Origin of the sequence: Claveliimonas sp., from assembly GCF_037273965.1 — a bacterium.
In the GTDB taxonomy this organism is placed as follows: Bacteria; Bacillota; Clostridia; order Lachnospirales; family Lachnospiraceae; genus Claveliimonas; species Claveliimonas bilis.
Genome location: NZ_JAYAZJ010000047.1, coordinates 1 through 53,798 on the forward strand (window position 1 = coordinate 1; position 53,798 = coordinate 53,798).

The window sequence follows — 53,798 nt, forward strand, 5'->3', positions numbered from 1 at the left end:
GCAGCGGATATGCTGTCTTATATTTTGAAAAGAATTTTATCACTGATCCCGGTATTGTTTGTCGTTTCCTGTGTGATTTTTCTTGTAGTATATATGATACCGGGAGGTCCGGCAACGGCTCTTCTTGGGATGGAGGCAACGCCGGATCAGATTAATGAATTGAATGCAGAGCTGGGGTTTGACAGGCCCTTTCTTGTGCAGTATATCGATTGGTTTACAAATGTTTTAAGAGGAGACTGGGGAACATCTTATTTTCTCCACCAGTCAGTGACAGAGGCAATCGGCGAATATTTTCTGCCGACCCTTAGCCTGGCTGTACTGGCGCAGATCATTGCCCTGATTTTATCTGTTCCTCTTGGTATCTTGGCGGCATACAAAAGAGGAACGGCCCTTGATGTGACCTGCGTATCGGCATCCCTTCTTGGGGCAGCCCTTCCGGGGTTCCTGCTTAGTATGTTTCTAATGCTGTTTTTCGGTGTTTATCTGCAATGGTTTCCGGTCGCCGGGTATGCGGCGCTTTCTGAAGGGCTTGGAGAACATTTAAGGTATATTTTTCTTCCGGCTCTTTCGCTTGGAATCGTTCAGGCGGCATATCTGACAAGAATGACCCGCTCTTCGATTTTGGAAGTGCTGTATAGAAATTATATTCAGACTGCAAGAGCAAAGGGACTAAAAGAGAGCCGTGTGGTTTTGCGCTATGCACTGAAGAACGGGGCTCCGGTGATCCTTACAGCGGTAGGGCAGTCCTTTGGCAGTCTGATTACAGGGACCATAGTAACGGAGACTCTTTTTAACATTCCCGGCCTTGGAATGCTGACGCTGACCTCTATTAACAGAAGGGATGTTTTTGTTATCCAGGGGGTTGTTCTTTTTGTAACTTTGCTGTATGTGCTGGTGAATCTGATTGTGGATATTCTTTACGGTTTTGTGGATCCGCGGCTCCAGCCCGGCCGGAAGTAGGAGGGGAAAGAATGATATTGACAAGAAAAAGTATATCCAAAGCCAGTGAGGCTATTTTGAGAGAACAGCGCCAGCTTAGGAAGGAGAGACTTTTGGCCAGTCCGGCTCTCATTATCGGAGCCTGCGGCTTTGTCATAATTCTTCTTCTGGCAATTTTGGTTCCCTTTTTTCATCCGGTAGATCCGGACGCTATGGATGTGGTTAATAGGCTGAAGCCTCCAGGGGGAGAGTATCTGCTTGGGACAGATGAATTTGGAAGGGATCTTTTTATACGAGTGATGTATGGTGCCAGAGTGTCGTTGTGGGTAGGGGGCTGTGTGGCAGTTTTTTCCTGTGTGCTGGGCATTATTATTGGAATTTATGCCAGCTATTTTAAAGTGCTGGATCAGATACTCATGAGGATCTGTGATGGGCTGATAGCGATCCCGGGCATTCTTTTGGCAATTGCTCTGATCGCGGCATTGGGTACCTCAAGCTGGAATGTCATTGTAGCGCTCACGGTTGTTTACAGTCCCAGTGTGGCGAGAACTGTGCGGGCAAGCGCTCTTGTCATAAAAGAGCAGACCTATGTGGAAGCAGCAAAAGTGCAGGGCTATTCCAGTTTCCGCATTTTATGGAAGATGATTTTGCCGGGAGTGATTTCACCTCTTACTGTGCAGGCGTCATTCATTTTTGCACAGGCAATTATTTCAGAAGCTTCTTTGAGTTTCCTTGGGGCAGGAATCCCCGCCCCGGCAGCCAGTTGGGGAAATATGCTGGAGGCAAGTAAAATGGTATTTTCCAGAGCGCCCTGGACGATGATCTGCCCGGGAGCGGCAGTCATACTATGTGTGCTTAGTCTCAATCTTCTCGGAGACGGCCTGCGAGATTTCCTCGATCCGAGAGTGAAAGGAGGAAAGAAGAAGTGATGGAACAAAAGAAAACAGACAAGAAAAAAAGAATACTTGAAATACGTAATCTGCGCGTTCTGTTTCCGGTACACAAAAGATGGCTTCCGGCTGTAGATGGAGTATCCCTTTGTATCAATCCCGGCGAGATTACCGGAGTGGTTGGAGAGTCAGGGTCTGGAAAGAGTGTTATGTCGCAGTCAGTTCTTCGTCTGCGGGATCACGACACAGCAGTGCGCTATGAAGGAGAAATCCTTTTCCATGAGGAAGATCTGTTAAAAAAGCCTCTAAGAGAAATGCAGGATATCAGAGGAAACAGTATTTCTGTTATTTTCCAGGATCCGCTCAATTCCTTAAGTCCTGTGCACACAGTAGGAAGTCAGCTTGAGGAAGTGCTTCTTCTTCATAAAAAGATAAGCAGGGAGGAAGCCAGGAAGAAAGCCGTTCAGATGCTGGGGCTGACAGGGATACCTGATCCTGCGACCAATATGAAAAAATATCCGTTTGAGCTATCCGGAGGAATGCAGCAGCGTGTTATGATTGCTATGGCGCTGGCCTGTGAGCCGGAACTTCTGATTGCAGATGAACCGACGACAGCGCTGGATGTGACAATTCAGGAACAAATTCTTCATCTGATCAAAGAACTGAATGACAGGCTGGGAATGTCTGTCCTGTTTATTACTCATGATATGGGAGCGGTATCCAGGCTCTGTCATAGTGTGAAAGTGATGTATTTGGGACAGGTTGTGGAAGACGTAAGGACAGAAGAATTGTTTCGGAATCCTCTTCATCCTTATACACAGGGGTTGCTTGCCTGTATCCCTCATCTTCATGTGAAGCGGGGGATAAAGCTGCCAACTATACAGGGGACGGTTCCGTCTCTTTCCAACATTCCGGAGGGATGTCATTTCTGCACCAGATGTGCATATGCGGATGAAAAGTGCCGAAAATTAGCGCCTCCGCCTGTAGAAGCAGCACCCGGACATATAGTCCGATGCTGGAAATATACCGAAAAAGAGAGGAGGGCATGAAAATGAATCCACATTTTCTGGAAATAAAAGATTTGAAAAAGACCTATCCTCTGCGGGGAAAAAAGACAAAGCTGTTTGCAGCAAAAGAACGCATGTGTGCGGTAGATCATTTGTCTTTGTACATGGAAGAAGGGGAGACCTATGGACTGGTAGGTGAGTCTGGATGCGGAAAATCTACGATTGGCCGTACGATCGTGGGACTTGAAAAAGCAGACAGTGGATCCATCCTGTGTGAAGGGAAGGAATTATGTGGTCTAAGTGAGCGGGAGTTCCGCCCTTACAGAAAAGACCTTCAGATGGTATTTCAAAATTCTCTTTCAGCTATGAATCCCAGGAGCCGCGTAGGAGATATATTAGATGAGATTCTTGCAGTTCATGGAGAAAAAGACAATGGGAAAAGGCGGGAGAAGGTGCTGTCGATCCTGCAAAAAGTAGGACTTTCGGAGGAACATTACTTTCGGTTTCCCCATGAATTATCCGGAGGCCAGGTCCAGCGGCTTGGAATAGCCGGAGCTCTTATAACACAGCCCAGGTTGATTGTTTGTGATGAACCGGTTTCGGCTTTGGATGTATCTATCCAGGCCCAGATTTTAAACATGCTCGTGGAACTGAAAAAAGAGCTTCATTTGAGTCTGCTGTTCATTTCGCATGATATTGGTGTCATTCGGTTTATTTCAGACCGGATCGGAGTTATGTATTTGGGGAGACTGGTGGAGGAAACAACAGCAGAACAGCTGTTTGAACATCCGCTTCATCCCTATACAAAGACACTTCTTGCGGCGGTGCCGGACCCCTATATTACAGGGAGAAAGTTTCAGGCTCTTGATGGGGAGCAGCCGGTGCGGACCGAAGGGTTTCAGGGATGTGCATTCCGTAGCAGATGTCCCTATGCCACAAAGAAGTGTGCAGAAGAGGCACCGCAGTTTTGTGAAGTGGAGTCAGGGCATAAGGCAGCCTGCCATTATATAAAAGAATAAATGACAGCGCCGGCTTACAGAGAAGCGCTTTTTGCGCCCTCTGCAGACCGGTGCATTTTTATGCCAGCAGTTCTCCCAGCATCTTTTCGTCAAAGACGACTTCAGATACATGATCCACTTCGATCTGATACAATGCATTTGCAGCCAGATGTTCTGCGGTCTGTTCCAGATCACGGATGCCGGAGGTCGTTACATATTTATTGACAAGGGCGTCAAGAGCCTCTTCAGTTATGGTGCACTCGTGTTCCGCTAGGCCCATACGTTTCAGAACCTTTGGAAGGGCGTACCTGGAGAAGATGATCTTCTTTTCCTCCGGAGTATAGTCCGGTATGTCAATGACAGCGAAACGGGACATGAGAGGAGCGCTGATCTGACTTTTATCATTTGCAGTAGCGATGGGATACACTCCTACTGTCGGGATCATACATTCAATGTAGTTGTCGGTAAATCCAAGGTTATCAAGAAGGGTAAGGAGCACATCGGCAGGATTTCCGTTCCCTTTCCCGGACGCCGCCTTATCCAGCTCATTGATAATAAAAACAAGATTGGACTCCCTCGCAGCAGAGAAAGCCTCCATGATGATTCCCGGTTTTGCGTTGGCGTAGATACGGGAACTTCCGGTCAGCTGTTCCGGGTCATTGATGGAACTCATGTCCAGTGTTGTCCACGGTAATTTTAAAATACGTGCAACTGCGTAGGCGATCTGGGATTTCCCTGTACCTGCCGGTCCTACCAGCAAAAGGCCGTAGGCCGGAAGCGTATGGGTGCGGTTGATCTGTATGATCGTTTCAATAATTCTTTGTTTTACGCGCTCCATTCCGTAGAGTTCTTCATCCAGGATCCGGCGGGCCTCCACCGGGTCAATGGACTCAAAATAATTGGTTTTCCATTTGATATTTAAAACAATAGAAAGGGCTCTTTGAGCATGGCGGCGTTCCTCCAGAGTAACCTCATGGGAACGGGCGACGGCAAGATTTCTTCTGGCCCACAAAAGGATAGTGTCCGGCAGCGTTTTGCCGGCACAGGTCATAAAATCCGTAATGCTCTGCAGGCTTGTCAGTTTCATATCATCGCCGGTTTCATCCGGCTCTTCCTCTGCACTGTCTTCTTCGGGTTCCGGTGCGTCGCTGGAGAGCAGTCTTTCAATAATAAACTGAAGAAATCCATCCTCAGCGGAAAGTTTGGTTCCTTTTCCGAAAGCGATCTCGCGGATCTTATAGACAGCATATCCGTCTGCCAGATTTTTCCCGGAGAGCCTTACGTGGATGCGGTTTTCTCCCAGCCAGCGGAGGAGGGGGACAAAACGGGCGTCTATTTTTAAAATGTTGGCGCTGGCGGTTCCGTCCTCTTCGTCAAATTCAAATGCGGTGCGCTTGTCCGGATTGGTGAAAACGCCGCAGGAGTGATGTTTCCAGTCCTTCTGCCGGTTGTCCAGTATAAGAATAGGAGCTTCAGGCGTAGGCAGCGATTCGCTGGAATAAAATATGGAGTAGGTACATTCGGAAATGTCTGCACCCTGGGGTTCATTGCGAAAATCAAATACAGGCATACTTGTATCTCCTTTAGATGATAGTTTTTCTGACTGCTATCTTAACACATTTCCGCCTGTTCGTAAATTGACAGTGTTATAAAACAAAGGTAGATAACAAACAAAAAGGCAAATAAAAAAATAAATCGAAAAAGACAGAAAAATGTGATAAACTTTAAATAGATTCGCAATTTGGCAAACAGCAATTCAATAAAAAGTAGAAAGGAAGAGAAAAATGGAAAAGAACGTATTAGATTATGTAGTAGAGAAAACAAAGGAACTGATCGCAGCTCCATCCTGCAGCCAAGAGGCAAAGGAAGCAGCCCAGGCGTGGCTGGATGCGGTAGGGACAGAAAAAGAGGCGGAAGAAACAAAAAAATATATCGCAGAATTAGAAGAAGATATTGTGACAGTGGATGGTCTGATCGCTTTTGCACAGTCAGAGGCCGGAGCTAAAGTATTCGGCGGAGAGGAAGCGGCAAAAGGGGTGGCTGCTCATGGACAGGAGCTGAAAAAAGCAGGGGCAAAATACTGCGACTGTCCGGCATGTGCGGCGGTGGAAGCAATTCTGGCGAAGAAAGACAGGATTCTTTTATAGAAAACACGAATGATCTGAAAAGGGGGGAAAAGGAGTGAAGAAAAAGGCGACGGCATCAGTTTTAGCAGCGGTACTGGCAATTTCTGTGATTCCGGTGACAGCCCCGGCAAAGGAAGTATCGGCTGAGAATACGGAACAGAGGGAATACGGAGTGCCGGGAGAAGACTATGTGGATGGGCAGGTAATCGTACGCCTGCGGGAAGAGCCGGAGGCAATGAAGAGGGAAAAGAGAAGTGGAAGTGTTCTGGATCAGTATGAGACAGAATCCCTCATTGATCTGGAAAACATCACAGCTTCTCGTCAGACATCAGCGTCAGCTTCGGCAAGGAGCCGGACTGGCATATCAGCAGATGAGATCGTGCTGGTAACAGGCGACAATACAGAAGAAATGATCCGGGAGCTGGAAGAGGATCCCAGGGTAGTATATGCAGAGCCTAATTACATTATGGAGCCCTATGATGTTCCGTCAGACCCGGGCTATGAATATCAGTGGGGACTTAAAAATACATTGAATGATGCGTCCCATGCAACAGACATTCCGGCGGTGGATATGAATGTCGAAGAGGCATGGTCAAATGCCGGAAGCAGTTCTGATACGCCTGTTGTTGCTGTGATAGACAGCGGTGTAGACTACAATCATCCTGATCTGAAGGACGTAATGTGGAAGGACGGATTGAACTATCCGGAGCTGACAGCTCTTGGAGGAGGGGCGTATGGTGTAAATTATTCAGGTACAGGACCGACGGATGATCCAATGGACTTTCTGGTGGGGCATGGAACACATTGTGCTTCAATAATCGCTTCCCAATGGAATAACGGCCAGGGAACGGCGGGAGTAAGCTCTTCAGCCCGGATCATGGCGCTCGATTTCCTTACAGGAAACGCTGCTACCAGCAATGCGATTCTGTGTTACCGCTATCTGATCACAGCAAAGAAAGCCGGGGTTAATGTAGCGGTTGTAAATAATTCCTGGGGGCCCGGCACTTATGACGGATATATGCTCCAGAGTGTTTCTGATGTGGTGACGGAAGCAGGAATGGAAGGGATTTTATCCTGTTTTGCAGCCGGAAATAACTATGCAGATAATGACAGAAATACAGGGAGCATAATAAACAGTCCCTATGTTGTAACGGTAGGAGCGATGGACAGTGAGGGATACCGGGCCGGTTTTTCTAATTACGGAAGGCAGACCGTAGATGTGTTTGCGCCAGGTACACAGATTTTAGCTTCTACAACTACAGATACCTCCATGTATTCAATGGAAAACCATGAAATGCCTGTACAATATCTGCCGTGGATACAGGACAGGGAAGACAGCTATTTTTATGAAGATTTTGAGGATGCGGATGACAGAGTAGAATTAAGACTTTTGGATGAAGGAGAGAAAGAAGCCGAAAGAGCAGTTCCGTCTCGGGGATATTCCAGCAGCAGAGGGCTGGAAGTTTCTTTGGACAGCATTGAAGAAGGGGAGGAGTTTACGCTGGAAATTGAATTTTCAGCAGAAGACCTTGCGGCTGTTGATCCATTAAAGGAATTGCATCTGGCGTTTGCAGGATCTTTTGACGGAGCAATGAAAGAAGAGGTTGTACGGTTTGCGCAAAATACCGGGGAAAAATGGGATCTCCTGTACTCGACTCAAACAGTAAACGGGGGATTCTATCCGGCTTACTTGGCGGTGAGGGACAGTAACTGGAATATTTCCAGTACCTGCCTTTCCAGCAGAGAGTTTTTGACAGATGCGGATGGAGATGGGAGCATTGCGATCAGAATGAGGGGGACCATGACCGGAAAAACAGAGGGGGCGGCGTTTCACCTTGATAATGTGGGATTTGGAAAAAAGGCCAGCGACTATTATTATTCGGACGGGACTTCCATGGCAGCGCCGGCGGTATCGGGAGTAGCGGCTTTGGCAGCGATGGTATATGGTGCAGATAACGGTGACGATGCAGGAGAGATTCGCGCGCGCATAATCGGTGCAGTGAACCGGGAGGACGGAATAGATTTAGAGGACAAGTCAGTGTCCGGAGGTTTTCTGGATGCAGGGGCCGTTTTCGATGATTCCAGACTTGTTCCGGTAGTGAATGAGCTGAAGCAGCAGGATAAGACAGCGGAACTTTGCGGCTATTTCTTTGGAGAGGAGCCGGGAACAGTGACGGTAGGAGGTGTGCAGGCTGAGGTGACGTCATGGTCACCGGAGAGTATTACAATTGTCTTACCGGATGGATCAGCAGGAAATCAGCAGATTGTTGTTTATACGGCAGGTGGAAAATACGGACAGAATTTTTTGGATATTGGAGCGACATCTGTAGGATTTCAGGAGCTTGCAGCTCCGGATTTGGATTACGGAGAACTAAGTGGCGTTGATCTTACAAGCCGCAATGGGCTGTGGCTGTATATGGCAGGGGCAGGCGGCAAGATCCTCTGCCTTGCAGCAATGGAGGAAACGGGCAGCATTTATATGGAACAATACAGTATTCAAGATAATACATGGAAAAAAGTCAGCCTTCCGAAAGATGATATCATAGTGTCCCCCTATAAGGAATATTATTCCATGGCTGCAGGAAAAGATAAAATTTATATGATATATTTCAATGCTCAGGGTCAGATGGAACTTGGGACTTATGACACAAAGACAGAAACATGGGATGTTGCAGCGGTAGATATGAGTACCGGTTTTGGGCAGCTGGCAGTCTATCAGGATCAGCTTCTTGTCATAGGAGGTGAAGGAGAGAATTGTGAAAATACTGCAGTAGTTTATGCCCTTGATCCGGTGACAGGAAAAGTATCGGATTCTGAAATTCCAGATCTTCCGGAAGGGAGAAGTGGAGCTATGGTTTCCGTATCCGGTAATAATCTGATCGTATGTGGAGGATATGATTCTTTTGTAGAATATATACAGGGTCAAAATGAGACTGTATATGGGAATATAATGATTTATGACGGAAAGAGATGGAAGGTAAGCGGGGCGGATTTTTTCAGCGGTGCAAACGGGCAGTTTGATTCTCTTCAAACACTGGATTTTGCTTTGTCAGCTACTGATGACGGTATGATCGTGACAGGGCCGGTATCTGGTCTTGGGACAGAGCAGATGAGGGATACATGGAAATATGATCCTGATGCAGATGTTTGGACCAGTGACGGTAATCTTCGTTTTCATGGGACGAAGACAACGGAAAACGTCGGCACAGCGGTAGACGGTCTGTTTTATGTACTGGCAAGAACGGATTCAGGGGATCTGGTGTTCCGGTCAACTTCGGTGAACTATACAGGAGCAGCAGCAAATCCGGGAGAAGAGCCCCAGGAAGAACCCGGAGGGAACCCGGGAGACAAGCCGGGTGAGAATCCGGAAGATCCGTCTGGAACCGGAGAACAGGATCAGACAGATCCCGATAAAAATGCAGAAGAGAAAATAGAAAAGACAAAGGCTGAAAAAGCAGTAAAAACAGGAGATGAAACACAGGCTGCCATTTGGCTGTTATGTGTTCTGGCTTCCGGTACTATGATCATCCTGCAAAGAAGAAAAAAATGCAATAGAAAGTAAAGAAATATGAAGAAAGAATATATATTTCGCAGAATATTTTATATTGCCGGTCTGGTGGTACTGGCTCTCGGACTTGTCCTGAATACAGAGACAGGTCTGGGGGCCTCGCCGATTGTCTCCGTGTCCTACAGTGTCTCTGTTTCCTTTGAACAAAACTTTGGCGATATGACCTTTATTTTGTACTCTCTTTTTGTTCTGGTGGAAATGGTTCTGCATACATACAGGATAAAAAGAGAAGGAGGAAATCTGAAAAAGATTCTTTTTATGGATTTTTTGCAGATTCCGTTAAGTTTGATTTTTACACGCTTTATGAATCTTTTTACGGCTCTGATTCCGGATCTTTATACAGAAGGAAAAAGTTCTCCGGGAGAATTTACTGTCCGTATCCTGTTGTTGATCCTTGCGGTTATCCTGACCGGGATCGGAGCGGCCATGTCTCTTAATATGCGTTTGATCCCCAATTCAGGGGATGGGATCGTTCAGGCGATCGCTGACCATGTACACAAAGGGGTAGGGTTGGTAAAAAACTGTTTTGATCTCGGATGTGTCACAGTTACTGTGTGCATTAGTCTGATTTTTTCCGGACATCTGATCGGCCTTGGTATCGGCACTGTTCTGGCAATGATCGGTGTGGGAAGGACGATGGCGGTATTTAATTATTTTCTCTATGAGAAAATGAACCGGATTGCCGGAATGCAGGATACAATATAGAACTAAAATTTTGTGTGGATTTTTCTGGTCTTATGACTATTTTTCGCCACACGGCTGTGAAAATGCAGCTGTGTGGCATTTTCCTTGATACAGGATTTTATGATATATACTTTAGAATAGGAGAGGAAATGATGAATGAGACTTTTATGAAAGAAAGGCCGGTTCTGCCTTTGATTTTTTCCATGGCTCTCCCCATGGTCGTTTCTATGCTGGTAAATTCTCTTTATAATATTGTAGACAGTTTTTTTGTGGCGCAGATCAGTGAAGATGCGATGACTGCGCTGTCTCTTGTATTCCCTGTGCAGAATTTCATCAATGCGGTTGCCATCGGATTCGGGGTGGGGATCAATGCAGCCATTGCTTTTCATCTGGGAGCGCAGGATAAGGAAAAGGCGGACAGGGCGGCCACCAGAGGTATGCTTCTGGCCGGAGTGCACGGCGTGATCATGACTGTAGTGTGCATCGCGGCAATCCGTCCGTTCCTTCGGATGTTTACCGAGGCAGAGCAGGTTGTGGAGCTTGGAGTCAGATATGCAGTCATCGCCTTTTCCTTTGCGGTGATTATTGCGGAAAGCCTGGCATTTGAAAAAATTTTTCAGGCAGTGGGAAGAATGAAAGTTACGATGCTCAGCCTTTTGTGCGGCTGCATTGCTAATATTATTCTGGATCCGATTTTAATCTTTGGTCTGGGCCCCTTCCCGGAGATGGGGATGGAAGGAGCGGCATTAGCTACAGGGATCGGTCAGGTTCTGCCACTGGCGATCTACATTGCAGTATATTTTATTTCGCCGATTCCGGTTAAAATCAGGAGAAGTGCCATGAAAGCTGATCGGAAGATAGACCGGCAGCTTTATACGGTAGGGATACCGGCAATCCTGAATATAGCATTGCCTTCTTTGATGATTTCCGCATTAAATACGATTTTATCCGTCTATTCTCAGAGTTACATTGTCATTTTGGGCATTTACTATAAACTGCAGACCTTTCTTTATCTTCCGGCCAACGGGATCATTCAGGGAATGCGTCCGGTGATCGGTTATAATTACGGAGCCGGAGAGGGAGAAAGAGTGTCGAAGATTTACAAAGTTACATTGGGAATGACGGCGGTGATCATGGCAGTGGGAATGGTAATCTGCCTTATGGTGCCGGAGGGGCTGATAGGAATGTTTTCAGAAAACAGCCAGACTGTGGAAGCGGGCGGAAGGGCGCTGCGGATCATCAGCGCCGGTTTCGTCATTTCTGCTGTTTCTGTTACGTCTTCAGGAGCGCTGGAAGGTATTGGAAAAGGCGTTCCGTCCCTTGTAATTTCTGTTTTCCGCTATGTGGCAGTTATTATTCCGGCAGCATTTCTCCTTAGCCGAAGTATGGGAGCGGATGGCGTGTGGCATGCGTTCTGGATAACAGAAGTGATCACAGCGGCAGCGGCTTTTGCTGTTTTCCGTAAATCAGCAGCTGAAGTTTGTATTCCAGGAAGAAAGTGACAACAGCTTTTACGGTTTATTTTTCTTCCTGTACACTGTGGAAAATATCAGTTAAAATAAAATAAGTACAAAAAAAAGGAGTGGTTCAAAATGAGTCGATGGAACAATGACTATAATCATGGGGCGCATCCGGCTGTTCTGGAGGCGTTTATAAAAACAAATCAGGAAAGCTATGGCGGGTATGGGCTGGACGAATGGTGCGAAAGGGCGGCAGAGAAGATCAAGACTCATCTGGGAAGCACTGACGCTGACATTCATTTTATGGTGGGAGGAACGCAGGTAAACTATACCGTTATTGCGGCAGCTCTTCGTCCCTATCAGGGAGTGATCAGTGCGGACAGCGGACATATCCACGTCCACGAGACAGGGGCGGTGGAGCATACAGGACACAAGATCCATGTTGTAAAAGGAGAAAACGGAAAGCTGTCGGCAGCGTCTGTTGAAGCAGAAGCGGAAAATTACAGGACAAGCGGAGTGAAGGAACATATTACACAGCCTAAGATGGTATATATTTCCTTCCCTACAGAGTACGGCACCCTTTATTCCAAAAAAGAGCTTGAGGAAATATCTGCTGTCTGCAGAAAGTACGGTCTGTATCTCATGATAGATGGAGCGAGAATGGGTTACGGGCTTGGAGCCAAGGTAAATGACCTGAAGCTTTCTGATCTTGCGGCGCTTGCCGATGTCTTCTACATAGGGGGTACGAAATGCGGAGCTATGATGGGAGAAGCAGTAGTTATTACAAACAATGAGCTCAAAGATAATTTCCGCAGCTATATGAAGCAGAACGGAGGAATGCTGGCAAAAGGCTGGACGCTGGGCCTGCAGTTCTATACGCTCTTTGAGAACGATCTGTATTTTGAAATTACAGGCCGGGCGGACAAGTACGCCATGGAGATCCGGGAAGCTTTTGAGAAAAAAGGGATTGATTTCTATATTGACAGTCCGACGAATCAGCAGTTTGTTCTGTTAAGTGAAGAGCAGATGAGGAAACTGGAGAAAAAGCATATTTTTGAATACCAGTTTCCGGAGGGGGACAGACACTGCGTGCGGTTTTGCACAAGCTGGAGTACAAAGCCGGAAGATGTAGAGGAACTGAAAGAAGATATTCTGGCGCTGTAGACAAAAGAAGAGAGGACTGATATGAAGATTATAATTTCTCCGGCGAAGAAAATGAATACAAATCCGGACCTTGCAGAGTTTCATGATCTCCCGGCATTTATCGAGGATGCCGGGAGCATTCTTGAATGGGTGAGATCCCTCACCTATGAGGAAGCAAAGAAACTGTGGAAGTGCAATGATAAAATTGCATCATTGAACTACGATAGAATGAAACATATGGATCTGAAGAAAAACCTGACTCCTGCTGTCCTTTCCTATGAAGGAATCCAGTATCAGTATATGGCTCCGGCAGTTTTCGAAGAAAACGCCATGCAGTATATACAGGACCACCTTAGGATACTGTCCGGATTTTATGGAGTACTTTGTCCCTTTGACGGTGTGACGCCATACCGACTTGAGATGCAGGCGGCGGCAAAAGTGGAGGGCACAGGAAATCTCTATGAGTTCTGGAATAATAAGCTGTACAGAGAGGTTATGGATGAGGACAGGACGATCCTGAATCTTGCCTCGAAGGAATATTCCCGGTGTATTGAAGCATACCTTCGCCCCGGTGACAGATTTCTCACCTGTGTGTTCGGGGAATGGAACGACGGAAAAGTGAAACAGAAAGGAACCCTTGCCAAGATGGCCAGAGGAGAGATGGTACGCTATATGGCAGAACACAATATTTCAGATCTGAAGGAAATCCGCTGGTTTGACAGGCTGGGATATAAGTTCAGTGAAGAGCTGTCCACGGAAGAGCAATACATATTTCTGAAATAAAAGATATAGCTTTTGGGGACTCGGGTACAAAAAGAAAAAACAAACTTGTGTTCGCGTGTGCGGTATGGTAAAGTAAAACACAGTAAAAGAAACGGATGGCGCCGGTTATGGAGGCTGCCGACGAAAAAGTTACAGGAGTGCAGGCATGAGGAAAAAAGCAGAGCAAAAGACAGATATGAGTAAAGTAATAAACAGGCTTTTTGAAGGGGACTGTCTGGAATATATGGAGAAGATCCCTGACGGGAGTGTGGATATGATCCTGTGTGATCTTCCTTACGGGATGACACAGAATCAGTGGGACTGCTATATTCCTCTTGAGGAACTCTGGAAGCAGTACAAACGGGTCATCAAGCAGAACGGGGCGATCGTGCTTACTTCAAACGGTGTATTTACAGCAAAGCTGATCTTAAGCCAGCCTGGTATTTTCAAATATAAATGGGTATGGGAGAAGTCAAAGCCCACCAATTTTTTAAATGCAAAAAAACAGCCTCTGCGCAAGTACGAGGATGTCTGTGTCTTTTATAAAAAGCAGCCGACTTATCATCCGCAGATGACGCCCGGCGAACCTTATGACAAAGGGGTGAGAAAGGATCAGCTGTGCGGAAATTACGGAGACTTTGATCCGGTCCATGTGGCAAGCAAAGGGGAGAGGTATCCTACAGATATTATTTATATAAAAACGGCAGAAAGTGAAGGTGCAGTTTACCATCCTACCCAAAAACCGGTAGAGCTTGGCAGATATATGGTTCGGACCTACACCAATCCGGGGGATGTCGTACTGGACAATACGTTCGGCAGCGGTTCTTTCCTTGTGGCGGCTCTGATGGAGGGCCGGAATTTTATTGGAATAGAGAAAAATGAGAATGTAGCTCTCTTTAAGAGAGAAGAAATAGACTATATCGAGGTGGCAAAAAAAAGGCTGAAGGAAGCGTGGGACGGCCTGGATAAAAAAAGCAGGAAACATATAGAAGTGGAGAATCTGATCAAAGAGTTCGAAGAAAGGTAAGTGATGCCATGGGAACAGTTGTAAGGCGCAATGAAAGAAGCTGGGCAATTGAGATTATCTCCCAGATCAACGGAATGCTGAAGAGGCTCAATATCCGCATCCGCAAGGCAGGCGGAGAAAGCACGCTGTCTGTCAATAAAAAAAGTATGTTCCCTGATGTGCTTCTGTACGCTGATGAGGCACAGATGAAGATCTTACAGGGCTGGGAGCTGAAAATGCCGGATGTACTTATTACAGATGAAGCGTTTATCAAAGATGCGGCCCGAAAGGCGGAAGCGCTTGGCCTTAACAGTTTCGTACTCTGGAATTTTACCTACGGGAAACTTTATACACGGGATGAAGATGGAGAATTTACGGAAAAAAAGACCTGGGATGCCACAAGTTATATCCGGACAAGGGAGGATGTCTACACTTTCCGGCAGGAATGGCTTTTCGTGCTGGAGGAGATCATCCTGACGGTAAACGAGTACCTTGTAAGCGGGGATATTTCGGCGGTATCCATTACAGAAGTCCTTTCCGATAATCTGATTACCCGTCTGATCCGGAGAAACAAATCCATGACGGCGGAGTATATGGAGGACAGTGCCCGCCGTGACATGAAGATGGAAATTCAGCTGAAGCTGTGGTGGAACGCCTTCCGGGAAGAGTATGACAACGATGAGAAGGATATGTACCAGGCGTATGCCAAGACAGTCCTTCTGAACTGGGCAAACCGTATTCTCTTTGCCAATCTGATCCGGCGGTATCACAACTGTGCTGATCTGATCGGCAGTATCGACGAGACTTCTGTTCCGGAGGAAGGAAATGCGATCATTCGAAGCATTACGGAGCAGGGAGATTTTTATAATGTATTCCGCCAGATGGAATACAATGACCGGATTCCGGAGGATACATGGATCGATCTTGTGGACTATAATCAGTTTCTTTACACCAACCGGATCGAGCGCATTGACCAGAGCGTCCTTCAGAATGTGCTGGAGCACACGGTCCATGTGGCAAAAAGGGAGATAAGAGGACAGTATGCAACTCCTTATTCATTGGCGGATCTTCTGTGTCAGATCACGGTGCGTAACTGGATGGCGCCGTGCGCCGATCTGTGCGCGGGGACGGGAACCATTGCAAAAGCTGTCATTCAAAATAAACTGAAAAGGAATCCTGATCCGAAAGCAGCGCTGGATACTACATGGATTTCGGATAAATATGCCTATCCGCTGCAGATTGCCAATATAGCCCTCACCAGCATTGAAATGCTGGATACGCCCATTAATCTGTTTCAGAAAAATGTATTTGAACTTAAGACAGGCGATGATGTCGTGCTGAAAAGTCCGACGGACGGGTCTGACATTATAAGGCAGCTCCCTCCTTTTCATGCAATTGTGTCGAACCTGCCTTTTGTAAAATACAATAAGCGTGCGCTGGATGAAGAGGAATATATTCAGAAGATACGGCAGTCCGTGTGGAATCATACAGGGATCACCTTTACGTCAGGAAAGGAAGATCTGTATATTTATATGCCCTTCCAGTTGTATGGACTTCTGGAGCAAAACGGGCGTCTGGGAATTATTTTATCTAATTCCTGGCTGGGGACAGACGTAGGAAACCGGTTTTTTCACGCGCTGCTCCATTATTACCATATGGAAACAGTGGTGCTTAGCAACAGCGGAAAGTGGTTTGAAAATGCAGATGTAGTCGCCACTATGGTTGTGCTGCAAAAGAAAGAGATCGCGCCGCCTTCTTCTGATGAGAGGATCCGCTTTTGTCTTCTTAACAGGGAGGTCCGAAAGCTTAGCGCGGAAGAGATGGAAACTGTTGTTGCCAGCATTGTGGTAGGGCGTGAACTGGAAAAGAATCTTCTGAGTATGACAGAATACGGTCTGGAAGAGATCGAGATGATCCAGAGCAGCGGGATCACCTTAAACGCTCTGTTCCATCAGCTGACATGGCTTGGAGAACTCCGCAGGCATCTGATCCCGGTAAAAGAACTTCTGGAAGTGAAAAGAGGAGAGCGCCGGGGATGGAATGACCTGTTTTATCCGAAAGATATCGAGAAAGTGGAAGAAGAATACCGAAGACCGGTATTGAAAAGGCCGGCTTCTTTAAAGTCTTATATGGCATATGCGGATACCGGGGCCTTTTGCTGTCACAGGTCCAAAGAAGAGTTAAGGCAGATGGGGCACAGTGGAGCTCTCAAGTGGATAGAAAAATTTGAAAATATCAGAAACGGCACAGGAAAGCTGCTTCCTGATGCACTGAAGCGGCCCGGCGGGTTCTGGTATGAAATGGAAGATGACACGAAAGCAGAGTTTGTAACAGCTCTTAATCCGGATAAAAGGCTGTTTGTAGCCAGATTTCCGGAGGAGACTTTCGTAGACCAGCGTTTTACAAGGATGATCCGCCGAAGAGAAGAGGTGTCGGCAGATCTGATCCATGCCCTGCTGAATTCGGTGTACGGTATGTTTGCCATAGAGGCGATCGGATTCGGCAGAGGACTTGGTGTGCTGGATGCAAGCAGTACAAGGCTGAAACAGATGTATATGATAGATCCGGCGGATATAAGCGCGGAAGACGAGAAGGAGATCATCCGGCTTTTTGAGAGGATCCGTGACAGAGATGTACTGGATACAAAAGAAGAGCTGCAGGATCCCGGACGCAGGGAATTTGACAGGAAGGTACTGGAGTCCATCGGATGCGGACATCTCTATGACAAGATCAGAGAGTCCCTTTTGTCCATGCAGAGAACCCGTCATACAGTGTTGTAAAGAGGTATGAAAGCAAGATGAAGATAAAGTGTATTGCCCTTGATCTGGACGGTACGGTTCTGGATGGAAGGGGCGAGCTAAGTCAGGGGAATAAAGAGGCGCTGGAAGAAGCGGCGGCCCGGGGAATAGAAGTCGTCGTCGCAAGCGGCAGGTCCCTTCATTCTCTTCCGGAAGAGATCACGGCGCTTTTGCAGATCCGATATGCGATCACATCCAATGGCGCTGCCGTTTATGATCTTAAGACAGGGGAATGTCTTAAGAAATGCTATTTGACGCCGGAGTCCGTGGAAAGGATCCTTCGCTGTACGGAAGGAGAGCCGGTTGTGTTTGAGGCATTTATCGATGGGAAGCCCTATGCACAGAGAGAATACACGGAAGAGCCGATGCGCTTCGGCGCTTCCAGCCATGCAGTTTCTTATATACAGAGGACACGGACGCCTGTAGAGGATATGCGGGCGTTTTTAAAAGAGCATGAAACCAAGCTGGAAAGTATTGATATCGTTGTCCGGGAAAAGGCCCTGAAACATCAAATGTGGAAAATGCTGGAGAACAAGGTGGAAAATGTGTATATCACCTCGTCCGTCCCCCAACTTCTTGAGATTTCCCACCGGGATTCCGGAAAGGAGAAGGCGGCCGGTTTTCTCCTGGAATATCTGGGCCTTAAAAGAGAGGAGCTTGCCGCTTTTGGAGACGGGGATAACGACAGTGCTCTCCTGGAATTTGCCGGTGTTGGAATTGCCATGGCAAATGCTTCCGAAACATGCCGGGAAAAGGCGGACCGGCTTACGTTGTCTAATGATGAGGATGGAGTGGCGGTGGGAATCCGCAGAATTTTTTCTTCCGGTTTTGATTTTTATGAAAGAGCCGGGATTGTCTGCAGAAGCATCCCTTATGGAAAAGCAGCGACTTATGGCCAGATCGCTCTCCTTTGCGGGAAGCCGGGAAACGCCCGGCAGGTTGGTTATGCCCTGAACAAAGGCAGGCTGGGGGAGGATATTCCGGCTCACCGGGTAGTAAACAGCAAAGGGATCCTAAGCGGTGCGGCGGCTTTTGATACTTTTGACATGCAGAAGATGCTTCTTCAGGGAGAAGGAGTAAAAGTCGAAAGAACAGAAGGCGGCTGGAAGATCGATCTGAAAAAGTACGGCTGGAAAACAATGCTGGAGGATGCAAAGCGGTTTCGGCAGATATTTGAGGAGAAGGGAATCTGATTTGAGAAAATCAGATTTTTTTCTTGCATTTGAATGGGAAATATGTTAACTTATTAGTCACAGAAAGCAGTTCTGCTGTTCTAAATGATCATTTTTATTTTCAGTCAGGCGTTTCGCCAAATGATACCAGATGTGAGAGAAATTTTGAGACAGGATCTTAGAAAAAGGAGGAAAGATATTGTCAGGGAAAGGGAAAAGAATATTGTTTTTGGGAGCGCTGGCTATGGCGGCGCTTCTGTTTCCGGCTGTGACCGATACAGTCCCCGAAATGCAGGCGGCCGGTATGGGAGACACTTATACAGTGACTGCCAGTGATTTCCGCTATAATACCAGGGAAATGCCGGTGGGATATTTTGAACTCAGCAATGGGAAAATGGCATTCTGCGCCTGTCATGAGGCGAAACCGCCTTCCAAGGGAACAGCGATGACTGTGACCGCTGTTTATACTGCCGAAAACAAAGGAAATGAGCTTTTGAGAAAGGTTTATTACTATGGATTTAAAGGCCCCGGCGACGTGGGAGCATCCTATGGCGAGACTTCGCTTGCAGGCTCTGTGGCTAACGGACACATGGATGTGGACGATACCGGCGAGAGCGATGTGGGACATGGAAAGGCGTTCATCAGCCGGATTTCAAATTTAAGCCCGGCGCCCAAAGGTTTTAATGTGTACAAGATCAGCACGGGAAACAGCGCTTATCAGGATCTGACCTTCTGGGATTACCGTCCGGAAGGGAAACTGACTTTGATGAAAACATCAGTCAACAGGGGAATTTCCGGGACGGGAAGCGCCTACAGTCTGAAAGGCGCAGTATACGGAGTCTATACAGATGAGGCCTGTACCAAAAAGGCAGGAGAGCTGCAGACAGATGATGAAGGAAAGAGCAATACACTGACGCTGGCTGCAGGGACATATTATGTGAAAGAACTGAAAGCGTCTCCGGGCTATGGACTGGATAAGCGTATCTATAAGGTTCAGGTGACATCTCAGGGAAACGAATCCCTGCAGGTGGAAGAACAGCCCCAGTACCAGAAGATGGATCTTCTGGCGGTAAAATACGACAGTGAAAAGGAGCTGGAAAAAGAAGGAGGCCGGGAAATCGGCACGCCCCAGGGGGCAGCAAGCCTTGGCGGAGCGGAATTTACCTGCAGATTTTACGGCGGATTTTATGATACGCTGCAGGAGCTGCAGGGGAAAAGTCCGCTGAAAACCTGGGTATTTCGAAGCGGGGAGGACGGCAGAGTTTATTTCAGGAAAGAAGATCTGATAAGAGGAGACTCCTTCTGGAGCGATGCAAAGGGGAACCCCATCCTGCCTCTTGGAACAGTGACAATTGAGGAAACGGCGGCGCCGGAAGGATATAACAGAAACGAGGAGATTTTTATACGGAAGATCACATCGGAAGGAAGCGGGGAAACCGTGCAGACATACCAAAGAACGGAAGTGCCGGAAGACATCATAAGGGGCGACGTGGAACTGATCAAGGTATATCAGCCGGAAGATGAAAAGGAAGACACCCTGCAGGGAATTGAAGGAGTGGTCTTTTCTATCACATCAAAAACAACGGGAAAAGAGGTTATGCGCATCCGGACAGATGAAAAGGGCCGGGCAGATACAAAAAGCAAAGACCACCCCAGAGGAGGACTTGTCTATGATACCTATATTGTGAAAGAAGTGAAAACGCCGGAAGGATATAATGCAGTCAGGCCTTTTGAAGTGACGATACAGCAGGAGAATACGGTGGTTGGCGGCGTCTATAAACAGGATACCCTGATCAGCAGCGCTATACAGGTTCAGAAGATCGACAGAGGAACAGGAAAGGTTATACCAAGAGCCGGAGCTAAGTTTCAGCTGCTGGATGAAAAGAAACAGAAAATTACCATGACGACCTATTATCCTTCAGTGCGGGAATATGATACCTTTACTACGGATGAGGACGGAAGATTTACATTTCCGTCAAAGCTGGGTTATGGTACTTACTATCTGAGAGAAGTGAAAGCGCCGGAAGGCTATCTTCTGAACAAAGAGGATATAAAATTTACTGTTTCAGAGGATCTGGACTGGGGAAAACCTCTTATTATCTCCTGTGCAGATGACAACGCCATGGGAAGGATCAGTCTGAAAAAATACGAGAAAGATATGAAAGAATATTTGGAGGGAGCGGTATATGAAGTGAGAGCGGCGGAGGATATCGCGACGCCTGACGGGACCAGACGCTTCCAAAAAGGAGAACTGGCAGATACCATTACCACATCAAAAGAGGGTCCTGTGTTCAGTAAAAATCTCTGGCTGGGCGAGTATATTTTAAAGGAGATAAAGCAGCCGGAGGGCTATGTGCTGGATCCCAAGGAATATAAGGTCAGCCTGAAATACAAAGATCAGGAAACGGCGGTAGTTACAGAAGAAAAAACGGTGTACGATGTCCCGTCCACATTGATCATAGAAAAATATAAAAAAGGGGAGGAAGATATAAAGCTTCCGGAAGTAAGTTTCCAGATATGGCCTGAAAATAGGCCCCAGGAGAAGGCAACTTATACGACGGATCAGGAAGGCAGGATCACCGTAAAATATATGATGCCGGATACGGTATATTGCATTCAGGAGATAAAGCCGCTGCCGGGATATCTTCCGGATGAGAAGATCCATACGGTAAAAACGGACAGGAAAGGGCAGGTGGAAGGAGGAGAGATTTATACGCTCCGTCTGGAAAATGACTGTACAAAATACAGGATCAGCAAGCAGGACATTACTACCGGGCAGGAGATCAAAGGAGCGAAAATGACCCTCTATCTGCTGGAGGAGGACGGAAGCCGGACAGAAACTGAAAGCTGGACTTCCGGGGATGAACCATATTATATTGAGGAACTGATCGTGGGCCGGACATATGTATTGGAGGAAACGGTGGCGCCGGACGGGTATCTCCAGGCACAGGAGATCACATTTACGGTTCCTGAAAGCGGTGAGATACAGACAGTAATTATGAAAGATGAAAATGCTATGGGAAAAATCTCCATCAGTAAGCTGGAGGCAGGAGAAGAAGAGATTTTCCTGTCGGACACCGTTTTTGAGATCCGGGCAGCAGAGGACATTATAACACCGGAAGGAACGGTACGGCTGAAGAAAGGCGAGCTTGCGGATACCATTACAACGGAAGGAGAAGCGGCGCAGTCCAGGGAATTATTTCTGGGAAAATATACGGTAAAGGAAGTAAAGCAGACGCCGGGCTATGTGCTGGATGACAGGGAATATGAAGCCAGCCTTACATACAAAGACCAGCATACGGCCCTTGTGACGGAAAACCTGGAAATTTTCAATGAGCCGACGAAGCTCCATATCTGTAAAAAAGATGCCGGCAGCGGGAAAATGCTGGAAGGCGCCAGACTTAAGCTGGAAAAGAGAAAGGAGGATGGAAGCCGAAGCACAATTGCACAGTGGACATCCGGAAAGGTGCCACAGGAATTTGAACGGCTGGTTCCGGGACAGTATATTCTGACGGAAGAGGAGGCGCCGAACGGATATGAAATTGCCGAAGAAATTGTCTTTACTCTGGAAGAAACCGCAGAAGTACAGACTGTGGATATGCTGGATCAAAAGCGGGCAGAGACAGTCAAGACAGGAGATAATTCTCTGATCGTAAGCAGGGCTTTGCTGCTTGCGTTGGCGGCGCTGCTGGCAGGCTGGGTGCTGTGGAGAAGAGACAGAGAGGAAGAGTAAAAAGAAAGATCGACGGTGAAAAAGGGAGGACTCTGATACAAAGAGTTCTCTCTTTTTGTGCGATACACCCGGATGGTGACCGCTGTCCCTGACCGATCGGAGGGGAATATAACAAAAACAAACAAAATATGAAAATAGATACATTGCGAAGAAAAAACAGGGAGAATAAAATCAGGATAACATGACATCATGATGTCGCAAACTTGAAAGTAAGGAGCAGAGCCTTGGGAAGAGAGAAGCCATATTATCAGCAGGTGAGAGATGATATCAGAGAAAAAATTAAACAGGGCCATTACCGGCAGGGGCAATATCTTCCCTGTGAACAGAAGCTGGAAAAGGAGTACGGAGTCAGCAGGACAACAGTGAGAAGCGCCATCAGCGAGTTGGTGCAGGACGGTTATTTGTATATTGTCAGAGGGAAGGGGACCAAGGTGGCATATTCCAAATTGATGGACAATAACCCCAGTCTCCTAAGTTTTACTGAGATTTTGAAAAGTCACGGGTACGAGTCGCAGATGATAGAAAGAACAATAGAGGTCATAAAAGCGGATGACAATCTTTCCGGAAAACTGGGGCTGCAGCAGGGGGAAGAGATTATCCATATCTATCGTGTGAGAGGGACAGACAATGAACCGATTTCTGTTAACCACTCTTATTTTCCTAAAAAACTGTTCCGGGAAAAAGAGATTCCGCTGCTTCTTGAAGGGGATTCCATGTATGAAAATCTGCAAAAATATTTCCACATCGTTATTACAGAGATTCGTGAGGAAATATGGGCTATATCGGCAGGAAAAAAGTACGCGGAAATACTGGATGTAAGCAGGCAGGCTCCGCTGCTTGCTTTTGAGAGAGAATCCTTTGACCAGGAAGGGAATCTGATAGAGTACAGTGAGGTGGTGTATCGGTCTGACAGATACAAACATGCAGTCGCAATGAGAAAAAAATAAAGAAAAAAGAATGAAAGGCGAGGAGTGAAGATGTATGAAAAAGGCAAAAAGAGCGGTTGTCATAGGAGATGTTTTTGTCGATATGATTTCCGAAATTGAGGGGTTTCCAGAGCGGGGCGGAAGGACATATGGAGTTCCCTTTGGAAGAAGCGAAGGCGGAACGGCAGGAAATATAGCCGCCGGGCTGTCAGCTCTTGGAATGGATACGGCAATTATAGCCGGTATAGGGGAAGACGAGTCGGGAGAATTTCTCTTAAAGGGCCTGGAACAAATCGGAGTAGATGTAAGCTGGATCCGGCCAAAATCGGGACTGCATTCAGGGACTACTGCGATTTTTACGGACCTTCAGGGTGAAAGGGATATTTATATGCTGGTAAGAGGATCGGCATTTGAAAAACTGGAGACAGAAGATTTTGCCTGTCTGGAAGAAATACAGCCGGATATCCTGTGCCTGACAGGAGTTCTTGCGGGAATCTGTCCGGCACAGGAGGCTGTTGTGGAAGCAGCACGGAAATGGAAGGGAAAAGCAGAACTGTACTTTGATCCCAACTTATGCTATCCGGCAGACAAGGTTCCTCCAAAAGTAAAAGAAGGCGCCTGTCAGATAGCGGATCTGTGCGATGTCGTACTGACTGGTGAAACGGAAATGAAAGCACTTGGCCTGACCCCGAAAGAAGGACAGTCTTATGTGATCAAATGCGGAGGACAAGGCTCCAGGCTGATGAACGACCGGCAGGAAATCGTTTTTCAAATTCCGGCAACACGTCATAGACCGGTGGATACAACAGGAGCGGGAGATACTTATATGGCTGCTTTCGTGGCGGCGCGGGCACAGGGGAAAACTATGGAAGACGCTATGAAATATGCATCGGTAGCAGCAGGAATCTCTGTAACAAAAAAAGGAGCCAGAAATATGCCTTCGTTATCTGAGATTGAAAAGGGTATAGAGGAATATAAGTAATCAGGAAAAACATGAAGCAGACAAAGGAGGAAGAATTATGAAAGACTGGAACACCTATTTTTTCCCGCAGGAGGTAATGGAACAGGCGGAAGCGATCAGAAACTGTACAGAGGAGCTGAAAGGACAGATTGAGAATATTGCAGACATCTGTCGGAATGTACGGAAGATCCATATTGTGGGATCCGGGGACTGCTATTTTATCAGCCTGGCGGCTGCAGAGGCGTTTCGCCAGCTGACCGGGACAGAAGCTATGGGATATGAGGCCTATGACTATTTTCTGGAAAAACCCGAGGTAAATCCCGAGACGATGGTGATCTTATTCAGTTCTTCGGGGAAATCTCTCTATGTACGCAAGGCACTGGATTATGTGAAAGAATGTCAGGGAATCTCAGTAGGAGTAACAAATCATAAGGAAAGTCCGCTGGGAATGGAAAGCAGTGAGGTACTTCTTACAGCAGCGATCGGAGTGTCCAGAACATTTCCTACCAAAACAACAACAAGCTCCCTTGCGCTGATGTATTCCTTGGCCTTTGAGCTGGCAAAAGAAAAGGGAAAGATTATGGAGGAGGAAAGGGTGAACCTGCAAAGGGAGATCAGAGAAGCAGTGCCCCGGATGATAGAAAGAATATATGCAGAAGAGAAAGAGAAAATACAACAATCTGCTCAGAGTTTTCTGGAAGAACGGTGTTATACTTATGTAGGGAGCGGTCCTGCCAGAAGCACTGCCATGATCGGGGCAGCCAAAATCGTGGAGACTTCCAGAGGTCATGTGACATTCTGCAATGCAGAGGAATATATGCATCTCCATGGATTTTCGGTCAAAAGTCCGGATGCGGTTATTGTGATCGGAAACAATATTCTTGATCACAGAGAAAGACAGGTTGTGGAATATGCCTGCGACCAGAAGGCGAGAGTTCTGATCGTGGGGGCGGTTGCCAAAGAGCAGAATTCTGAAAATGCGGTATATCTTGCGCCGTGGCTGGGAGAATTATCTCCATGGGGAGGCAGTATATGCGCAATGACGGTCCTTCATTTATTTGCCTGCGAGTTGTCGCGGCTTTCCTATAAGGATCCGGATCAGCCCCATGATGTAAATCTGAAAAAGGTAATCGACCTGTTGTACACAGGGCCGGTAGCCGGATGGCAGGTAGAGGAATAAGCATTTTAAAAAAGGAGGAAGGAATGTTTCGAAAAATATTTCAAAATAAAAAACCGGTAATCGGAATGGTGCATTTAAAGGCACTGCCGGGAACTCCGGCCTGCAGTCTAAGCTGGGAGAAGATTCTGGATCTGGCGCTGCATGATGTAGAAGAGCTGTGTGCGGGAGGAGTGGACGGAATACAGGTTGAGAATCAATTTGACCGGCCGTTTCTGAAACCGGAAGATATGGGGCCGGAGACAGCAGCGTTTCTTACAGCGGCAGGATGCGCTATCAGGCAGCGTTTTCCCGAGATTCCTATGGGGATGAATGTTCATTTAAACGGTGGCATGCATGCGCTGGCGGCAGCGAAAGCCTCAGGAGCCTCCTGGGTCAGAGTCTTTAATCTGGCCAACGGTTATATTTCAAACAGCGGTTATGTGGATGCGGCAGGACCGAAGATCATGCGTTACCGGCGTCTGATCGATGCACAGGATATTATGATATTCGGAGATTTTCAGGTGAAACACGGAAGCCATGCGATTACTTCGGACCGTACACTGGAAGAAAAGGCGAAAGATATAGAAGAAAGCATGGCGGATGCCGCGGTGATCACAGGAAGCAGAACCGGAAAAGCGCCGGATAAAGAGAGCATTCTGCAGGTAAAGCGGACAATTCATATTCCGCTTTTGGCAGGAAGTGGATTAAATGTCAAAAATGTAGCTGAACTTTGGGGGATGCTGGACGGTGCAATTGTTGGAAGCAGTTTTAAAAAGGACGGTGATCTGTCAGCTCCTGTGGAACGGGAACTGGTAGAAGAATTTGTCAAAGAAATCCCGTCTTGACAAGAAAGACATAAAACATCAAAAGGGGCGAAAAACGATGAAAAAAATACCGGTTATGATTGTGGATGATGAGAAATTGGTATTGGAAGACTTAAGGACACTGGTTGATTGGGACGCCCTGGGATTTGAGATTATTGCCACGGCGTTTAATGGCAAGCAGGCATGGGTGAAATATAATCAATATCATCCAAGAGTTATATTTACAGATGTCAAAATGCCTTTTATGAATGGTCTTGAATTGATCAGGAAACTGCGAGAGACAGACAACGAGGTGTATATTTTTTTGCTGACGGCATACGAAGATTTTTCTTATGCGAAAACAGCCATTCAGTATGGGGTAAGAGACTATGTGATAAAGAGTACTCTGGATGAAAAGACATTTACAGAACTTCTGAAAAAGCTGTATCGGACGATAGAGGATCAGGGAAAATGGAAGGATATTGTAAAAGAAAAAGCGATATCCGAGTTTTTGGAAGTGCCTGATCTTCAGGAAGCGGATCTTCCTAAGGTTCTCAAAGGAAAGGCGTATGGATATCTGCTGGTAGAGCAGGATCTGCCGATCCGTCTGCCGGGGGATCCATTGGAAGACAGCCTTATGTGTTCCCGAAAAGAGATTGCCTCTGCCATCCTCAAAGAAGAAACAGCAGAGTATGAGCTGATCGTCAGCTATTCACCGGATAACCGGATTCTGGTTGTTATGGATATTCCGGCTCTGTCACAGAAAAATGTGACAGAAATACTTTATAAATATGCAAAACAGATTCAGGACAGGCTGAAGGAAACGTTTCACTGCTCCTTTACGATTTACGTAGTGGATTATAAAATGAGCCTTCCTGAATTAAAAAGATGTGAAGAAAAATATCAGTCTGTGTTCCGGAAAAAATATTTTACAGGATGCGGGCAGATCATTCATCTGACAGATACAAAGGTGCGGACAAATGAAAAAACGATGCCTGTGATCGTAGAAACCGAATATTTTCAGGATATGATCAACAGAAGGAATGCAGAAGAGGTGAGGAAATATCTACAGGAGATTTTCCGGAAAATCTGTGAGGCAGAAGACGATAGAAGCCTAAAAAGTGTTTCGAGAGATTTCTATGAAATCCTGAGAAGAAATAACAGGCAGCTTCCGGACTACATGGAACGTCAGGACATAGGAACAGAGAAAAACTGGGACAGATGGCTGGACGGCATACGTCTGGAAGAGTGGTTTGAAGTTTCCTTCCTTCTGCTTATCCACGCAAGAGAAAAGGTTCACTTCAGTGAATATTCCCGTCCGGTAGTGAAGGTAATGGAATACATTTCAAAATACTACGGGAAACATGATCTGACGATACGGGAAATTGCAGAAACAGTACATTTGAGTTCCGGTCATTTATGCAGTCTTTTTAAAAGAGAAACCGGGAAAACTCTGAACAGTTACATTACGGAAATAAGGATTGAAAAGGCAAAGAGACTATTGGAGGAAGGAGACATGAGAGTGTATGAAGTATCGGCAGCAGTAGGATATCAGTCCAGTCAATATTTCAGCCAGATTTTTTTCAAACTTGTAGGTACTTATCCGACAAACTATCAAAAGGAAAAAGGGAGGCTGTCATAGGTGGAGAAAACAATCAGAGAAAAGATTTCCAATAGAATTATTGTGATCGGAATTGCGATGGGAGTTCTCTCCTGTGTAGTTTTTTATGCTTTATTTGTCCCGGGGCTGGAACAGGATGCGATCGAACGTGCGGAAAATACGAATACAGAAGTAATTTCACAAGTAGATACTCTTGTCTCCTTTGTCCAGGATTATACGGAAAATCTTGCTCTTTCGGTAGCGCAGAATGAGGAAATTCTGCGCTATTTTTCTGACCCGGAAGAGCAGAATCGAAATATTGCTTCACTGAATTTAAACAATCTGATCAGTTATGAGGGGTCTATCCGATGTGTTATGATTTCCAGCCAGAATGTACCGGCACTGGATTCTTTAAGTGAAGTAGATGAAGCGGACAGAGAACTGATTGAGACAAGCTGGTATAAAAATCTGGAAAAAGCGGAATATGGAAGAGGTGTTTCGGGAGTATACAAAGTAACAATTAATAATGCGGAAAAATATACAGCAGCATATCTGAAAAATTTTTATCATGGGAATCAGAAATATACCTACGTTGTTTTTATGGAGCTGAATGACCTGATACGAACGTTTCGTGTGCTGACAGATCACACACTGGACTATGCGGAACTGGTGGATGGAAACGGAGATGTCATTTGCTCCCAGGGAAACGAAAGATGGCAGGAAAAAGCACATGAAAATGTAGAGGGAAATCAGCAGATTGTCAGTGAAAAAGGAAACAATGGGATTCAGTTTATTGACACATCCCTGACCAGCAAATGGCAGGTGGCGTCCTATGTGGCTGACCGGACTATTTTTATGACGTTTGCCTATTATATCATTGGAGCTATGGTTGTCTTGTGCCTGTTTGTACTCGTGACTCTGGCAGTGCTTTCTAAAGTGATCGGGAAAATTATTGAGCCTATCAGTATATTATCAGCAGGAATGAAGGAAGTGGCGAAGGGAAATCTGGACTGTAGGATAGAAGAGATCCCGGATGATGAAATCGGCCTTTTGAGTGATTCTTTTAATAAAATGGCAGAGGAATTAAAAGATAGTCTCGATGTGATCGCCAGGAAGGAAAAAGAAGAGCAGCAGACAAGATTCAGCCTGCTGATCAGTCAGATCGATCCCCACTTCATCTATAATACCATCAACAGTATTAATTATCTGGCGAGGCGGGAAAGATGCAAAGATATCATTAAAGTTAATTCCGCTTTGATTTTTATTCTTCAGGACAGACTGCGGATCAATAATATAGAGTTTACAGATACCATTGAAAATGAAAAAAAGGTCATTGAGCAGTATATTGTGATCGAGCGCTATATGTACGATGGAAATCTGGAACTTATCTGGGAAATAGAAGAGGGTCTTTCCCAGGAGCAGATTCCAAAAAACATGCTCCAGCCTCTGGTGGAAAACGCTTTGTTCCATGGCTTGATCGATGAAGAAAGCGGAGAGCTGAATGGTAAAATTGTTATTCATATATCTAAAAAAGAAGAAGAGATCATTGCCAAGGTGGAGGATAACGGCATGGGAATGGATGAAGAACAGTTAAGGAAAGTGAGGCGGGAATTATACGGAGAAGCAGAAAGAGGAAAGAGCATCGGGCTTTCCAATATCAGAAAAAGACTGGAATATCTGTATGGAAGTACAGAAAGTATCAAAATTGAAAGTGAAAAGGGAAAAGGAACGTGCATTACGCTGATTTTTAAAAGCAGATACTTCATCTGAAAATAAAAAAATGCATAATAAAACCTCTGAAATATAAAGAAAAGTATACAAAATATTCAAATATCAAACAAAAAATGAAATTTGTATTAGTGTGCAATTTTTCCTGCTTTTCTATAATAGAGGCATCAAAAAGAAGAGGTGTAAGAGACGGGTATGAAAAACGATTATTTATTTAAAGGAGAAGATATCTGCAAATCTTTTGGAAGCACCCAGGCTTTAAAGAATGTAACAATTACGATCAGCAGAGGAGAGATTCATGGTCTGATTGGTGAGAATGGATCTGGAAAGTCTACATTTTCTTCTATCTGTGCCGGTATACAGAAGGCGGACAGCGGGAAATTGTATTTAGATGGAAAAGAATACATTCCATCCGGGACAGTAGATGCCATGGATAAAGGAGTCAGTATGGTGGTCCAGGAGCAGGGGACAGTGGGAAAGATCAGTGCCTCTGCCAATATATTTTTCGGAAAAGAGGCAATGTTTGTAAAAGGCGGAGTGCTGAATGTCCGGAAAATGAATCAGGAAGCTTCCAGAGTACTGAATGATATGGGTATTACCCATATTGATCCTCAGGTAATGATTGATACGCTTACATTTGAGGACAGAAAACTGATCGAGCTTGCCAGAGCGCTTTATACTTCTCCGAAACTCTGGATCGTGGATGAGACAACGACAGCTCTGACAGTAAATGGACGGGATATCCTTTACAGTCTTATGAACAGGATAAAGGAAGAAGGAGGTTCCGTACTGTTTATTTCCCATGACATTGACGAGATCATGAAGATGTGCGACGCGCTTACGATCTTAAGAGACGGCGTTATGACAGCGACATTGGAAAAAAGTGAGTTTGAAGAAAACAAGATCAAACAGCTGATGATCGGAAGAGAGATGTCAGGACATTATTACAGGGAAGACACCGAGGAAAGTATCGGAGAAGAGGTGGTTCTGGAAGCGCAGAATATCACAGGAGGAGTCCTGAAAAATGTATCTGTGTCCCTGCATCGGGGAGAAATCTTAGGTGTAGGAGGCTTGAGCGACTGCGGAATGCATGATCTTGGAAGAGTAATGTTTGGTCTGACAAAGCCGGATATCGGAAAGGTACAGAAAGGAAAAGGAGAAAAAGTAAAAAATGCGAAATGGGCTGTCGAGCATGGCATTGCCTACATTTCCAAAAACAGAGACAGAGAGGCAATGATGACTTTATGCAGCATTAAAGATAATATCTGTCTGCCGTCATTAAAACAGCTGGCAAAAGGCGGGTTCATTCTGAAGAAAAGTGAAAGAAATCTCTCGTCTAAGTGGGCGGAAAATATGGAGGTAAAGGCAAATTCTGTAGAGCAGTTCTGCAATACCTTAAGCGGTGGAAACAAGCAGAAAGTCGTGCTGGCCAAATGGCTTGCGAAAGGCTCGGATATTATGATCATGGACTGCCCTACCAGAGGAATCGATATCGGTACAAAGGCGTCGATCTATCAGCTGATCGAACAGCTGAAGAAAGAAGGAAAATCAATCCTGCTTATTTCGGAAGAACTGCCGGAACTGATTGGTATGAGTGACAGAATCGTGATCCTGAAGGATGGAGTGCTCTCGGGAGAGTTTTACCGGTCAGAGGGACTCACAGAAGCAAAACTGATTCAGAAAATGATTTAGGGGAAGGCAGAGGATTATGAAAAGTGTAAGTGCAAAAATGCAGGGAAAAGATTTTATTCGTAACTATTTTTCGTTTATCGGGCTGATATTGGTTGTGATCGTCTTTCATGTGCTGACAGAGGGGAATCTTATCAGCTCCAGAAATATGATGAATATTTTTAATAATTTCTTCAGCATCGGTCTTGGAGCCATCGGTGTCATGTTCCTTATGTCCCTTGGAGAGCTGGATTTATCAGTGGGGGCAATTATGGGATTTGCTTCGGCCATGGGAGCGTTTTCAGCTCAGGTTCATGTGGCGCTTATCATTCCTGTGTGTCTTTTGACAGGGCTGGCGATCGGAGCGCTGAACGGAGTTATGATTTCCAGACTGAAGGTGGAGTCTTTTATCGGGACGCTGGCGATGTCGTTTATTGCCAGGGGACTGACGACATATTTTTTGAACGGGACAGTGGGAATCCCATTGACACAGCGCATGTTTGATCAAAGCTATGTGAAGATCGCCGTATTTCTTGTTGTGGCGATTGTATTCTATCTGTTGTTTGAATACAGGGCTTACGGAAAACAGTGCAGGGCGATCGGAGCATCAGCGGAAGCGGCAAGACAGTCCGGCGTCAATGTAGAGCGGGTCAGATTTCTGGCGTTTGCAATATCCGGATTACTGTGCGGACTGGCAGGATTTTTCAGTCTGGTCAGAACCTGTACCGCTTCTTCCAGTACAGGAGAGGCTTTCGAATTTGAAGTGCTGCTGGCAGTACTTTTCGGAGGAATGCCATTGTCCGGAGGCTGGTCTGTAAAATTCCGGGCAGCCATTGTGGGCAGTATTGCAATGGCGGTTATGCAGAACGGAATGTCGCTGATGGGCATTGACGGACTGACACAGCAGATTGTGGAAGGAGTGATCCTGATCATTGTTGTAGTGATTTCCTTTGACAGGAGAAATACGGTTGTCATTAAGTAAAGCAGATGAATTTTACAGGGGCGCTTCCCCTGTGAAAATAAAAAAAGAAAAGGAGAGAAAGATATGAAAAAGTTACTATCCGTGAAAAAAGTAGTATCCATGCTTCTTGTCCTTGTTATGGTTATGGGACTGGCAGTTGGATGCGGCAGCAGTTCATCAGAAAGTGAGGAGGACACAAGTTCGGGAGGCGGAGACAATCCGGAAGCATTTACAATAGGATTTCCGTGGCAGACCTCTTCTACAGACCCCACATTTGTATCCATTGAAAATAATGTAAAGGCTGCAGTTGAGGCAGCTGGCGGGGAACTGGTAGTTGTAGAAAGCGATCTGACTGCAGATGATCTGATCAATAATGTTTCTGACCTTATCAGCCGGGGAGTAGACGGAATTATTTTAATGCCGGCCTCAGATTCTATGCTGGCGACGGTAAATCAGATGTGTACAGAGGCACAGGTATATTATGCTACCATGTTCCGTACCATTAATGACGAGTCTATCAAGGAAGAAGTTTACGCCTCTGACTATTTTGCAGGAGGCTGCAATGAGGAAGATGAGACGGCAGCTTATGACATTGTAAATTCCATGGTAGAGCAGGGCGTGGAAAACCTTTGTGTTATCAACATTGCAAAAGGCGACACTTCTTCTGACCTTCGTGATCAGGGCGTGGAAAGAGCGGTAGAAGAAACAGGCATCAATCTTCTGAATACGACATACAACATTACTGCTCAGACTGACATGACAAAGACAATAGAAAGCTATATTGCCGCATATCCGGAACTGGATGGTATTCTGCTGGCAGGAACATACTGTGATGCAGCACTTCCGACAATTGAAAAAGCGCTTTCCGATCATGGCATGGACGGAGAGATCATTGTAGGACGTATTGACTTTGACTTTACAATGGGCGAATATCTGGAAGCTGGCTCCTTCCACGTATCTTATGGCGGACAGCAGCAGATCGATCCCCTGCTGTCAACAGCGATTCTTGTAAACAAAGTTATCGGTACTCCGATCGTAGAGGACGGACCTTTTGTTCAGGTATGCAATTATCTGGAGCTGACATCCAGCGAAGAGGCACAGGAATATCTGACATATTTCCTGGGCGACAATGCGGTATTTACGCCGGATGAAATCAAGGAAAGCATGATCAAATTCTATGACGACAGCATTAATGCCGATACTTATCAGGAAATCGTAGACAACTTCTCTGTAGCAGATGTGGCACAGAGACACGAAGGCATGGAGAGCGAGGAATAAGCAGAAACAACTATGAAAAAATGGATAAAGAAAATCGGAATGACGCTGGCTCTTCCGGTGATCGTATATGGAATTTTTCTGATCATATGTTTTGACCGGTTCAGTAACCTGAACTGTGTATCGACAATTTTTCTTCAGTCTATTGTATCTGTTATTACAGCTTATGCTTATGCGTTTATTTACATGAGCGGACTGTTTGACTTTACGATAGGATCCAGAATTATTATAAGTGGACTGGTAGGGGGGATAGCCTCCTCCCAGTTCGGTATGGCGGGGCTCCTGCTTGGTTCGTTAATTGCAAGCGTGGCTGTGGCAGCACTTACAGGAGCCCTGAATTGGATCTGTAAGATACCGTCGCTGATTTTGACGATGGCGCTGACGATGGTGTTTGAGATCGTGGGGAAAAATATTGCCGGAAGATTCAGTTTTGTAAGCATTGACTATCAATATGCAGTATTGGGATCTGTTCCCTGGATTGTAGTTGTATTGATCGTCTGTGGACTTTTGTTCTACTTCATTTTCAATTTTACAAAATTCAGCTATCATATGAGAGCGATTGGAAGTAATGAGGCAGTATCAAAAAATGCAGGTATTCGTGTACAGTGGATAAAATTCCTCTGTTTCGTAGTGGGAAGCATTTTTGCTGCTGTGGCAGCGGTACTGACGATCAGCCAGTCAGGATCTATGGGGGCACAGACCAACCTGGGAAGTGCAACACTTCTTTTTCAGCCATTGATGGCAATTATTATTGCAGTTGTACTCCAGCCGGCATGTAATATGGCAATTGGAATTTTTGTAAGTCAGTTTACATTGAATACAATTTTTATTGGTCTGATCGCGGCGGGATTTCCGGATACTTTCCAGAATATCTTCCTGGGAGTGTTCCTTCTCATTGTTATGATCATTACAAACAATGTAGAAACTTTGAAAGAATATCTGCATAAGCGCCGGCTTGCTGCAAAAGCAGCTTAAAACAAGAAATCCAAAGAACGAGAAAAGGAGGAAGAATCATGAATTTTCCTAAAATTTCAGAAGAGGAGAGAATAAAAATGCTGGCGCCTCCGGCGGGAAAAGTGAGGATGGTGCTGGATACAGATACATACAATGAGGTGGATGACCAGTTTGCTCTTTCCTATGCACTGATGTCTCCGGAGCGTCTTCAGGTGGAAGCAGTTTATGCCGCGCCCTTCTCTTCCGGATTTTTTGACAGGCTGCTTGCCAAAAAGACGGATCAGGTAACTGTCCCGATGACAAGTGATCTGAAAGAGGGATTGGAGCAGAGTTATCAGGAGATCATTAAAATTTTTGGCATGCTGGAAATGGATCCGGCTGGAAAAGTATTCCGCGGATCGGAACATTATATGACAGAAAAAGATGTGCCGGTAGAGTCCGACGCAGCGAGAGATCTTATCAAACGCGTGAAAGAAAGCGATGAAACTTTGTATGTCGTAGCGATCGGAGAGATTACAAATATTGCGTCAGCCATTTTGATGGAACCGGAGATCATAAAAAAGATTGTGATTGTATGGCTGGGAGGGCAGCCCCTGTACTGGCCTCATACATTGGAATTTAATCTGGGACAGGATGTACTGGCTTCTCAGGTCATTTTCGACAGCGGTGTCCCACTGGTACTGGTTCCGTGTATGACAGTGGCGTCCCATCTGACGACAACAGAGGCAGAGCTGGCGGCAAAGCTGAAGGGAAAGAGCAAGATCGGAACCTATCTGGCGGATACAGTGATCAGCCAGTTAAGTCCGGAAGCGGCAGACAACATGCTTTCTTTATTCAGACTTACCTATTTACAGGAAGTGGATGACTATGATAAATTTATGAAAGAAGAGATTCCATTTCACGGAATGGCTCCTTCCAGAATTATCTGGGACATATCAACGATCGGATATATGATCAATCCCCACTGGTGTCCATCTGCTCTTGTAGAAGCGCCTTATCTCACAGATGATGTGAGGTGGAAAGCAGGTGAAAAGAGGCATTCGATACGGGTATGCAACTTTGTTTACCGGGATGGTATTTTCGGTGATATGTTTGAGAAGTTGGGGCGTGCGCCTAAATAAAGGTATAAAAAGCGCCGGAGTGGAAACAGATTTTCTGCTCCGGCGTTTTGTGATAAGGAGGCATACAGGTGAAAGTTTTAAATTTTGGATCACTGAACATTGATTATACGTATCAGGTGGAGCACATTGTAAATCCCAAGGAAACGATTTCCTCTCTTGGGCTGGAAGTTTTCCCGGGAGGAAAGGGGCTTAATCAGTCCATTGCTCTTGCAAAGGCAGGGGCGGAAGTATATCATGCAGGCCTGATCGGCGAGGACGGCCTGTTCTTGAAAGAAGTGTGCAGCAGCAATCATGTGCACACAGATTATATAAAAGAATCAGATACGCGGACCGGAAATGCGATCATTCAGGTGAGCAGCGCCGGAGAAAACAGCATTATCTTGTTTCCCGGGGCAAACCGGCAGAATACGAAGGCATATGTGGATGAGGTGCTGGGACATTTTGAGGAAGGAGATATTCTGCTTCTGCAAAATGAGATAAATGAAGTGGATTATCTGATCGAAAAAGGAAAAGAAAAGGGCATGACCGTTGCCTTTAACCCTTCTCCTTTTGACGATTATGTAAGAAAATGCGATCTGACAAAGGTAGATCTGTTTTTTGTCAATGAAGTAGAAGGAGAGCAGATTACAGGGGAAAAGCTGCCGGAAAACATCATTGCATGTATGAGAGAACAGTTCCCGGAGGCGGAAATTGTTTTGACCCTGGGTGAAAACGGCGCCATCTGGAGTGGAAAAAACGAGAATATTGCAGTGCCTGCAGTCCCGGCGGAAGCAGTGGATACTACTGCGGCAGGAGATACATTCACCGGATATTTTCTTGCAGCTGTCATAGAGGGACGAAACAAGAGACAGGCATTGGAAAGGGCGGCTATGGCATCGGCAATGGCAGTTGCCAAAAAGGGGGCGTCCATTTCTATTCCATGGAAGGAAGAAGTAGATCAAAAAATAGGGAGTGAATAAGATGAACGTATATGAGGGAAGACCGGAGGATTTTGAGTGCCGGAAGGAAAAAGAACAGAAAGTATATGAAATTTTGGACAGCCTTGGTATCAGATATCAGCGGGTAGACCACGAACCGGTAGCTACTATTGAAGCCTGCCGGGAAGTGGATGAGGCTCTCGGGATTGAAATATGTAAGAATCTGTTCCTGTGTAACAGGCAGAAAACAAAATACTATCTGCTTGTAATGCCGGGAAGCAAGAACCTGCAGACAAAAGAACTTTCGCCTCAGATTCCATCCTCCAGACTTTCCTTTGCTTCCGGGAAGGATATGGAGAGACTGCTGAATGTATCGCCGGGATCGGCGACGATCATGAGTCTCCTCTACGACCCGGACAATCAGGTGCAGCTTCTTGTTGACGAGGAAGTGCTTGCCGGGGAAACATTCGGATGTCATCCCTGTGTCAATACATCCAGTATGAAACTTCAGACAGCGGATGTATTTGGACCGTTCCTGGAAGCAGTCCATCATGATTATATTAAAGTAAAACTTGGTTAAAAAAATAACGGGGGACGTAACAAATTGCAAGTTTACTACGTGTCCCGTTATTTTTTTAACTTATAGCGTATAAACCTTTTCCATCTTGCATAAACTAATGAAAGCCCGGAAAATCCACAATCAGAAGGAGCATGAATGCAGTGAAAAGCATGGAAAGGTATAGCATGAAAGTTCCAGGGAAACAGGAGCGGTGCATCATTTGCGGACAAGTGACAGATATAGAGAAGGACTGGCCTGTTGCAATGCGAAAGCATTATGTGGAGGGGGCCGGTCAGCTTTGCAGAAAGTGTTATCTTGAAATTTATTCCGATGGAAATTAGCAGTAAGGGACAGGAATTTTGCCGTTTCAGGCGGTGAAAATCCTGTCCCTTATTGACATGTAAAAGGATGGATGCTATGATAATGATATCAAAATGATATCAATTTAAAACGAAGGGGGAAAGAAAGATGAGTAAGGAAAAAATTCAGGAAGAAAAGATTCTTCACCCGGCAAGCGGATATGCTATGATGTTTATAGGAATTGTGGGAATGCTTCTGGGTATTGCCCTTATGGTTTTAGGACCGATATTTGGAAGTTTGTCCGGAAGCGGTTTTTTGATCGGCGTCGGTATTACACTTGGCATTATCGTTGAGACAGCAGCGATCATTCTGCTCTGTGGGCTTAAGGTACTCAATCCTAATGAAGCTTATGTGTTTACTGTTTTCGGAAAGTATTACGGCACATTGAAGAAACCTGGATTTTTCTGGGTAAATCCTTTCTGCAGCGCTATTAATCCTATTATAAAAGGGGCGCCGATTGTCACATCTAATGGAGGCCGTAATGTATCTATTTCTACAGGGGGAAGAGAAAAGAAAGTTTCTTTGAAGGCCATGACGCTTGACAATAAGCTTCAGAAGGTTAATGATCAGCTTGGAAATCCCGTAGAGATCGGTGCAGTGGTAATCTGGCGGGTAGTAAACCCTACAAAAGCAGTGATCAATGTGGAAAACTATAAGAATTATCTTTCCATTCAGTGCGACTCTATTATTCGGAATACGGCAAGACAGTATCCTTACGATACAAGCGAGGACGGAGATGAGAAGTCTCTCCGCGGCAGCAGTCAGGAAATTGCAGACATCATGGGACATGAACTGCAGCAGAAAGTAGAAGAAGCAGGCATTAAAATACAGGAAGTGCGCATCACTCATCTTGCCTATGCGCCGGAGATCGCATCCGCTATGCTTCAGAGGCAGCAGGCAGCCGCTATCATTGATGCCAGACAGAAGATCGTAGAGGGAGCTGTCGGCATGGTGGAAATGGCGCTTAATAAGCTCAATGAAAATGACATTGTGGAGCTGGATGAGGAGAGAAAGGCAGCCATGGTGAGCAATCTGCTTGTTGTCCTGTGCGGAAATAAGGATGCACAGCCGATCGTTAACAGCGGAAGCCTTTATTAAAACTGCTTTTTATTAAATTGTTGAAAAGGCAGGAACGGGAGGGGGAAAGCTTTTGGAAAAAGAAAAGAAAGCATCGGACAAAACCAAAGCGAAGAAACAGGTTCCCCTTCGGCTGTCTCCCAAATTATATGAGGAGATTGCACAGTGGGCGGAAGATGATTTCCGGTCAATGAATGGGCAGATAGAATATCTTTTGACAGAGTGTGTGAAACGCCGGAAAGGAAAGAAGGATACCATATAGAGGGAAAACAGAAGGCAGGAGGAAAGTCGGATCACCCGTTTCCTCCTGCCTTTGGTTGTGCTTTTTTGCCTTTCATATTATAATAAGTGGCAGAGCAAAAGCGGAAAGAAGGAATCTTTATGTACATAGCAGATCTGCACATCCACTCCAGATATTCCCGCGCTACCAGCAAAGACTGCACGCCGGAATATCTGGATCTGTGGGCGAGAAGAAAGGGAATCCATATTGTAGGGACAGGGGATTTTACTCACCCGGCCTGGAGAGAAGAGCTGAAGGAAAAGCTGGAACCGGCAGAGGACGGACTGTATGTATTGAAAAAGGAATATCGGATTCCTGATCCGGCAGGAGAAGGGGCAGCAGATCCGCGGTTTGTTGTTACAGGAGAGATCAGTTCTATTTATAAAAAGGACGGAAAGGTACGTAAAGTCCACAGTCTGATCCTTCTTCCGGGCCTGGAGGAAGCGGAAAATATTGCGCGCCGGCTGGAGGCAATTGGAAATATACATTCCGACGGGAGGCCCATTCTGGGAGTACCCTGCCGGGATCTTCTGGAGATCGTCCTGGAAGCGTCCCCGGAGGGTATCTATGTACCGGCTCATATCTGGACTCCTCACTTTTCCCTGTTTGGAGCATTTTCGGGATTTGATACGGCAGAAGAGTGCTTTGAAGATCTGACACCCTACATCCATGCCGTAGAGACGGGGCTTTCTTCTGATCCGCCTATGAACTGGAGAGTGTCAGCTCTGGACCGCTTTCATCTGATCTCCAATTCCGACGCCCATTCCCCTGCAAAGCTTGGGCGGGAGGCTAACCTTCTGGATATAGAGTTGTCCTATCAGGGGATCTATCAGGCGATCCAGGAAGGAAAAGGACTGAAAGGAACCATTGAGTTTTTCCCGGAAGAAGGGAAATACCACATGGACGGACATCGAAAATGCGGGCTTTGTCTGACGCCGGAAGAAACGAACAAATTTGACGGCATTTGTCCGGTGTGCGGCAAAAAGATTACTATAGGAGTATCTCACCGGGTAGAGGAACTGGCAGACCGGGCGGAAGGATACCGGCCGGAGAAGGCGGCGGACTTTGAAAGTCTTGTTCCCCTTCCGGAGGTGATCGGATCCGCATACGGATGTTCGGCTGCCAGCAAGAAAGTGGTCAGAGAATATGAAAATATGCTGCAGCGCCTTGGACCGGAATTTGAGATACTAAGAAAGATTCCTCTGGAAGAAATACAAACAGTATCAGGTCATCGGATGGCGGAAGGGATAGCAAGGCTCCGGGAGGGGAAAGCAGAGAGGATCCCGGGCTTTGACGGTGAATATGGAACGATCCGGCTTTTCCGTCCGGAGGAGGTCCAGGAAACAGAAGGGCAGCTGGATTTCTTTGCTCTTCTTGGAAGGACGGAAACCGGAAATCAGGACGGGTTACAGTGTAAAAATCAGGAAGAGCTTTTAAAAGAAAAAGAGATTTCGAGTGAAAAAGAGAACGGGCAGCAGGAGAGAAAAGAAGAGCTGAATCCGCAGCAGCTTCAGGCTGTACAGTGTGCGGGAAGGAGTGTGGCTGTTCTTGCAGGTCCGGGAACCGGCAAAACAAAGACGCTGATCGCAAAGATTTTGTATCTGATGGAACACCGGAAAATAAAAGCCGGTGATATCATGGCAGTGACATTTACCAACCAGGCTGCCAGGGAGATGACGGAACGTCTGGAATCGGCTCTTGGCGGGAAAAGGCGTCTTGCAAAAATCCGGATCGGGACATTCCATGCCCTTTGTCTGTCCTTTTTAAAGGGACAGGGAAGGGAAGTCATGCTGACAACGAAGCTGGAGCGAAAAGAGATGGCGGAACAGGCAGTGGATGAGAGCCGGATCGCCATGAAGACAGAGGAATTTCTGGAAGAATTGTCACGGCAGAAGGCAGGAATGGAGCCGCCGGAGCGTACGGAAGAGGAAAAGAGGCTCTGGGAAGAAGCGGTACAAAAGTATGAAGAAGAGAAAAGGAACAATTCTTTGTTAGATTTTGATGATCTTCTTCTGGAGACTTTGGAACTTTTAGAAAACGGCGCGAAAGGGAAAAACTTCGGAACCCCTTCCTACATTCTGGTAGATGAGTTCCAGGATATTAATCCGCTTCAGTACCGTCTGATCCAGGCGTGGAACAGGGAGGCAAAAGAATTGTTTGTCATTGGCGACGCCGATCAGTCCATCTACGGATTCCGAGGCGCGTCCGCTGCATGTTTTGAATCCCTGAAAGCAGATATACCGGATCTGGAAATCATCCGGCTGACGGAAAATTACCGTTCTTCCCCGCAGATCCTGCAGGCGGCGGAAACGGTTTTGGATGGAGCACTTGGCTCAAGGCTCCACCCCAATTGCCCGGATCAGGATCCGGTGCGGCTTTATCAGGCAGGGAGCAGGATGGGAGAAGCGATCTTTATTGCCAAAGAGATCGGGCGGATGGCAGGTGGAATCGGTATGCTGGAAGCCCAGGCTCTTTCCGGGAAGGAGTATGACAGAAAAGTCCGCTCTTTTGATGAGATTGCCGTACTTTGCCGTACCCACAGGCAGGCGGCGCTGCTGGAGAAGTGCTTCAGGCAGGAAGGGATTCCCTATGTGACAGCAGGAAGGGAGAGTTTCCTGGAAGAAGAAAAAGTGCAGGGAAGCTTCTGCTTTTTCCGCTGCCTTGAACATACCGATGATATGTCCGCAAAGAAGCAGAGTGCAAAGATTTTGTGGAAACTTTCCTGGAATCCGGTAACAGAACAGATTCTGGATGAACAGATACAGAAATACCAGCCCCTTTACCGGAAGAAAAAGCCGCTGGATTTTTTGAAGAGCTGGCTTGAAGATATGCAGCTTCAGGAAAATGAAGCAATGAAAATGCTGATTTCATCCGCCGTATTTTACCCGACGATGCCGGAGTTTCTCCGGAACTTTGAGCTGGGCGTGGAAAGCGATCTGAAGCGATGCGGGGACAGAAATTATACCGCGGGAGCAGTCAGGATCATGACGCTTCATGGATCCAAAGGACTGGAATTTCCTGTTGTGATGATCTGCGGAACAGAGAAAGGGTGCATCCCGCTGGAGAGCGAGAGCTATTCTGTTGATATCAGTGAAGAAAAACGTCTTTTGTATGTGGGAATGACACGTGCCAAAGAAGAGCTGATCCTGACGTTTTCAGGAGAGGAATCACCTTTTCTTGCAGAGGTCGGAGAGTCTGTGATTCAAAGAGAACAGGGACGGATCCGCAGCAGAGAAGAGAATTACCATCAGATGACCTTATTTGAAGAAGGATTATAGATAGATACCATAGTGGAGAGTGTGAAAATTTATGATAAGAAATATAGAACTTTCGGAGATTTCCGACGGCAGCCTTTACACATCGACAGACATGGCAAAAGCCGACTGCCGGGGCTGTGAAGGATGCTTTGCCTGCTGCCGCGGCATGGGAAGATCCATTGTCCTGGATCCCTGGGATATTGCACAGATGACGGAAGGAACAGGAAGAACTTTTGCAGAATTGATGGAAGGGGCCATTGAGCTGAATGTGGTGGACGGTATGATCCTGCCGAATCTTCGTATGGATGAAAAGACAGAGAAATGCACATTTCTTGATCAGGAAGGCCGCTGCAGCATTCACAGATTCCGTCCGGGAATCTGCAGGATGTTTCCGCTGGGAAGATATTATGAAGAAAACGGATTCCGGTATTTTCTGCAGATACATGAGTGCCAAAAGAAGGACAGGAGCAAAGTTAAGATCAAGAAGTGGCTGGACATTGCAAACTTAAAAGCATACGAAGCTTATATCTGGGACTGGCACCAGTTTCTTGCACTTTGCCGGAGAGAGTCAGCCCAGCTTGAAGAGGCGCAGATAAAGATACTGCAGACATATCTGCTTCGCACATTTTATCAGACGCCCTACGGTTCTGAAGATTTTTACAAAACATTTTATGAACGTATGGCAGCGGTAAAGGAGACACTTGGATTATGCTAGAACATTACGAAGAGAGGAAAAAATTTCTTCCCGGTCTGGGAAAAGATATGCCGGAGACTTACGGAAAGCTGGCGGAGATTTTCCAGTACCAGGTTTTTGAACTTTACGAAGAGGTGATCGGGCCAAGAAACAGCAGTTATTATATTCCCTATATGATGAACGATGCTCTGGAATGTTATCTTGTACTGAAGGATGCCAGAATAACAGGAGAATACTTGCAGCTGGATCCGGAGGAATTTCCCCTACAGGCCCAGATCGCACAACGAGACGGACAGACGGCTCTGATCGTCAAGCAGGGGAGCGAGAACGTTTTTACGATCTGGTTCCGGGAAATAGAGGAATCGTTCCAGTGCTATCAATATCACAGGATCGGACATTTCTGGGTGGAAGGGCAGGAACACTGGCGTCAGCTGGTGTATATGACAGGAACGATCTATGATAAATATGAATATATGAAGGAAAAGGCATGCAGCGATCTGGAGATGGAGCTTATGCACCTGATCGAGTTTCCGCCTTTTCGCTTTTGGTCGCCGGTGGAGGAATCCCTGGAGGAAAGATATCCTTCAAGTCCACAGGGAACAGCATGTATGAAAAAGCTTGCCAAAGAGGCTGGGGATGGGATGTACGCTTTTTTGACCGGAATTTATGAAAAATTTCCGGCAGGATTTTTGGAAAAGAGGCTGGCGTCCATGCTTTGCAGTCCTGCAAGGGAACCTTTGTATGAAATGATTTACGAAAAAATCCGAAAGGCGTCTCTTGCATACCCGAAGAGGGATTACGGAGAACCCTTAAATACAGAGATTCTGAAAAAGAGAAAGGCTGTAAACCGCCGGCTGAAAAAGGCAGGATTTGAAGGGAGATATCCTTTTTACAGGAAAGACGACCTTCAGATCGTTGCAACAGAGGAACATCCCTTTACCTGCATGGAATCCCGGGACTTTGTTTTCCGCATACAGTTTATGGTGTCAAAATGCCGGAAAGCATGCGGGAGAAACGGAGGTTTTTTTAGGTCGAGGGACAGGAAAAGCTGGATTTTGGAAGATCTGGATCCTGTTTTATCCGGAGGTCTTGAGAGGAAGAGCACAGGTTAAAGAAACACATAAAAAAGTATAAAATAAAAAATACAAAGAGAGGAAGAAAAAATGACAAAAAAGCAGCTGGCATTAGAAGTGATCGAAAGATTGAAAAGAGAATATCCGGATGCAGGATGTACCCTGGATTACGATCAGGCCTGGAAGCTTCTTGTAAGTGTGCGTCTGGCAGCACAGTGTACAGATGAAAGAGTCAATAAGATTGTAGAAGTCCTATATGACAAATATCCGGATGTAAATGCTCTTGCAGAGGCGGATGTAGAAGATATTGAAAATATTGTCAGACCCTGCGGGCTTGGCAAGAGCAAAGCGAGAGATATCAGCGCATGTATGAAGATATTGAAGGAGGAATATGACGGGAAGGTTCCGGATGATTTCGACGCTCTCTTAAAGCTTCCGGGAGTGGGGAGAAAGAGCGCTAATCTGATCATGGGGGATGTGTTTGGCAAGCCTGCCATTGTCACCGATACCCATTGTATCAGGCTGACAAACCGGATCGGTCTGGTGGATGGCATCAAGGAACCAAAGAAAGTAGAGATGGCTCTTTGGAAGATCATTCCTCCGGAAGAAGGAAGTGATTTCTGTCACCGTCTTGTCTACCATGGCCGGGATGTGTGTACAGCAAGGACAAAACCGTATTGCGATAAATGCTGCCTTAATGATATCTGTAAGAAAAAAGGGATATAGAAATTATGTGGGAAAGAAAGGCCCCGGTTCAGCTCTGTGCATAGTGACCGGGGTCTTTTTGTAATTTTATATCAAAAAAACAAGACAAAACAACCAAAAAAATAACAAAAAGTCTTTTTGAAAAGTATAATATTGACAAAAAAGTTGATATATGATATACATTAAACATCGGATGTTTAATTATATACAAAAGTGACGGAAAATATAAGGAGGAAAGCGAATGGGATAAAAGACAGCAGGAGTTACAGCAGGTACAGCACAAAAAAGGAGGAAAAAATGTTTTTTGATTATTCTTATATAGACAAAGCATTTATAAACGGACGAATCATCACAGTAAATGATCAGGATGATATCTGTGAAGCAGTTGGGATCAAGAAAAACAAAATTGTATTTGTTGGTTCAAATGAAGAAATAAAAACTCTGACAGATGAAAATACTGAAATCATAGATTTAAAGGGACGGGCCATGACTCCCGGTTTTATCGACAGCCATTATCACCCTATCCTGTCCGGATTTATGAATGGAGCGATCATTGATGCCACATATCCAAAATGTAAAAGTATCGAAGACATTAAGGAACTGGTAAGAGAAAGAGCGAAGGTAACACCAAAGGGTGACTGGATCAAACTGTGGGGATATGACAATAATAAGTTGGCGGAAAAACGTCATGTCACACTGGAAGATTTAGACGATGCTGCCCCGGATCATCCTGTACAGTGTATGCGTACATGTGGACACGTATGTATTTACAATACGCTTGGCCTGGCGGCCGGAGATATTAAAACGCCGGAGGATATCAAAAGATTCGGGGAAGGTGAAATCGAAGTCGTAGATGGAAAATTTACAGGACTTACAAGAGATTTAAGTGCATTCTATCTGTGGAGTAAGGTGAAATACACAGAAAAAGAACTTAAGGAAGCGATCGAGCGTGCAAACAAGGCATGTCTGGAAGGAGGGATCACTTCTGTACATGACTGTGGAGAATGCGATGCTCCGGCATACAGTATGATGTTTAAGGCTGCAAAAAGCGGCTGGTTCAAACCGAGACAGTTTATGATGCTTCATAGTATTTTTGGAAAGCCATTCTCTAAAGAAGATAATGAGCATTTCCTGAAGCTGGGATTCCATACAGGGATTGGAGATGAGCATTTTCGGATAGGTAGCTGCAAATTTATGGTAGACGGGGGAAGCAGCGGACCGACTATGGCTACAAGGGAACCGTATTCCCACGATCCTACACTTCCCAGAATTTTATCCTGGGACAGGGAGGAAGTCGCAGATTATATTGACTATATTAACAGGCATGATTGTCAGGCAACTGCACATGCGGAAGGTGATCTTGCTGTGGAATTTATGGTGGAAGGATATGAAAAGGCCCTGAAGAATCATTACCGAAAACCGGAGGAACACAGACACAGAATTGAGCACTGTGTTATTGTAGACGACGACCTGATACAGAGAATGAAAGCAATGGGGATTGTTCCGATTGCAAATACGCATTTTATTCCTTTAAACGGCAGTGACTATCATCGTTATTTTGGAGAGCGCATTAATTATCTGTTTGCTCTAAGAAGCTTCATTGATGCAGGATTAAAGCCGGCTATTGGATGTGACGCTCCTACGGCAGCCTGCGACGCTATTGCAGGATTAGACGGAGCGGTTAACAGAATAGACCGGGGAACCGGAGAGGTGTGTGGTCCGGGACAGAGAATTTCCATGCTGGAGGCTGTCCGCTGTTATACTATGAACGGTGCATATGCCAGCTTTGAAGACGACATCAAAGGAAGCATAGAAGTAGGGAAACTGGCTGATTTTACAGTCTTTTCAGAGGATATTTTAGCAATTGATCCGGTAGATATTGTAAAAACAAAAGTAGATTATACCATTATTGACGGTGAGATTTGTTATAAACGAGGTGAAAACTAATGGAAAATAAAAAAGAAAAGGAAGAACTTAGTTACAAAGAGAAGTTCATTCAGATGAACAAAGAGGCAAAAGCTACCTGGATTGTAGGTTTGATTTCCTTTATTGTATGGCTGGCCGGAGGATTCGGAGTTTATCTTCTGGCAGGAAACAGCTGGACCATTCTTGGTATGCCGGCCTGGTTTGTTCTGGGAAGCTTTGGCTGTTGGTTTGTAGGTATCATAGGAGTAGTGTATCTGTTGAAGTTTGTGTTTAAAGACTTTGATCTTGGTGATGACGAGGAGGATATCAATGAATGATTCAGTATTAAGATTAATTCCTGTTATTGTCTTCTTTGTAGGACTTATGGGAATCGGAGTATATGTACAGAAGAGGTCTGCCGACGCAAAGGCACAGAACTTTTCAAAAGAATATTTTATCGGTGGAAGAAGCCTGGGAGGCTTTGTGCTTGCCATGACACTGGTAGCAACTTACGGTTCTGTCAGTTCCTTCTTAAGCGGGGCAGGAAAAGCCTGGGAGACAGGATTTGGATGGGTGTATTATGCAACATCCAATGTAGTTGCAGCTTTCCTGATTCTGGGAGTACTGGGTAAGAAAATGGCTGTTGTAGGCCGCAAAACAGATTCTGTAACGGTAATTGATGTGCTAAGGGCAAGATACAAATCAAATGCATTATCCTACATCTGTGCAGTTGTTATTCTCGTATTTTTTACTACACAGATGGTGAGCCAGTTTATTGGAGGCGCACAGCTTTTTTCGGCATGTACCGGTTTTGATTATACGATCGGTTTGATAATTTTTGCGGCGGTTGTTGTTATCTATACCACGATCGGCGGATTTACAGCAGTTGCTGTTACAGATACGGCGTGTGCGATCGTGATGGTGATAGGAACGATTCTTCTTGGAATTGCAGTAATTCAAAGAGGGGGAGGACTGGATGCGATTATGGCGAATATCACTTCACAGTCTGCACAGGCAGTGGCTTCCGGAGAGGGGATTGATCTTCTGGACCCAAGAGCCAGCGGTCAGATTCCATTTCAGCTTTACCTGTCACAGTGGCTTTTGTGTGGATTTGCTACTATCGGACTCCCACAGTCACAGGTAAGATGTCTTGGGTATAAAGATACGAAATCTGTACATAAAGCAATGATCTATGGAACGGTAGTTGTAGGAATTATGATGATCGGCATTCATCTGATCGGAACATGGTCACGCGGCCTTTTCGCTACAATTGAAGGATCTACAGATACCGTTATTCCTGTTGTTATCGTAAATTACATGTTTCCGATCCTTGGCGGCGTGGCAATTATAGGACCTTTGGCGGCAGCCATGTCCACTGTATCATCCCTTTTGATTGCAGGGTCTTCTGCAATTGTAAAGGATATGTATCTGCATTATAAATCGGAGAAAAAGGAAGAACCTGATCAGAAGCTGGTAGCTAAGATTTCTTTTGCAGTTACAGCTATCATGGGCATTTTGTCAGTTGTCATTGCTATTAACCCGCCGGATCTGATCGTATGGATCAATATGTTTGCCTTTGGCGGACTGCAGACCGTATTTTTGTGGACTATGCTGTTTGGATTATTCTGGAAATCGGCCAACAAAGTGGGAGCGCTGGCAAGTGTGATCGGAGGCTTAAGTTCCTACTGTATTACTATGGCTCTGGATATTTCAGTCGGATCTTTCCACAACATTATCATTGGCCTCGGCGTTGCGTTGATCTGCTTCGTGATCGGCAATAAATTCGGAACGCCGATCGATGATAGAACCGGAAGGATTTTCTTCCCGGAGAAATATTAGACAACGTTTGGAAGGAAATGAACCATGAAAAAATTTTGCTCTTTTTTTGTCATATTGGCAGGGATTTTCTGGGGAAGTCAGGGAATATTTGTAAAAGAGCTTGGGAAAATGGCCTTGTCCTCTATGGATATTGCGGCGATACGTGTGGCAGGGACGGGGGCGGTCATTTTCCTGGTCCTTCTTCTTACAAAAAGGGAGCTGTTGAAGATAAAATTAAAGGATATCTGGGTTTTTATAGGCAGTGGGCTTTTAAGTATCATATGCTTTAACTGCTTTTACTACCAGGCGATTCAGATGACTTCCATGGCAGTTGCAGCAGTGCTTCTTTATATATCTCCGGCAGTGGTGGCAATTTTATCCTGCATTTTTCTGGGCGAGAAGATAACCATTCGTAAGATCATAGCGCTTGCCAGTGCTTTTTCAGGATGTTTCTTTGTATCGGGAATTATGGGAGGCGCTCAGACAATTACGGCGGCAGGAGTTATGTCAGGAGTGGGAGCAGGGGCGGCTTACGCCCTTTATTCCATATTCAGTGCTGCCGGATTAAAAAAGGGATATCAGCCGGTTACAATTATGGCATATACTTTTGTAATTGGCGGTATAGGAATTTTGCCTTTGTGTGATGTGGGAAAAATTCTGGGAAGCTCATCAGAACATGCTGAATGGATCATGGTGGAAGTAGCTTTTGTCGTTATCAGTGCTCTTTTGCCCTATCTGTTGTATACTATAGGTCTGCAGCATATGGAAGCGGGAAAAGCTTCCATCACAGCATCAACGGAAGCAATAGCAGCTACGGTATTCGGTATTGTTTTTCTGGGTGAAAAATTAACGGGAAATATAATACTGGGTATTGCAGCAGTGATATTTTCTATTATTATTCTTAATATAAAGTTGCCGGCAAAAGCCAGAGCAGAAAAAAACAGGATTCCCGGCTCTACGTCAGTAAATTGAAAAAAAGCCATGCAGCCTTTGGATTTACAGCTGCATGACTTTTTTTTAATCCTGTAATTCATACCAGATATCTACGGAATTTTTAATGCAGTCTTTAATTTTATCGTAACGTTTTTCCTGGATGATATTGTAAATTTTTGTATGTGCCTCGTAAGCAAATTCGCCCTTTTGATGTGTGTGTGTATGGGAAATGGAAGCGCGGAGAGAATCAATAACAAAATAGTAGATTCGGGCGGCCAGAGGATTGCAGCAGGCTTCCCCCAAAATATGATGAAATTCCATATCTTTTTTAAAAATTGTATCCGTGTCGGCATTGGCGCGGATCAGTGCTTCCAGTTCATCCAGATTCTTTTTCAGCGCTTTTCGCTGGGCGCCATTTTCATCAAAGTGGTCGATGACAAGTTCTACAATATCTGTTTCAAATATCTGTCGAAATTCATAGAGATTATTTACGTCAGGATTAGTGACGAAATATGTGAACAGAAGAGAGTCCAGCAGGTTGCTGTCCGGGGATTCGCTGACATAGGTACCGTTTCCGACACGAATGTCCACCAGGCCAAATGCCGACAAGATTTTCATAGCTTCTCGGACAGATCCGCGGCTTACACCCAGCCCTTCAGATATCTCCAGCTCGTTGGGAAGCTTATCGCCTGGAAGCAGCTTCTTGTCCATCAGCAGCTGCTTAATGCTGTTTACTACAATATCAACAGCAGATTCTCTTTTTGTTGCTTGAAATAAATTACTCATAAATTCCCTATCCTTTCAACATAGCTATCAAAGAGTATAAATCACCCAATTTATACTTTGAAACTATTATAACGAAAAAAACATAAAACGTCAAACGATTAATAGATATTTTTTAAAATCTATTGACTTTCTCCGGAAAATGTAGTATACATTAAACATCAGATGTTTAATGTTAATTAAATAAACATTAAATAATATAGTATATAATTCATCCGAACGAAATAAAAAGGAGGAACTTGTATGAATGCAGCAGAATTAAAGCAGAAAGCCGATCATCTCCGTCTGACCGCAGTAGAAATGGTTTACAAAGGGAAAGACGGCCATCCGGGACCGGCATTGTCTATTGCAGATATTGTGGCGGTATTGTTTTTTGATGAAATGAGGATTGATCCGGAAAATCCAAATTGGGAAGACCGGGACAGATTTATTTTGTCAAAGGGACATGCCTGCCCCATTTATTATGCGGCGCTTTCCGAGAGAGGATATTTTGGAGAAAAGGTAGAAGATTTTCATCTCCGTGCACTGGGAAGTAAGTTTCAGGGGCACCCGGTTATGAATAAGACAAGGGGCGTGGATATGACTTCTGGTTCTTTGGGAAATGGAATCTCCATTGGATCGGGAATGGCCATTGCAGGAAAATACCTCGGGAAAGATTACAATGTATTTGTCATCGCCGGAGATGGAGAACTTCAGGAAGGTGTATGTTGGGAAGGAATTAATTCTGCCGCCGGACACCATCTGGATAATCTGATCGTATTTGTAGATAAAAACGGCTGGCAAAGCGGAGGAAGCGTTGAGGAGACCATCGGGTCAAACAATGTCAAAGAGAGGTTCGAGGCTTTTGGATGGGATGCACAGGAAATTGACGGACATAATATCGAAGAAATTCAAAAAGCCATTAGAAATGCCAAGAATGCGGAAGGGAAACCGAGCGTTATTGTTTGTGACTGTATAAAAGGCAGAGGTGTTTCTTATATGGAAAATAATAATGCATGGCATAAGGGAGTTCCCACACAAGAACAATATGAAGAAGCAGTAAAAGAGTTAGGAGGTGCGTTGTAATGGCAGGATTTAAAGGGACAAGAGAAGCGTTTGCACAGGCGCTTTTGGATATGGCGCAGGAAAACGACAAAATTATGTTCGTGTCTCCGGACTCCCTTAAAGCGATGCGAGCAACAAAATTTGCCGAGCTTCATCCAGAACAGTATGTAGAGGTGGGAATTTCAGAACAAAATGCAGTGGATACGGCAGCAGGGCTGGCAGCAGCAGGACTTACTCCATTTGTCGGAACTTACGCCGGATTTCTCACTATGCGTGCCTGCGAACAAATGAGAACATTTGTGGCATATCCTGATTTGAATGTAAAATTTGTAGGGATTAATTCAGGGCTTCTCGGAGGAGAGAGAGAAGGAGTAACTCATCAGTTTTATGAAGATCTGGGTATTCTCTCCAATATTCCGAATTATACAATCTTCACTCCGGCAGATGCGGCACAGACTTATCATGCAGTAAAAATGGCAGCAGAAATAGACGGTCCGGTATATGTGCGCGCCGGAAGCGGCAGAGAAGCTGATATCTATGATATAGAAACGCCATTCAGTGAGGACGGTATACGGATTTTAAAAGAATATGGGAATGACACACTGTTACTCTCCAGCGGTTTTGTACTTGACCGTGTCCTGAAGGCGGCAGATATCCTCAAAGATAAAGGGATTCAGGTGACAGTCGGCGATGTCAATATTTTATATGGAAAGAATCCACAGAAGATACTGGAAGCAATTGCAAAGACCAAAAAGATTGTTACGGTAGAGGATCATAATGTCAATGGAGGTCTTGGTGCTTACATCAGTAAACTGGTTGTGGAAAATGATCCGAAATATGTAAAGAGAATGGGCCTTACTAAATTTGGTGAGTCCGGACCGGCAAAAGAACTTGCAGATGCATATGGATTTTCGCCGGAAAACATCGCAAAAACAGTAGAAGAAAATTTAAAATAGACAGAAAAGAGGTTATATACGATGGGAAAAATAGTCGTAAGTGTAATTGGAGCAGGCGGAAAAATGGGAACAAGAACAAGCAACAATCTTGCAAAAAAGCCTGATGAATTTGAATTGTTAATGGTAGAGGCATCAGAGGCCGGAATACAGAGCATTAAAGACAGAGGTTTTGAACCGACACCGGTTGAGGAAGCTTTGGAGAAGGCAGATGTTGTTGTATTTGCTGTTCCGGATACGCTGATCGGAAAGTTATCCGCAGTCTATGTCCCGCAGCTTCGTCCCGGTACGGGATTTATTATACTGGATCCGGCAGCAGCTGTAGCAAAAGAATTGACTCTCAGGGATGACTGTACATTTGGCGTTGCCCATCCATGCCATCCTTCCTATTTCCTGGATCAGGATACCTACGAGGCACGTCAGGACCGGTTCGGAGGATGCGGTGGAAAACAGGATATTGTGATGTCCAAGATACAGGGAGATGACGGTCGATTTGCACAATGCGTGGAAGTGGCAAAACAAATGTATGCACCGGTGGAACACGCCTATGTTATGACATCCGAGCAGATTGCATTTCTGGAGCCGACTCTTGTGGAACTTCTGGGGGCAACCTGCCTCTATGCCATGGCGGAGACAGTGGAAGAAGCAGTAAAAAGAGGAATCCCCAAGGAAGCGGCGGTTTCCTTCCTGACCGGACATATCTACAATCTGTCAGCAAACTTTTTAGGATATATACCGGGAAATCCTCCGGTGTCAGATGCATGTAAAGTGGCAATCGGCCTTGGAAACAGACTTGTTATGAGAGAAAACTGGAAAGAAATCTGGAAGGACGAAGTGCTCCACAAAGTCATTGCTACTATGCTGCATCCCGAAAATCCGCAGATATAGGAGGAATACAGTAAATGAAGATAGTTGTACTTGACGGTTACACTCTGAATCCGGGAGACCTGGACTGGAAAGGACTGGAGTCACTGGGAGAATGTACCGTATATGACAGGACGTCTCTTACAGATACAGAAGAAGTGATCCAAAGGATCGGAGATGCAGAAGTTGTATATACCAATAAGACTCCACTTCCTGAAAAAGTGTTTGAAGAATGTAAAAATTTGAAATTTGTAGGAGTGCTTGCTACAGGATATAATGTAGTGGATATCACTGCAGCAAGGAAAAGAAATATTCCGGTAGCTAATATACCGACTTACGGAACAGCGGCAGTAGGACAGTTCGCGATTGCGCTCCTTCTGGAAATCTGTCATCATATTGGTTATCACAGCAAGGTGGTTCATGAGGGAAAATGGGTCGCCAATCCGGACTGGTGCTTCTGGGATTATCCGCTTATTGAGCTGGATGGAAAGACAATGGGAATCATCGGTTATGGAAGGATCGGACAAGCTACAGGAAGAATCGCTCAGGCTCTTGGAATGAAGATCCTCGCTTATGATTCCTACAGAAATCCGGCACTGGAATCAGATACATGCAATTATACAGATTTAGATGAGGTACTTTCAAAATCAGATGTCATAGCGCTGCACTGTCCGCTTTTCCCGGAAACAGAGAAAATGATCAACAGATCAACCATCGCAAAAATGAAGGATGGAGTTATTATTCTCAATAATTCCCGCGGTCAGCTGATCAATGAGCAGGACCTTGCAAATGCGCTGAACAGCGGAAAGGTGGCAGCAGCAGGTCTTGATGTGGTATCTACAGAACCCATTAAAAGCGATAATCCGTTGCTGACAGCGAAAAATTGTCTGATCACACCGCACATTTCCTGGGCGCCAAAGGAATCCAGAAAAAGATTGATGGATATTGCAGTATCGAATCTGCAAGAATTTTTAAAAGGCACGCCTAAAAATATCGTAAACTAAAGTTTTTAAAAGGCACTGTTTTATAAGTATATCAACCAAAAAAGAAGGGCGGTCCCGATAAGGGGCCGCCCGAAAGCGAGGGGGAGAAAGTTTATCCTTCAATTGCAATATAGCTCTTATTTTCTACTGC

Annotated in this window: 44 protein-coding genes and 1 pseudogene; 43 read left to right on the forward strand and 2 right to left on the reverse strand. The window is 45.5% G+C overall.

What is annotated here, in order from left to right; translation table 11 throughout:
* The 4 genes from WJ238_RS03050 to WJ238_RS03065 form a co-directional block, all read left to right on the forward strand.
* A partial coding sequence (locus tag WJ238_RS03050; RefSeq protein ID WP_337606108.1) for an ABC transporter permease occupies positions 1-960 on the forward strand: 960 nt, incomplete at its 5' end.
* An 11-nt stretch (positions 961-971) separates the two neighbouring features.
* Positions 972-1,868: an ABC transporter permease gene (locus WJ238_RS03055; protein WP_230107063.1), complete on the forward strand. Its 897-nt coding sequence runs from the start codon at positions 972-974 to the stop codon at positions 1,866-1,868.
* Entirely contained in the window at positions 1,868-2,878 is a 1,011-nt protein-coding gene (locus tag WJ238_RS03060; protein ID WP_316268189.1) for an ABC transporter ATP-binding protein, read from the forward strand. The genes WJ238_RS03055 and WJ238_RS03060 overlap by 1 nt, the downstream gene beginning before the upstream one ends.
* A 2-nt stretch (positions 2,879-2,880) precedes the next feature.
* A complete protein-coding gene (locus tag WJ238_RS03065) occupies positions 2,881-3,855 on the forward strand; it encodes an ABC transporter ATP-binding protein (protein ID WP_337606109.1) in 975 nt (324 codons plus the stop codon).
* Between the two features lie 58 nt (positions 3,856-3,913).
* On the opposite strand, the gene WJ238_RS03070 is transcribed toward WJ238_RS03065, so the two are convergent.
* The gene (locus WJ238_RS03070) at positions 3,914-5,404 is read right to left on the reverse strand and encodes an AAA family ATPase (RefSeq protein WP_256195977.1); all 1,491 of its coding nucleotides are present in this window, start codon (positions 5,402-5,404) and stop codon (positions 3,914-3,916) included.
* 214 nt (positions 5,405-5,618) lie between these two features.
* Here WJ238_RS03070 and WJ238_RS03075 point away from each other — a divergent pair, with 214 nt between their 5' ends.
* The 35 genes and pseudogenes from WJ238_RS03075 (at position 5,619) to WJ238_RS03245 (ending at position 49,059) form a co-directional block, all read left to right on the forward strand.
* Positions 5,619-5,981 (forward strand): molecular chaperone Hsp90, encoded by a 363-nt coding sequence (locus WJ238_RS03075; RefSeq protein WP_337606110.1) that lies wholly within the window; start codon positions 5,619-5,621, stop codon positions 5,979-5,981.
* A 34-nt stretch (positions 5,982-6,015) separates the two neighbouring features.
* A complete protein-coding gene (locus WJ238_RS03080; protein WP_337606111.1) occupies positions 6,016-9,522 on the forward strand; it encodes a S8 family serine peptidase in 3,507 nt (1,168 codons plus the stop codon).
* Between the two features lie 6 nt (positions 9,523-9,528).
* Entirely contained in the window at positions 9,529-10,233 is a 705-nt protein-coding gene (locus WJ238_RS03085) for a DUF6198 family protein (RefSeq protein ID WP_337606112.1), read from the forward strand.
* A 131-nt stretch (positions 10,234-10,364) separates the two neighbouring features.
* Complete coding sequence (locus WJ238_RS03090) at positions 10,365-11,714, forward strand: MATE family efflux transporter (protein WP_337606131.1); 1,350 nt, start codon at positions 10,365-10,367, stop codon at positions 11,712-11,714.
* A gap of 90 nt (positions 11,715-11,804) precedes the next feature.
* Positions 11,805-12,836 carry a threonine aldolase family protein gene (locus WJ238_RS03095; protein WP_337606113.1) on the forward strand — a complete coding sequence of 344 codons (1,032 nt, stop codon included), beginning with the start codon at positions 11,805-11,807 and terminating at the stop codon, positions 12,834-12,836.
* Between the two features lie 21 nt (positions 12,837-12,857).
* Positions 12,858-13,598, forward strand: coding sequence for a peroxide stress protein YaaA (yaaA, locus tag WJ238_RS03100; RefSeq protein ID WP_230107055.1), 741 nt, complete (start codon positions 12,858-12,860; stop codon positions 13,596-13,598).
* Positions 13,599-13,773: 175 nt separating this feature from the next.
* Positions 13,774-14,604 (forward strand): DNA-methyltransferase, encoded by an 831-nt coding sequence (locus tag WJ238_RS03105; RefSeq protein WP_337606114.1) that lies wholly within the window; start codon positions 13,774-13,776, stop codon positions 14,602-14,604.
* Positions 14,605-14,612: 8 nt separating this feature from the next.
* Positions 14,613-17,363, forward strand: a complete 2,751-nt coding sequence (locus WJ238_RS03110) for an N-6 DNA methylase (RefSeq protein ID WP_337606115.1) — start codon at positions 14,613-14,615, stop codon at positions 17,361-17,363.
* A gap of 17 nt (positions 17,364-17,380) precedes the next feature.
* Positions 17,381-18,169 (forward strand): annotated as a pseudogene (locus WJ238_RS03115) (Cof-type HAD-IIB family hydrolase); the annotation flags it as partial.
* 24 nt (positions 18,170-18,193) lie between these two features.
* On the forward strand, positions 18,194-18,574 hold the full coding sequence (locus tag WJ238_RS03120) for an MGMT family protein (RefSeq protein WP_337606132.1): 381 nt from the start codon (positions 18,194-18,196) through the stop codon (positions 18,572-18,574).
* Between the two features lie 178 nt (positions 18,575-18,752).
* Entirely contained in the window at positions 18,753-22,286 is a 3,534-nt protein-coding gene (locus WJ238_RS03125) for a SpaA isopeptide-forming pilin-related protein (protein WP_337606116.1), read from the forward strand.
* A gap of 224 nt (positions 22,287-22,510) precedes the next feature.
* Positions 22,511-23,233 carry a GntR family transcriptional regulator gene (locus tag WJ238_RS03130; RefSeq protein ID WP_337606117.1) on the forward strand — a complete coding sequence of 241 codons (723 nt, stop codon included), beginning with the start codon at positions 22,511-22,513 and terminating at the stop codon, positions 23,231-23,233.
* Between the two features lie 34 nt (positions 23,234-23,267).
* Entirely contained in the window at positions 23,268-24,194 is a 927-nt protein-coding gene (locus WJ238_RS03135; RefSeq protein ID WP_337606119.1) for a carbohydrate kinase family protein, read from the forward strand.
* A gap of 37 nt (positions 24,195-24,231) precedes the next feature.
* On the forward strand, positions 24,232-25,353 hold the full coding sequence (locus WJ238_RS03140; protein ID WP_337606120.1) for an SIS domain-containing protein: 1,122 nt from the start codon (positions 24,232-24,234) through the stop codon (positions 25,351-25,353).
* A 23-nt stretch (positions 25,354-25,376) separates the two neighbouring features.
* Positions 25,377-26,177: a BtpA/SgcQ family protein gene (locus WJ238_RS03145; RefSeq protein ID WP_316266243.1), complete on the forward strand. Its 801-nt coding sequence runs from the start codon at positions 25,377-25,379 to the stop codon at positions 26,175-26,177.
* Between the two features lie 37 nt (positions 26,178-26,214).
* The gene (locus WJ238_RS03150; protein ID WP_337606121.1) at positions 26,215-27,777 is read left to right on the forward strand and encodes a response regulator transcription factor; all 1,563 of its coding nucleotides are present in this window, start codon (positions 26,215-26,217) and stop codon (positions 27,775-27,777) included.
* Complete coding sequence (locus tag WJ238_RS03155) at positions 27,778-29,505, forward strand: sensor histidine kinase (RefSeq protein ID WP_337606122.1); 1,728 nt, start codon at positions 27,778-27,780, stop codon at positions 29,503-29,505. It abuts the gene before it with no gap.
* Positions 29,506-29,658: 153 nt separating this feature from the next.
* Positions 29,659-31,155, forward strand: a complete 1,497-nt coding sequence (locus WJ238_RS03160; protein ID WP_337606123.1) for a sugar ABC transporter ATP-binding protein — start codon at positions 29,659-29,661, stop codon at positions 31,153-31,155.
* A gap of 16 nt (positions 31,156-31,171) precedes the next feature.
* On the forward strand, positions 31,172-32,113 hold the full coding sequence (locus WJ238_RS03165) for an ABC transporter permease (RefSeq protein WP_337606124.1): 942 nt from the start codon (positions 31,172-31,174) through the stop codon (positions 32,111-32,113).
* A gap of 63 nt (positions 32,114-32,176) precedes the next feature.
* Positions 32,177-33,370 carry a sugar ABC transporter substrate-binding protein gene (locus WJ238_RS03170; RefSeq protein ID WP_337606125.1) on the forward strand — a complete coding sequence of 398 codons (1,194 nt, stop codon included), beginning with the start codon at positions 32,177-32,179 and terminating at the stop codon, positions 33,368-33,370.
* 12 nt (positions 33,371-33,382) lie between these two features.
* Positions 33,383-34,342, forward strand: coding sequence for an ABC transporter permease (locus WJ238_RS03175; RefSeq protein WP_337606127.1), 960 nt, complete (start codon positions 33,383-33,385; stop codon positions 34,340-34,342).
* A gap of 38 nt (positions 34,343-34,380) precedes the next feature.
* Entirely contained in the window at positions 34,381-35,442 is a 1,062-nt protein-coding gene (locus WJ238_RS03180) for a nucleoside hydrolase (RefSeq protein ID WP_337606128.1), read from the forward strand.
* Between the two features lie 68 nt (positions 35,443-35,510).
* Positions 35,511-36,401 carry a ribokinase gene (locus WJ238_RS03185; RefSeq protein WP_256195918.1) on the forward strand — a complete coding sequence of 297 codons (891 nt, stop codon included), beginning with the start codon at positions 35,511-35,513 and terminating at the stop codon, positions 36,399-36,401.
* Between the two features lies 1 nt (position 36,402).
* Entirely contained in the window at positions 36,403-36,939 is a 537-nt protein-coding gene (locus WJ238_RS03190; protein ID WP_337606129.1) for a prolyl-tRNA synthetase associated domain-containing protein, read from the forward strand.
* A gap of 149 nt (positions 36,940-37,088) precedes the next feature.
* The gene (locus WJ238_RS03195) at positions 37,089-37,259 is read left to right on the forward strand and encodes a hypothetical protein (protein WP_337606130.1); all 171 of its coding nucleotides are present in this window, start codon (positions 37,089-37,091) and stop codon (positions 37,257-37,259) included.
* Positions 37,260-37,386: 127 nt separating this feature from the next.
* Positions 37,387-38,376 carry an SPFH domain-containing protein gene (locus WJ238_RS03200; protein ID WP_256195912.1) on the forward strand — a complete coding sequence of 330 codons (990 nt, stop codon included), beginning with the start codon at positions 37,387-37,389 and terminating at the stop codon, positions 38,374-38,376.
* Positions 38,377-38,428: 52 nt separating this feature from the next.
* Positions 38,429-38,617, forward strand: coding sequence for a type II toxin-antitoxin system antitoxin (locus WJ238_RS03205; protein WP_230107046.1), 189 nt, complete (start codon positions 38,429-38,431; stop codon positions 38,615-38,617).
* A 119-nt stretch (positions 38,618-38,736) separates the two neighbouring features.
* The gene (locus WJ238_RS03210; RefSeq protein WP_230107045.1) at positions 38,737-41,913 is read left to right on the forward strand and encodes a UvrD-helicase domain-containing protein; all 3,177 of its coding nucleotides are present in this window, start codon (positions 38,737-38,739) and stop codon (positions 41,911-41,913) included.
* 31 nt (positions 41,914-41,944) lie between these two features.
* Positions 41,945-42,607: a YkgJ family cysteine cluster protein gene (locus tag WJ238_RS03215; protein WP_230107044.1), complete on the forward strand. Its 663-nt coding sequence runs from the start codon at positions 41,945-41,947 to the stop codon at positions 42,605-42,607.
* A complete protein-coding gene (locus WJ238_RS03220; RefSeq protein WP_230107043.1) occupies positions 42,601-43,698 on the forward strand; it encodes a DUF3878 family protein in 1,098 nt (365 codons plus the stop codon). Before WJ238_RS03215 ends, WJ238_RS03220 begins: the two co-directional genes overlap by 7 nt.
* Before the next feature lie 51 nt (positions 43,699-43,749).
* The gene (locus WJ238_RS03225; RefSeq protein ID WP_256195903.1) at positions 43,750-44,385 is read left to right on the forward strand and encodes an endonuclease III domain-containing protein; all 636 of its coding nucleotides are present in this window, start codon (positions 43,750-43,752) and stop codon (positions 44,383-44,385) included.
* A 276-nt stretch (positions 44,386-44,661) separates the two neighbouring features.
* Positions 44,662-46,311: an amidohydrolase gene (locus WJ238_RS03230; protein WP_230107041.1), complete on the forward strand. Its 1,650-nt coding sequence runs from the start codon at positions 44,662-44,664 to the stop codon at positions 46,309-46,311.
* Entirely contained in the window at positions 46,311-46,607 is a 297-nt protein-coding gene (locus WJ238_RS03235; RefSeq protein WP_230107040.1) for a YhdT family protein, read from the forward strand. The genes WJ238_RS03230 and WJ238_RS03235 overlap by 1 nt, the downstream gene beginning before the upstream one ends.
* Positions 46,600-48,108 (forward strand): sodium/pantothenate symporter, encoded by a 1,509-nt coding sequence (gene panF, locus WJ238_RS03240; RefSeq protein ID WP_230107039.1) that lies wholly within the window; start codon positions 46,600-46,602, stop codon positions 48,106-48,108. The genes WJ238_RS03235 and panF overlap by 8 nt, the downstream gene beginning before the upstream one ends.
* A 24-nt stretch (positions 48,109-48,132) precedes the next feature.
* A complete protein-coding gene (locus WJ238_RS03245; protein WP_230107038.1) occupies positions 48,133-49,059 on the forward strand; it encodes a DMT family transporter in 927 nt (308 codons plus the stop codon).
* Between the two features lie 45 nt (positions 49,060-49,104).
* Here WJ238_RS03245 and WJ238_RS03250 read toward each other — a convergent pair whose 3' ends face one another.
* Positions 49,105-49,806 (reverse strand): FadR/GntR family transcriptional regulator, encoded by a 702-nt coding sequence (locus tag WJ238_RS03250; RefSeq protein WP_230107037.1) that lies wholly within the window; start codon positions 49,804-49,806, stop codon positions 49,105-49,107.
* Between the two features lie 240 nt (positions 49,807-50,046).
* Here WJ238_RS03250 and WJ238_RS03255 point away from each other — a divergent pair, with 240 nt between their 5' ends.
* The 4 genes from WJ238_RS03255 to WJ238_RS03270 are packed head-to-tail and all read left to right on the forward strand — an operon-like array spanning position 50,047 to position 53,668.
* Positions 50,047-50,868: a transketolase gene (locus tag WJ238_RS03255; protein ID WP_230107036.1), complete on the forward strand. Its 822-nt coding sequence runs from the start codon at positions 50,047-50,049 to the stop codon at positions 50,866-50,868.
* Positions 50,868-51,803, forward strand: a complete 936-nt coding sequence (locus tag WJ238_RS03260; protein ID WP_230107035.1) for a transketolase family protein — start codon at positions 50,868-50,870, stop codon at positions 51,801-51,803. The genes WJ238_RS03255 and WJ238_RS03260 overlap by 1 nt, the downstream gene beginning before the upstream one ends.
* A gap of 21 nt (positions 51,804-51,824) precedes the next feature.
* Positions 51,825-52,688 (forward strand): phosphogluconate dehydrogenase C-terminal domain-containing protein, encoded by an 864-nt coding sequence (locus WJ238_RS03265; RefSeq protein ID WP_230107034.1) that lies wholly within the window; start codon positions 51,825-51,827, stop codon positions 52,686-52,688.
* A gap of 14 nt (positions 52,689-52,702) precedes the next feature.
* On the forward strand, positions 52,703-53,668 hold the full coding sequence (locus WJ238_RS03270) for a D-2-hydroxyacid dehydrogenase (RefSeq protein ID WP_230107033.1): 966 nt from the start codon (positions 52,703-52,705) through the stop codon (positions 53,666-53,668).
* Positions 53,669-53,798: the final 130 nt, after the last annotated feature.

Coding starts and splice junctions, on each gene's coding strand:
- WJ238_RS03095 (WP_337606113.1), top strand. CDS start 11,805: ATGAGTCGATGGAACAATGACTATAATCATGGGGCGCATCCGGCTGTT.
- WJ238_RS03090 (WP_337606131.1), top strand. CDS start 10,365: ATGAATGAGACTTTTATGAAAGAAAGGCCGGTTCTGCCTTTGATTTTT.
- WJ238_RS03210 (WP_230107045.1), top strand. CDS start 38,737: ATGTACATAGCAGATCTGCACATCCACTCCAGATATTCCCGCGCTACC.
- WJ238_RS03110 (WP_337606115.1), top strand. CDS start 14,613: ATGGGAACAGTTGTAAGGCGCAATGAAAGAAGCTGGGCAATTGAGATT.
- WJ238_RS03220 (WP_230107043.1), top strand. CDS start 42,601: ATGCTAGAACATTACGAAGAGAGGAAAAAATTTCTTCCCGGTCTGGGA.
- WJ238_RS03170 (WP_337606125.1), top strand. CDS start 32,177: ATGAAAAAGTTACTATCCGTGAAAAAAGTAGTATCCATGCTTCTTGTC.
- WJ238_RS03065 (WP_337606109.1), top strand. CDS start 2,881: ATGAATCCACATTTTCTGGAAATAAAAGATTTGAAAAAGACCTATCCT.
- panF (WP_230107039.1), top strand. CDS start 46,600: ATGAATGATTCAGTATTAAGATTAATTCCTGTTATTGTCTTCTTTGTA.
- WJ238_RS03070 (WP_256195977.1), bottom strand. CDS start 5,404: ATGCCTGTATTTGATTTTCGCAATGAACCCCAGGGTGCAGACATTTCC.
- WJ238_RS03160 (WP_337606123.1), top strand. CDS start 29,659: ATGAAAAACGATTATTTATTTAAAGGAGAAGATATCTGCAAATCTTTT.
- WJ238_RS03060 (WP_316268189.1), top strand. CDS start 1,868: ATGGAACAAAAGAAAACAGACAAGAAAAAAAGAATACTTGAAATACGT.
- WJ238_RS03265 (WP_230107034.1), top strand. CDS start 51,825: ATGGGAAAAATAGTCGTAAGTGTAATTGGAGCAGGCGGAAAAATGGGA.
- WJ238_RS03270 (WP_230107033.1), top strand. CDS start 52,703: ATGAAGATAGTTGTACTTGACGGTTACACTCTGAATCCGGGAGACCTG.
- WJ238_RS03190 (WP_337606129.1), top strand. CDS start 36,403: ATGAACGTATATGAGGGAAGACCGGAGGATTTTGAGTGCCGGAAGGAA.
- yaaA (WP_230107055.1), top strand. CDS start 12,858: ATGAAGATTATAATTTCTCCGGCGAAGAAAATGAATACAAATCCGGAC.
- WJ238_RS03230 (WP_230107041.1), top strand. CDS start 44,662: ATGTTTTTTGATTATTCTTATATAGACAAAGCATTTATAAACGGACGA.
- WJ238_RS03165 (WP_337606124.1), top strand. CDS start 31,172: ATGAAAAGTGTAAGTGCAAAAATGCAGGGAAAAGATTTTATTCGTAAC.
- WJ238_RS03200 (WP_256195912.1), top strand. CDS start 37,387: ATGAGTAAGGAAAAAATTCAGGAAGAAAAGATTCTTCACCCGGCAAGC.
- WJ238_RS03175 (WP_337606127.1), top strand. CDS start 33,383: ATGAAAAAATGGATAAAGAAAATCGGAATGACGCTGGCTCTTCCGGTG.
- WJ238_RS03235 (WP_230107040.1), top strand. CDS start 46,311: ATGGAAAATAAAAAAGAAAAGGAAGAACTTAGTTACAAAGAGAAGTTC.
- WJ238_RS03195 (WP_337606130.1), top strand. CDS start 37,089: ATGGAAAGGTATAGCATGAAAGTTCCAGGGAAACAGGAGCGGTGCATC.
- WJ238_RS03260 (WP_230107035.1), top strand. CDS start 50,868: ATGGCAGGATTTAAAGGGACAAGAGAAGCGTTTGCACAGGCGCTTTTG.
- WJ238_RS03140 (WP_337606120.1), top strand. CDS start 24,232: ATGAAAGACTGGAACACCTATTTTTTCCCGCAGGAGGTAATGGAACAG.
- WJ238_RS03075 (WP_337606110.1), top strand. CDS start 5,619: ATGGAAAAGAACGTATTAGATTATGTAGTAGAGAAAACAAAGGAACTG.
- WJ238_RS03255 (WP_230107036.1), top strand. CDS start 50,047: ATGAATGCAGCAGAATTAAAGCAGAAAGCCGATCATCTCCGTCTGACC.
- WJ238_RS03245 (WP_230107038.1), top strand. CDS start 48,133: ATGAAAAAATTTTGCTCTTTTTTTGTCATATTGGCAGGGATTTTCTGG.
- WJ238_RS03085 (WP_337606112.1), top strand. CDS start 9,529: ATGAAGAAAGAATATATATTTCGCAGAATATTTTATATTGCCGGTCTG.
- WJ238_RS03215 (WP_230107044.1), top strand. CDS start 41,945: ATGATAAGAAATATAGAACTTTCGGAGATTTCCGACGGCAGCCTTTAC.
- WJ238_RS03225 (WP_256195903.1), top strand. CDS start 43,750: ATGACAAAAAAGCAGCTGGCATTAGAAGTGATCGAAAGATTGAAAAGA.
- WJ238_RS03145 (WP_316266243.1), top strand. CDS start 25,377: ATGTTTCGAAAAATATTTCAAAATAAAAAACCGGTAATCGGAATGGTG.
- WJ238_RS03250 (WP_230107037.1), bottom strand. CDS start 49,806: ATGAGTAATTTATTTCAAGCAACAAAAAGAGAATCTGCTGTTGATATT.
- WJ238_RS03180 (WP_337606128.1), top strand. CDS start 34,381: ATGAATTTTCCTAAAATTTCAGAAGAGGAGAGAATAAAAATGCTGGCG.
- WJ238_RS03150 (WP_337606121.1), top strand. CDS start 26,215: ATGAAAAAAATACCGGTTATGATTGTGGATGATGAGAAATTGGTATTG.
- WJ238_RS03055 (WP_230107063.1), top strand. CDS start 972: ATGATATTGACAAGAAAAAGTATATCCAAAGCCAGTGAGGCTATTTTG.
- WJ238_RS03105 (WP_337606114.1), top strand. CDS start 13,774: ATGAGTAAAGTAATAAACAGGCTTTTTGAAGGGGACTGTCTGGAATAT.
- WJ238_RS03135 (WP_337606119.1), top strand. CDS start 23,268: ATGAAAAAGGCAAAAAGAGCGGTTGTCATAGGAGATGTTTTTGTCGAT.